The sequence below is a fragment of the Snodgrassella sp. CFCC 13594 genome (genome assembly GCF_001590725.1).
In the GTDB taxonomy this organism is placed as follows: Bacteria; Pseudomonadota; Gammaproteobacteria; order Burkholderiales; family Neisseriaceae; genus Snodgrassella.
Map to the genome: position 1 here is coordinate 1 of NZ_LQXR01000004.1, position 57,671 is coordinate 57,671.

Annotated in this window: 51 protein-coding genes, 1 tRNA gene and 2 pseudogenes (1 of these 54 running past the window's edge); 37 read left to right on the forward strand and 17 right to left on the reverse strand. The window is 44.3% G+C overall.

The window, feature by feature from the left end:
- The first annotated feature begins 1,162 nt into the window (after positions 1-1,162).
- The 10 genes from A2F46_RS03700 to narI all read left to right on the forward strand — a co-directional run bounded on the left by A2F46_RS03700 (position 1,163) and on the right by narI (position 15,260).
- On the forward strand, positions 1,163-1,753 hold the full coding sequence (locus A2F46_RS03700) for a hemerythrin domain-containing protein (RefSeq protein ID WP_066566865.1): 591 nt from the start codon (positions 1,163-1,165) through the stop codon (positions 1,751-1,753).
- A 46-nt stretch (positions 1,754-1,799) separates the two neighbouring features.
- A complete protein-coding gene (moaA, locus tag A2F46_RS03705) occupies positions 1,800-2,777 on the forward strand; it encodes a GTP 3',8-cyclase MoaA (RefSeq protein WP_066566867.1) in 978 nt (325 codons plus the stop codon).
- A gap of 206 nt (positions 2,778-2,983) precedes the next feature.
- Positions 2,984-4,864, forward strand: coding sequence for a histidine kinase (locus tag A2F46_RS03710; protein WP_066566870.1), 1,881 nt, complete (start codon positions 2,984-2,986; stop codon positions 4,862-4,864).
- Positions 4,865-4,914: 50 nt separating this feature from the next.
- Complete coding sequence (locus tag A2F46_RS03715; RefSeq protein ID WP_066566872.1) at positions 4,915-5,571, forward strand: response regulator transcription factor; 657 nt, start codon at positions 4,915-4,917, stop codon at positions 5,569-5,571.
- Positions 5,572-5,899: 328 nt separating this feature from the next.
- The gene (locus A2F46_RS03720; RefSeq protein WP_066566874.1) at positions 5,900-7,120 is read left to right on the forward strand and encodes a nitrate/nitrite transporter; all 1,221 of its coding nucleotides are present in this window, start codon (positions 5,900-5,902) and stop codon (positions 7,118-7,120) included.
- 17 nt (positions 7,121-7,137) lie between these two features.
- On the forward strand, positions 7,138-8,508 hold the full coding sequence (locus tag A2F46_RS03725) for a NarK family nitrate/nitrite MFS transporter (protein ID WP_066566876.1): 1,371 nt from the start codon (positions 7,138-7,140) through the stop codon (positions 8,506-8,508).
- 144 nt (positions 8,509-8,652) lie between these two features.
- Positions 8,653-12,351, forward strand: a complete 3,699-nt coding sequence (locus tag A2F46_RS03730; RefSeq protein WP_066566879.1) for a nitrate reductase subunit alpha — start codon at positions 8,653-8,655, stop codon at positions 12,349-12,351.
- Positions 12,352-12,365: 14 nt separating this feature from the next.
- On the forward strand, positions 12,366-13,916 hold the full coding sequence (gene narH, locus A2F46_RS03735; protein ID WP_066566882.1) for a nitrate reductase subunit beta: 1,551 nt from the start codon (positions 12,366-12,368) through the stop codon (positions 13,914-13,916).
- Positions 13,917-13,924: 8 nt separating this feature from the next.
- Positions 13,925-14,557 (forward strand): nitrate reductase molybdenum cofactor assembly chaperone, encoded by a 633-nt coding sequence (narJ, locus tag A2F46_RS03740; RefSeq protein ID WP_066566885.1) that lies wholly within the window; start codon positions 13,925-13,927, stop codon positions 14,555-14,557.
- Positions 14,558-14,570: 13 nt separating this feature from the next.
- Entirely contained in the window at positions 14,571-15,260 is a 690-nt protein-coding gene (narI, locus tag A2F46_RS03745; protein ID WP_066566887.1) for a respiratory nitrate reductase subunit gamma, read from the forward strand.
- A 499-nt stretch (positions 15,261-15,759) separates the two neighbouring features.
- Here narI and A2F46_RS03750 read toward each other — a convergent pair whose 3' ends face one another.
- Positions 15,760-16,782: a YeiH family protein gene (locus A2F46_RS03750; RefSeq protein ID WP_197457552.1), complete on the reverse strand. Its 1,023-nt coding sequence runs from the start codon at positions 16,780-16,782 to the stop codon at positions 15,760-15,762.
- Positions 16,783-16,892: 110 nt separating this feature from the next.
- Here A2F46_RS03750 and A2F46_RS03755 point away from each other — a divergent pair, with 110 nt between their 5' ends.
- Entirely contained in the window at positions 16,893-17,786 is an 894-nt protein-coding gene (locus A2F46_RS03755) for a LysR family transcriptional regulator (protein WP_066566893.1), read from the forward strand.
- A gap of 69 nt (positions 17,787-17,855) precedes the next feature.
- Here A2F46_RS03755 and A2F46_RS03760 read toward each other — a convergent pair whose 3' ends face one another.
- A complete protein-coding gene (locus A2F46_RS03760) occupies positions 17,856-18,281 on the reverse strand; it encodes a hypothetical protein (protein WP_066566895.1) in 426 nt (141 codons plus the stop codon).
- A 31-nt stretch (positions 18,282-18,312) separates the two neighbouring features.
- A complete protein-coding gene (locus A2F46_RS03765; protein ID WP_066566897.1) occupies positions 18,313-18,732 on the reverse strand; it encodes a GFA family protein in 420 nt (139 codons plus the stop codon).
- A 187-nt stretch (positions 18,733-18,919) separates the two neighbouring features.
- On the opposite strand from A2F46_RS03765, the gene blaOXA reads away from it, so the two are divergent.
- On the forward strand, positions 18,920-19,738 hold the full coding sequence (gene blaOXA, locus A2F46_RS03770; protein ID WP_066566899.1) for a class D beta-lactamase: 819 nt from the start codon (positions 18,920-18,922) through the stop codon (positions 19,736-19,738).
- Between the two features lie 141 nt (positions 19,739-19,879).
- Here the strand turns inward: blaOXA and A2F46_RS03775 are convergent, their stop codons facing one another.
- The 4 genes from A2F46_RS03775 to purL all read right to left on the reverse strand — a co-directional run bounded on the left by A2F46_RS03775 (position 19,880) and on the right by purL (position 26,023).
- Positions 19,880-20,515 (reverse strand): TetR/AcrR family transcriptional regulator, encoded by a 636-nt coding sequence (locus tag A2F46_RS03775; RefSeq protein WP_066566905.1) that lies wholly within the window; start codon positions 20,513-20,515, stop codon positions 19,880-19,882.
- A 672-nt stretch (positions 20,516-21,187) separates the two neighbouring features.
- Positions 21,188-21,278 (reverse strand) — tRNA-Ser (locus A2F46_RS03780).
- A 284-nt stretch (positions 21,279-21,562) separates the two neighbouring features.
- The gene (luxS, locus tag A2F46_RS03785) at positions 21,563-22,069 is read right to left on the reverse strand and encodes an S-ribosylhomocysteine lyase (protein ID WP_066566908.1); all 507 of its coding nucleotides are present in this window, start codon (positions 22,067-22,069) and stop codon (positions 21,563-21,565) included.
- A 24-nt stretch (positions 22,070-22,093) separates the two neighbouring features.
- Positions 22,094-26,023 (reverse strand): phosphoribosylformylglycinamidine synthase, encoded by a 3,930-nt coding sequence (gene purL, locus A2F46_RS03790; RefSeq protein WP_066566910.1) that lies wholly within the window; start codon positions 26,021-26,023, stop codon positions 22,094-22,096.
- 213 nt (positions 26,024-26,236) lie between these two features.
- Between purL and A2F46_RS03795 the strand changes: the two genes are divergently transcribed.
- From A2F46_RS03795 to A2F46_RS03835, 9 genes are all read left to right on the forward strand, one after another.
- Positions 26,237-26,575, forward strand: a complete 339-nt coding sequence (locus A2F46_RS03795; protein ID WP_066566913.1) for a P-II family nitrogen regulator — start codon at positions 26,237-26,239, stop codon at positions 26,573-26,575.
- Positions 26,576-26,955: 380 nt separating this feature from the next.
- Complete coding sequence (gene rpsF, locus A2F46_RS03800) at positions 26,956-27,333, forward strand: 30S ribosomal protein S6 (RefSeq protein ID WP_066566919.1); 378 nt, start codon at positions 26,956-26,958, stop codon at positions 27,331-27,333.
- A gap of 11 nt (positions 27,334-27,344) precedes the next feature.
- Entirely contained in the window at positions 27,345-27,641 is a 297-nt protein-coding gene (gene priB, locus A2F46_RS03805; protein WP_066566921.1) for a primosomal replication protein N, read from the forward strand.
- A 5-nt stretch (positions 27,642-27,646) separates the two neighbouring features.
- On the forward strand, positions 27,647-27,877 hold the full coding sequence (gene rpsR / locus A2F46_RS03810) for a 30S ribosomal protein S18 (RefSeq protein ID WP_066566924.1): 231 nt from the start codon (positions 27,647-27,649) through the stop codon (positions 27,875-27,877).
- Positions 27,878-27,894: 17 nt separating this feature from the next.
- Complete coding sequence (gene rplI, locus A2F46_RS03815) at positions 27,895-28,347, forward strand: 50S ribosomal protein L9 (RefSeq protein WP_066566926.1); 453 nt, start codon at positions 27,895-27,897, stop codon at positions 28,345-28,347.
- A 109-nt stretch (positions 28,348-28,456) separates the two neighbouring features.
- The gene (gene mltB, locus A2F46_RS03820) at positions 28,457-29,518 is read left to right on the forward strand and encodes a lytic murein transglycosylase B (protein WP_066566929.1); all 1,062 of its coding nucleotides are present in this window, start codon (positions 28,457-28,459) and stop codon (positions 29,516-29,518) included.
- A gap of 70 nt (positions 29,519-29,588) precedes the next feature.
- Positions 29,589-30,422, forward strand: a complete 834-nt coding sequence (gene thiD, locus A2F46_RS03825) for a bifunctional hydroxymethylpyrimidine kinase/phosphomethylpyrimidine kinase (protein ID WP_066566932.1) — start codon at positions 29,589-29,591, stop codon at positions 30,420-30,422.
- Between the two features lie 130 nt (positions 30,423-30,552).
- The gene (locus A2F46_RS03830; RefSeq protein ID WP_066566934.1) at positions 30,553-31,359 is read left to right on the forward strand and encodes an RsiV family protein; all 807 of its coding nucleotides are present in this window, start codon (positions 30,553-30,555) and stop codon (positions 31,357-31,359) included.
- Between the two features lie 99 nt (positions 31,360-31,458).
- Positions 31,459-31,986 carry a DUF2726 domain-containing protein gene (locus tag A2F46_RS03835; protein ID WP_082783561.1) on the forward strand — a complete coding sequence of 176 codons (528 nt, stop codon included), beginning with the start codon at positions 31,459-31,461 and terminating at the stop codon, positions 31,984-31,986.
- Positions 31,987-32,117: 131 nt separating this feature from the next.
- Here A2F46_RS03835 and A2F46_RS03840 read toward each other — a convergent pair whose 3' ends face one another.
- A complete protein-coding gene (locus A2F46_RS03840) occupies positions 32,118-32,648 on the reverse strand; it encodes an inorganic diphosphatase (RefSeq protein ID WP_066566936.1) in 531 nt (176 codons plus the stop codon).
- Between the two features lie 305 nt (positions 32,649-32,953).
- On the opposite strand from A2F46_RS03840, the gene A2F46_RS03845 reads away from it, so the two are divergent.
- The 4 genes from A2F46_RS03845 (at position 32,954) to A2F46_RS03860 (ending at position 38,340) form a co-directional block, all read left to right on the forward strand.
- Positions 32,954-33,709, forward strand: a complete 756-nt coding sequence (locus A2F46_RS03845) for a gamma-glutamyl-gamma-aminobutyrate hydrolase family protein (protein ID WP_066566938.1) — start codon at positions 32,954-32,956, stop codon at positions 33,707-33,709.
- Positions 33,710-33,737: 28 nt separating this feature from the next.
- Positions 33,738-35,072 (forward strand): glutamine synthetase family protein, encoded by a 1,335-nt coding sequence (locus tag A2F46_RS03850; RefSeq protein ID WP_066566940.1) that lies wholly within the window; start codon positions 33,738-33,740, stop codon positions 35,070-35,072.
- Positions 35,073-35,157: 85 nt separating this feature from the next.
- Entirely contained in the window at positions 35,158-36,549 is a 1,392-nt protein-coding gene (locus tag A2F46_RS03855; protein ID WP_066566942.1) for an aspartate aminotransferase family protein, read from the forward strand.
- A gap of 288 nt (positions 36,550-36,837) precedes the next feature.
- On the forward strand, positions 36,838-38,340 hold the full coding sequence (locus A2F46_RS03860; protein ID WP_066566951.1) for a sodium:proton antiporter: 1,503 nt from the start codon (positions 36,838-36,840) through the stop codon (positions 38,338-38,340).
- 172 nt (positions 38,341-38,512) lie between these two features.
- Here A2F46_RS03860 and A2F46_RS03865 read toward each other — a convergent pair whose 3' ends face one another.
- Positions 38,513-39,220 (reverse strand): GntR family transcriptional regulator, encoded by a 708-nt coding sequence (locus tag A2F46_RS03865; protein ID WP_066566953.1) that lies wholly within the window; start codon positions 39,218-39,220, stop codon positions 38,513-38,515.
- A gap of 32 nt (positions 39,221-39,252) precedes the next feature.
- Here A2F46_RS03865 and lhgO point away from each other — a divergent pair, with 32 nt between their 5' ends.
- From lhgO to A2F46_RS03885, 4 genes are all read left to right on the forward strand, one after another.
- The gene (gene lhgO / locus A2F46_RS03870) at positions 39,253-40,458 is read left to right on the forward strand and encodes an L-2-hydroxyglutarate oxidase (protein ID WP_066566955.1); all 1,206 of its coding nucleotides are present in this window, start codon (positions 39,253-39,255) and stop codon (positions 40,456-40,458) included.
- A gap of 66 nt (positions 40,459-40,524) precedes the next feature.
- Complete coding sequence (locus A2F46_RS03875) at positions 40,525-41,844, forward strand: MFS transporter (protein ID WP_066566958.1); 1,320 nt, start codon at positions 40,525-40,527, stop codon at positions 41,842-41,844.
- 178 nt (positions 41,845-42,022) lie between these two features.
- A complete protein-coding gene (locus A2F46_RS03880; protein WP_066566961.1) occupies positions 42,023-42,751 on the forward strand; it encodes a class II aldolase and adducin N-terminal domain-containing protein in 729 nt (242 codons plus the stop codon).
- A gap of 72 nt (positions 42,752-42,823) precedes the next feature.
- The gene (locus A2F46_RS03885) at positions 42,824-43,777 is read left to right on the forward strand and encodes a D-2-hydroxyacid dehydrogenase (protein WP_066566964.1); all 954 of its coding nucleotides are present in this window, start codon (positions 42,824-42,826) and stop codon (positions 43,775-43,777) included.
- 224 nt (positions 43,778-44,001) lie between these two features.
- On the opposite strand, the gene A2F46_RS03890 is transcribed toward A2F46_RS03885, so the two are convergent.
- From A2F46_RS03890 to pmbA, 4 genes and pseudogenes are all read right to left on the reverse strand, one after another.
- Positions 44,002-44,574, reverse strand: coding sequence for a hypothetical protein (locus A2F46_RS03890; RefSeq protein WP_066566967.1), 573 nt, complete (start codon positions 44,572-44,574; stop codon positions 44,002-44,004).
- A 270-nt stretch (positions 44,575-44,844) separates the two neighbouring features.
- Positions 44,845-46,083 carry a DUF1615 domain-containing protein gene (locus A2F46_RS03895; RefSeq protein WP_197457554.1) on the reverse strand — a complete coding sequence of 413 codons (1,239 nt, stop codon included), beginning with the start codon at positions 46,081-46,083 and terminating at the stop codon, positions 44,845-44,847.
- Positions 46,084-46,107: 24 nt separating this feature from the next.
- Positions 46,108-46,640: pseudogene (locus A2F46_RS03900) on the reverse strand (disulfide bond formation protein B).
- The gene (gene pmbA / locus A2F46_RS03905) at positions 46,640-47,974 is read right to left on the reverse strand and encodes a metalloprotease PmbA (RefSeq protein ID WP_066566973.1); all 1,335 of its coding nucleotides are present in this window, start codon (positions 47,972-47,974) and stop codon (positions 46,640-46,642) included. The pseudogene A2F46_RS03900 and the gene pmbA overlap by 1 nt, the downstream one beginning before the upstream one ends.
- Before the next feature lie 136 nt (positions 47,975-48,110).
- Here pmbA and yjgA point away from each other — a divergent pair, with 136 nt between their 5' ends.
- The 7 genes and pseudogenes from yjgA to A2F46_RS03940 all read left to right on the forward strand — a co-directional run bounded on the left by yjgA (position 48,111) and on the right by A2F46_RS03940 (position 53,440).
- A complete protein-coding gene (yjgA, locus tag A2F46_RS03910; protein ID WP_066567185.1) occupies positions 48,111-48,632 on the forward strand; it encodes a ribosome biogenesis factor YjgA in 522 nt (173 codons plus the stop codon).
- On the forward strand, positions 48,622-49,617 hold the full coding sequence (locus A2F46_RS03915; protein WP_066566981.1) for a YheT family hydrolase: 996 nt from the start codon (positions 48,622-48,624) through the stop codon (positions 49,615-49,617). Before yjgA ends, A2F46_RS03915 begins: the two co-directional genes overlap by 11 nt.
- Before the next feature lie 5 nt (positions 49,618-49,622).
- A pseudogene (gene trpC / locus A2F46_RS03920) lies at positions 49,623-50,410 on the forward strand (indole-3-glycerol phosphate synthase TrpC).
- A 104-nt stretch (positions 50,411-50,514) separates the two neighbouring features.
- Positions 50,515-51,291 (forward strand): type I methionyl aminopeptidase, encoded by a 777-nt coding sequence (gene map / locus A2F46_RS03925; protein ID WP_066566984.1) that lies wholly within the window; start codon positions 50,515-50,517, stop codon positions 51,289-51,291.
- Positions 51,292-51,631: 340 nt separating this feature from the next.
- Positions 51,632-51,919, forward strand: coding sequence for a DNA-binding transcriptional regulator (locus tag A2F46_RS03930; RefSeq protein ID WP_066566986.1), 288 nt, complete (start codon positions 51,632-51,634; stop codon positions 51,917-51,919).
- 145 nt (positions 51,920-52,064) lie between these two features.
- A complete protein-coding gene (locus A2F46_RS03935; protein WP_066566989.1) occupies positions 52,065-52,946 on the forward strand; it encodes a folate-binding protein YgfZ in 882 nt (293 codons plus the stop codon).
- Positions 52,943-53,440 (forward strand): DUF4442 domain-containing protein, encoded by a 498-nt coding sequence (locus A2F46_RS03940; protein ID WP_066566992.1) that lies wholly within the window; start codon positions 52,943-52,945, stop codon positions 53,438-53,440. The genes A2F46_RS03935 and A2F46_RS03940 overlap by 4 nt, the downstream gene beginning before the upstream one ends.
- 153 nt (positions 53,441-53,593) lie before the next feature.
- Here the strand turns inward: A2F46_RS03940 and A2F46_RS03945 are convergent, their stop codons facing one another.
- Entirely contained in the window at positions 53,594-53,986 is a 393-nt protein-coding gene (locus A2F46_RS03945) for a tautomerase family protein (RefSeq protein WP_197457555.1), read from the reverse strand.
- Between the two features lie 274 nt (positions 53,987-54,260).
- On the opposite strand from A2F46_RS03945, the gene A2F46_RS03950 reads away from it, so the two are divergent.
- Positions 54,261-55,097 carry an aldo/keto reductase gene (locus A2F46_RS03950; protein ID WP_066566998.1) on the forward strand — a complete coding sequence of 279 codons (837 nt, stop codon included), beginning with the start codon at positions 54,261-54,263 and terminating at the stop codon, positions 55,095-55,097.
- On the opposite strand, the gene A2F46_RS03955 is transcribed toward A2F46_RS03950, so the two are convergent.
- The 3 genes from A2F46_RS03955 to A2F46_RS03965 form a co-directional block, all read right to left on the reverse strand.
- Positions 55,094-55,879: an RNA methyltransferase gene (locus tag A2F46_RS03955; RefSeq protein ID WP_066567000.1), complete on the reverse strand. Its 786-nt coding sequence runs from the start codon at positions 55,877-55,879 to the stop codon at positions 55,094-55,096. The genes A2F46_RS03950 and A2F46_RS03955 overlap by 4 nt on opposite strands.
- Positions 55,876-56,871, reverse strand: coding sequence for a tRNA-dihydrouridine synthase (locus A2F46_RS03960; RefSeq protein WP_066567002.1), 996 nt, complete (start codon positions 56,869-56,871; stop codon positions 55,876-55,878). The genes A2F46_RS03955 and A2F46_RS03960 overlap by 4 nt, the downstream gene beginning before the upstream one ends.
- A 101-nt stretch (positions 56,872-56,972) precedes the next feature.
- A protein-coding gene (locus A2F46_RS03965; protein WP_197457556.1) for a PhnD/SsuA/transferrin family substrate-binding protein crosses the window boundary here: on the reverse strand, positions 56,973-57,671 show its 3' portion. It continues 48 nt past the right edge of the window; only the last 699 of its 747 coding nucleotides appear in the window; the start codon falls outside the window, past its right edge; the stop codon is at positions 56,973-56,975.

Genomic DNA, 57,671 nt, shown 5'->3' on the forward strand with positions numbered 1-57,671 from the left:
GATAAAGCACAATCGTTTACCTGAGTGGACACAAGCTAGCATCATCGGTTACACCCTCTAAAGGATGCCACCTATGGTAAAGATGATGCTCTCTCTTTTATTAATTGATTAAAAAACAGGCAGTGTGATTTTATTGAATACCAACAAATCATTACTGCCTTTATCCACAGTTTATGGTCAGGTTTATGCCATCAATAGGTGCTATAGCTCAGTCACTTTTATCGATCAGGCCTTGGTTTATTTAGCTAAAACGATGTCTAGCTATTACCAGCGGTTAAAACACCATCATCTAGCGTCGCAATCTCTGTTGTTTTTAGAGATTCAAATCGTCATATTTTTAAATCATCATATTTATTAGACTAGGCCAAACATCAAATAATATTAGATAAGTAATTGATTAATTCATATCAAATGGCAATAGTTGTGACTAAATGATTCACAATGTGTACTTAGCAGCATTCTTTCAATATGATTTTCTTCATCGATCCTTCTCTATCCAATACGTCTGTAATTTGACAACTGCTTAATAAGCATATCAGATCATATTGAACGGTTTTTTGCCCACTTTGGTTTGAATTTGGCCATTGGCTAAAGCAGTAAATTGACATTTACTGAGATAATTGGGGTCTTGTGGTTGCCACATGACGTCATAGTCTATCCCGCAAATTTCACCTTGAACTCGTTCTTGTATTTTAAAAGCTCTTTTAAGACTAGAGTCGGCGTAATGCCTCAACGTGGCTAGTCTTTGCTGAGTGTGTATATCCTACTGATACATGGTTTTGATTGTGGCCGGCTTCTGTGCAGATTAATCATCTGCAACCGCATGAATGGAAACCCCAGCTAATAAGGTATTCAATACAATATATTTTTTAAACATGTTCTCCTTTTTCAAATAATCAAATAAAAAAATCATTCAGTCTTGGTTTTAGTGGCTGCATTTAAAACAAATAGCTAATCAAGATTCAAGGCCATAACGCTTTGAATACTATTGATGATATTGAACATTGCCAAGCTTGAGCCAAATGATTCGTTACATAAAAGCCATCGTTTACTAAGTCATATGGCGTAGTAATCATGCTACTTTCAGGCAGCTTTCAGCATTGTGATAGTGATCTATGCTTTAGCCTAGTCTGCGTGATGGTGCTTGAGGGAGGAGCTGAGAATGGAAGACAGGACATTTTGGGATCCAGAAACGTTGACGGATATGCCGCTAGATAAGTTGGTTGTTTATGTGCTGAAATTGCATCACGATTACATCAAAAAAACGGCCCCATTACTACAGCAGCAATTGCATACTTTGGCGAATTCACATGACCAAAAGCAGCCGAAACTACGGCAAATAGCCAATTTATTTGATCAAATTTATGGGGATTTGGCACTACACCTTCATAAAGAGGAAAACGTTTTATTCCCCTATATCATTCAATTGCAAGCTGCTTTTGTAGGGAATGTCGGCATTTCGCCGCCACAATTTGGTTCGGTACGATTTCCTGTTCGCATGATGATGCAGGAACATCATGTCGCTGATGAGCAATTTGCTTTATTGATAGATTGGTGCGAGCCCATGATCGCTTTACCGAATACGGAAGTGCTTATCAGGGAGACTTTCTCATTATTGCTTGAATTCTTTCATGATTTTTGTCTGCATAGCCATATTGAAGATACCATTTTATTCCCTAGGGCACTGGAGGTCGAAAATTTATTATTAGAACCAAAAGTTGACGATCAAACTGAATCATGCAGGATCAAGTAATGACCAAAAGAATAGGCGCCAGTACGGCTAGGAGCAAGATTAGGTGATGAAATTAATTGATCGGTTTGGTCGAAGTATTGACTATGTACGCATTTCCATTACTGATCGCTGTGATTTGCGCTGCGCTTATTGCATCCCCAAAGGGTATAAAGGCTTTGAGAAATCGGCCAACTGGTTGGGGTTTGATGAATATTTGCGGATTGCCCGAGCATTTGTGCAGCTGGGTGTGCGTAAATTCAGAATTACTGGAGGAGAGCCTTTATTGCGTCGGGGCGTGGTTGATTTTATCCGCCAGTTGTCGTCGCTACCAGGTGTGACAGATGTTTCAATGACCACCAATGGCACCAGGTTAGCTATTTTGGCTCAACCACTGGCATCAGCGGGGTTAAACCGACTCAATGTTAGTCTGGATTCGCTTCGGCGCGACTGCGTGCAAGAAATTACAGGTTCGGACAGCTTACCCTTGGTGATAAATGGGTTGATCCACGCACAACAAGCTGGGTTTAAGCAAATTAAGATCAATATGGTGCCTTTACTTGGTATGAATGAATCAGACATCCGCCCGATGCTGGATTTTTGTCAAGCGCATGGTTTTATTTTAAGTCTAATTGAAGTGATGCCGATAGGCGACAGTGCACGCAGTCAAACAGGCATGAATCTAACCAAATTAGTAGGTAGTTTGGTTGAAGATTATGGGCTTCAGGCAACCACTCATATCTATGGCAATGGCCCAGCCCGCTATTGGCAAGATGCCAGTGGCCGCTTTAAGTTGGGGTTAATTACCCCTTTATCGCAACATTTTTGCGCCAGCTGTAACCGGGTGCGTTTATCGGCTGAAGGCACAATTTACACATGTTTGGGTGAGGAATTTAATTATCCACTCAAATCTTTATTGCGTGATGGTTGTTCTGAGCGCGAATTACGTTCTGCTATTTTAGCAGCTATAGCGCAAAAACCACGTCAACATGATTTTATAAGGGCACCGGAAAAAATCATTCGCATTATGGCGAAAACCGGAGGTTAAATATTGTTCATTTTTCGAAATTAACTCATGCCAATGATGACGAGGAATATTGTCTATACCCCTTTCGAAGGATGGGGTTTGGTTGGCGCTTAGACTACAATAAGTATCAACCTTAGGCGCAAGTGGAGCAGGGTGGTAACCTTTGTTTCAGTATAGACATCAAGGTCACATTTTGCCTGCAGGCCTATTGAGTTAATGGATGAATTATGAAAAGAATATGGCAACAGATTGACCGGTCTTTCTTGCGCGGGCAGCGACTTTCTCGAGTACTGATGGTATTTATCGCCATTTGGTTGTTGCTGGCAACTGGGCTGATTGGTTTGTCCTTAAACACTTCTTGGCGGTTGGAAGAGCGCGGCATGGCCATTAATGAAGCAGGAAGCTTGCGCAAACGGGTTTTTCATATGATGTTGCTGGCAGAACAACCGCATGACCAAAGCCAATTGCTCAATGAATACCATGAATTCGAAAAAATTCTTAGGCATTTAAAGATGTTGCGTGAAGGTGGATTTGGTGGCAGTGCACGCCATCAGGCATTACAAAAACAAGTAACCACAATCGACCAGCATTTTCAGGCATTTTGGCACCAAACCCTAGCCTATAGTCAAAATAAAATAGGCAGTCAAGTGTTCTTGGCGGAAGCGGAATCGTTTACAGAAGCCATCAGTGATTTGGTGCTGATTATTGAGCAGGATAATACCCGCAATATTGAGCTGTTACGCTGGTTTCAACTGTCTTTGCTGATTATGGCATTTATATCGGCATTGGCGTCATTTCGTTTGCTCCACTACTTGGTCATTGCGCCACTGTATCGTTTAAATGAAGGAATCGTACGGATTCGACAAGGACATTTTCATGCTCGTGTGGACATGTCTCAAGCCAATGAATTTGGTCAAGTTGCGCATGGATTTAACTTAATGGCGGAAAAATTAAGTGTTGTGTATGACAATTTAGAAAACTTAGTGAGTGAAAAAACACAGGCTTTGCGCAAGAAAAACCATGAATTAGCAGTATTGTATGACATGACTTCAGTGTTTCAAGAACATCAAGAATTGTCGATTCTAGTGCAGACATTTATCCATAAAATGATGGTGTTCAGTGGAGCTGAAGGTTGCGCAGTGCAATTAAAAAAACGACATTCTTCAGTATTTGAGGTGGTAGGTACCAGTGGCTTGCCTGAATTGGTGGTTAATGATATCCGCCAATATAAGTGCGCGCAAGGGCATTGTCAGCAAGTGATTTGTGCTGAATATGCTGACATCGCGTCACCTGTGGCGATATTACCTCAAAATTATTGTGGGATTCAGCAAGCCTTTCCCCATTGCTTGGCTTTCAGCATTCGCTCGGCTGATGATGAAATTGGCATTTTGAATTTGTATGCCCATCACCCCTTGCACGTCAGTGCCGAAGATCAGCAGTTGGTTTCAACTGTATGTAGCCAATTTGGTATTGCCATTGAAAGTCTGCGTTTAAATGAGCTCGACAAGCAAATGGCCATTTTGGAAGAGCGCAATTTGATGGCGCAAGGGTTGCATGACAGCATTGCCCAATCTTTGTCTTTTTTGAATATGCAGGTACAGGTTTTAGAAAAAGCATTGGTTGAGCAGCAAACTGAGCGCATAACACAAACGCTCCATTTTATTGATGAAGGTATTCAGGAATGTTATGACGATGTGCGTGAGTTGCTGTCGAATTTTAGAGTGAGGTTGGCGCGCGAGGGTTTTTTGAGCTCATTGCAATCGGTGATGAGTCGTTTTGAAAAGCAAACTGGCATTACTTTAGCATGGACTGTTACGGGCGAAGCATATGAATTGGATGCAGATGAACAGTTGCAAATGGTCTTTATTGTTCAGGAAGCCTTATCGAATATTCGCAAACATGCTCATGCAAATCATGTGCAACTTCATCTGGTGTATGCGCCAGATGGCGTTGAGTTGACTATTCAAGATAATGGTGTTGGTTTTGATACTCAGGAATTAAGACAAAAAGAGGTGCAGGGCCATGTTGGTACCAGTATCATGAAAGAACGCGCTGGAAAAATAGATGGGCAGCTAAAAATTGTATCGAAAACTGATCAAGCACGGTGATTGAATTGACTGTCCCACGCAAAAACAGGCGCACAAAGGAATAAACACACATGGAAAATACCGCAGCCAAATACCGCCTATTGATTGTTGACGACCACACTTTATTTCGCAAAGGACTGCGCTCTTTGGTCGACAGCAGCACACAGTTTGAGGTGGTTGGAGAAGCCACTGATGGCTTGGAAGGCGTGAAAATGCAGCAGCAATTAAGGCCAGATGCGGTATTGTTGGATCTAGATATGCCCGTGATGGGGGGGATTGAAGCGTTACCTATCATGATTAGCGACCACCCTGACTTGGCCGTTTTGATGTTGACGGTTTCAGAGGATAGCCATGATTTGATGGAATGTATGCGCTTGGGCGCCCGAGGCTATTTATTGAAAAACATCGATACTCAATTCTTGCTCGACAGCATTGGCAAAGCGATTGAAGGTGATAGCGTACTCTCCCCAGAAATGACGAGTAAATTAATTACTCATTTACGACACAAAGACACGCAGCCACAGAATCAAACTGAACCACTGACACCGCGCGAAAAAGAAATTTTGCAATGGTTGGCACGTGGCGTTAGCAATAAAGTCATCGCTCGGAATCTTAATGTGACGGAAAGCACCGTTAAAGTTCATGTACAAAATATTTTGCGCAAATTGAACGTGATTAGCCGTGTGCAGGCTGCGGTGTATGCTGTGGAGCACGGCCTGGACAAATAAGCGCGCGAGGGCCGTATCATAGAGGTGATAGAAATAATTGCTGAAGATTCGTTTTCTACCACCAAGGCTTTTTAACAGCAATGTGTTAATGGTTTCTGTCGTTTGGTTGTGACATTGAGCTTCAAACATTGATTTTTTCAAATAAAGGCTGCCTGAAATCATTCAGGCAGCCTTTTTGCGATTTAAATTTAGTATGGTGGAAGAAGCAACTGGTCGAAAGAACTAGTGAAGGTTCGTCTTTTGCCGTGCAAATTTGACCTGTTTTGCTAATGGGTTGAGGGGGTGATATTGCGTATGCTGACACCGTCTCACTACCAGGAGTAAACAAATGGATACCGCAAAGAGAAAATCCATTACTGTATTAACGTCCAGCACAGTGTCTTTTGCCATCTGTTTCATGATATGGATGGTTTTTGCCGTTTTGGGTCTGCCGATTAAGCAGCAATTTAATTTAAATGAAACTGAATTCGGGCTATTAACAGCGATGCCTGTTTTGTCAGGTTCATTGATTCGTGTGCCTTTGGGCATTTGGGCTGATCGATTTGGTGGACGCATCGTTTTTTTCTTATTGATGCTGTTTTGCGTACCGCCTGTATTTCTGCTGCAATATGCGCACAGCTATAGCCAGTTTTTATTGATTGCACTCTGGCTGGGTTTGGTGGGTGGTTCATTCTCAGTAGGTACACCCTATGTAGCCAAATGGTTTAAAAAAGAAAACCAAGGTTTGGCTATGGGTATTTTTGGCGCAGGTAATGCCGGCGCGGCCTTAAATAAATTTTTGGCGCCCGCCATCATTGCGGCCTTCGGATGGCAAATGGTGCCACGCGTTTATGCGGTTATTTTATTGGTGGTTGCTATTTTATTTTGGTGTTTTAGCTATGCTGAACCAGCTTCTCATACCACCAAAAAAACTTGTTTAAGCGATCAATTAAAACTCATTAAAAACCCACGCGTGTTGAAATACAGCCAATATTATTCTGTTGTATTTGGCGGTTATGTGGGTATCTCGCTATGGATGGTGAGCTATTACGTTGAAGAATACCATTTTCCTTTAGTACAAGCGGCTTTACTCGCTGCTTGCTTCTCGCTGCCTGGTGGTGTGCTGCGTGCTTTTGGCGGCTGGTTGTCAGACAAATATGGCGCACATAAGGTGACTTGGGCTGTCATGTGGGTGTGTTGGGTTGCCTTCTTTATCTTGTCTTATCCGCAAACACAACTGTCTATCCAAACGGTTTCAGGCAACCTGAATCTGCATATGGGCCTTAATGTCGTTTTATTTACCATTATCTTATTTGTTGTAGGCGTGGCTTTGGCCATTGGTAAAGCATCTGTATTCAAGTTTATTGCCAATGAATTCCCTGATGATATGGGTACTGTATCTGGCGTTGTGGGATTGGCGGGTGGTCTAGGCGGTTTTTTCTTGCCAATTTTGTTTGGCTTATTGGTGGATTTAACTGGTATTCGTTCCAGCTCATTCATGTTGATGTATGGCACTGTGTGCGTCAGCCTGATTTGGATGCATTTCTCGTTTAAAAAAGAACATATTTGATATTTTAAGGAATAGTCATGAGCAAAATTTTAAGCAATTGGCAGCCGGAAGATTCCCAGTTTTGGCAAACCAAAGGCCATCGCATTGCTAATAAAAATTTGTGGATATCCGTGCCTGCGTTGTTATTGGCCTTTGCTATTTGGCAGGTATGGAGTGTTACTGTGGTTAAGCTGCCGCATGTGGGTTTCCAATATTCCAATAATCAATTATTTTGGTTAGCTGCTTTGCCTGCTTTATCTGGTGCTACGTTACGTATTTTTTACTCATTTGTGATTCCGATTTTTGGTGGCCGAAAATGGACGACATTGTCTACAGCCAGTCTGTTGATTCCAGCAATTGGCTTGGGTTTTGCCGTGCAAAACCCAAATACGGCTTATTCAACCATGTTTGTTTTGGCATTATTGTGCGGGTTCGGCGGTGCTAATTTCAGCTCATCTATGTCCAATATTAGCTTCTTTTTTCCTAAGGCAGCCAAAGGCAATGCCATGGGGATTAATGCGGGGCTAGGTAATCTGGGTGTATCTGTGGTGCAGCTGGCCGTGCCTTTGGTGATTACAGCGGGTATTTTTGGTGCCTTGGGTGGCGAATCTCAAACCATCACAACACCGCAGGGAACCAGTCAAGTGTGGTTACAAAATGCTGGCTTTATTTGGGTACCATTTATTATTTTGAGTTCTTTAGCCGCGTGGTTTGGTATGGATGATATTGGTAATATCAAATCATCCTTTAAAGAACAATCCATTATTTTTAAACGTTTGCATAACTGGATTATGTGCTGGTTGTATGTGGGTACATTTGGCTCTTTCATTGGTTTTTCTGCCGCATTCCCACTGTTGATTACTCAATCTTTTCCTCACGTCGATGCCATTAAATTTGCATTTTTAGGCCCATTGGTTGGCGCTATTATGCGCGTCGTTGGTGGTTGGTTATCAGACAAGATGTCAGCAGCGAAAGTAACAGAAGTCAGCTTTGTTATTATGATTATCGGTGTTTTGGGGGTTATTTTGTCTCTGCCTGGCGTCGAAGGTTCTGGCAACTTCAGCGGATTTTTCTTAAGTTTTATTTTACTGTTCGCATTCAGTGGTATTGGCAATGGTTCAACTTTTGCACAAACACCTCGTATTTTCTCAATGTTTCATCGCCATATACAAAAAGGAGACTCCCAAGCTGCTGAAATGCACGCGACTAAAGAGTCCGCCACTTCTTTAGGATTTATGGGCGCTATTGGTGCCTATGGTGGTTTTTTGATCCCCAAAAGCTTCGGTACATCTATTGCGTTAACGGGTAGTGCGCAGTGGGCATTAATTTTGTTTATTGCGTTTTATGTGAGCTGTTTGATTGTGAATTATTGGTTTTATGTACGGAAACAATCGCTTACATGTTGTTAGAAAAAGAGGGATTAGGTACGAATAAGTCGAAAGAACTAATGTTGAGACTTCTATTTGCCTCTTCCTACCAATATTAAAAAAAGCGTCATTATTGAACAATACACAAAACCACTTTCGGGCCGCTAGCCTGAGGAGCACAAAACCATGAGCCAATTTTTGGACAGACTCAATTTTCTACATAAAACCAAAGAAACCTTTTCTAAAGACCATGGCGCGGTGGTCGCAGAAAGCCGTGATTGGGAAAATGGTTACCGTCAACGTTGGCAACACGATAAAGTTGTCCGCTCTACACATGGTGTGAATTGCACGGGATCTTGCAGTTGGCGTGTATTTGTTAAAAATGGCCTGATTACTTGGGAAATGCAACAAACTGATTATCCGCGTACTCGGGCAGATTTACCTAATCATGAACCACGGGGCTGCCCTCGCGGCGCATCCTATAGCTGGTATGTTTACTCGGCACAGCGTGTTAAATACCCCATGATTCGATCTTCATTGCTGCGTTTGTGGCGAGAAAAACGAAAAACCATGAATGCTATTGCTGCATGGCAAAGCATTACCCAAAGCCCTGAATCAGCCAAAGAGTATAAATCCCAACGTGGTTTGGGCGGTTTTGTGCGCTTGGATTGGCATGAAGCCTATGAAATCATTGCCGCAGCGAATGCCTTTACCATTAAAGAATATGGGCCAGACCGCATTATCGGTTTCTCACCTATTCCTGCCATGTCTATGGTTAGCTATGCTGCTGGAGCACGCTATTTAAGCTTATTAGGTGGTGTACCATTATCATTCTATGATTGGTATTGTGATTTGCCTCCATCAAGCCCTCAAACATGGGGGGAACAAACCGACGTGGCTGAATCGGCCGATTGGTATAACGCTAATTATTTGATGGTGTGGGGATCCAACGTGCCAATGACGCGCACACCCGATGCTCATTTCTATACAGAAGTGCGCTATAAGGGCACCAAAACAGTTGCTGTATCACCTGATTATGGTGAAATGGTTAAATTCAGTGATATCTGGTTGGCGCCCAAACAAGGCACAGATGCTGCATTGGCGATGGCGATGGGGCATGTGATTCTGAAAGAATTCCACCTGAATAATCCTTCTGAATATTTTGTTGATTATTGCCGTCGTTTAACCGATATGCCGAATTTGGTGGTGTTGGATCAGCAAGCTAGCCGTTTGCTCCCGGGTTATTTTTTACGCGCCAGCCAAATTGATGGGGCTTTAAATGAAACCAATAACCCTGAGTGGAAAACATTGGTTATCGACGAAGAAAGTGGCGATATTACCGCACCTAAAGGCTCAATTGGTTTCCGTTGGGGCGAGCATGGCAAATGGAATCTGCGTTCAGAAAAAGCCGATGGCCAGGCCATCAAACCATTGATGACACTGGCTGAAACACACGATGATATCGTGGGTGTAGCCTTTGATTACTTTGGCGGTAAAGACGCAGGGGCCGTTTTAATCAGAAATATTCCAGTTAAAAAAATCACCAACGATAAGGGCGATACCTTACTGGTTGCCACCGTATTCGATTTGATGTGCGCCAATTATGGTATCGATCGTGGTTTTGGTGGTGAAGGCGTGACTGACGATTATATGGCTGATGTGCCTTATACGCCGTTTTGGCAGCAAAAACACACGGGTGTTAAACCAGAGTTGGTGATTCAGGTAGCACGTGAATTTGCTCAAAATGCCGATGAAACACACGGCAGAAGTATGGTGATTGTGGGTGCAGGTTTAAATCACTGGTATCACATGGATATGGCCTATCGGGGCATTATCAATATGCTGATGATGTGCGGTTGTATTGGACAAAGCGGCGGTGGCTGGGCGCACTATGTTGGTCAGGAAAAACTGCGACCGCAAACTGGTTGGGCACCTTTGGCCTTTGGTTTGGACTGGCATCGTCCTAGCCGTCAAATGAACGGCACCTCTTTCTTTTATGCCCACACCAGCCAATGGCGCCATGAAAAATTAGGCATGGATGAAGTCACCGCGCCAACTCATGAAGGAGAAATGGCTGGATTAAGCCAGATTGATTTCAATGTCAAAGCCGAACGCATGGGGTGGTTGCCATCAGCACCTCAATTAACACGTAATCCGTTGGATGTGGTTCGTGATGCTGAAGCGCATGGTCAAAACCCAGTTGATTTTACCGTTGGCCAATTAAAATCCGGTAATTTGGATATGGCTTGTAATGACCCTGACAATCCTAAAAACTTTCCGCGTAATTTGTTTGTATGGCGCTCTAATATTTTAGGTTCATCGGGTAAAGGTCATGAATATTTCTTGAAATATTTATTGGGTACACAAAACGCTTTACTGAGTGATGAGGCTGACTGTATCAAACCCACGGACATCAATATTAGACCAGCAGCCGAAGGTAAGCTTGATTTGCTGACTGTTTTGGATTTCCGTATGTCCACAACCTGTTTGTACGCCGATATTATTTTGCCAACCGCTACTTGGTATGAGAAAGACGATCTGAATACATCTGATATGCATCCCTTTATTCACCCCTTGAGTGAGGCCGTGCAGCCGTTGTGGGAAAGTAAATCAGATTGGGATATTTATCGCGGCTTGGCCAAAGCTTTCTCAGAAACAGCCAAGGACTATTTAGGTGTACAAAAAGATTTGGTTTTGACACCACTCATGCACGACACACCGCAAGAACTGGGTCAGCCGTTTGATCCCAAAGACTGGAAGTTGGGTGAATGTGAACCTATCCCAGGTAAAACCATGCCGCAAATGACCGTAGTTGAACGTGATTACGGCGCTATCTACGATAAATACACTTCTATTGGTCCATTGCTGGAAAAAGTGGGTAATGGTGGTAAAGGTATTTCTTGGCAGACACAAGCGGAAGTATCGCTGTTACGCAAACTCAATCACACTCAAAAAGAAGGTGTGGCTGAAGGCCAGCCTAAATTGTATACAGCCATTGATGCGGCAGAGATGATTTTGACACTGGCGCCAGAAACCAATGGTCATGTGGCAGTAAAAGCTTGGGCCGCCTTATCGAAAAACACGGGTATTGATCACACTCATCTGGCAATTTCTCGTGAGCATGATTCAATTCGATTCCGCGATATTCAGGCACAACCACGCAAGATTATTTCTTCGCCGACTTGGTCTGGTTTAGAAAGCGAGGAAGTGAGCTATAACGCTGGGTACACCAATGTGCATGAGCTGATTCCGTGGCGTACATTGACGGGCCGCCAGCAATTTTATCAAGACCACCAATGGATTCGTGTGTTTGGCGAAGGCTTCGTGTCTTATCGACCGGCAGTTGATTTGAAAACCACAGAAGCTGTTTTGGGTAAACATGGCAATGGCAATACAGAGATTGTTCTTAATTTTGTTACACCACATCAAAAATGGGGTATTCACAGCACTTATTCAGACAACCTACGCATGCTGACTTTGTCACGAGGCGGCCCACACATTTGGATGTCTGAAATGGACGCGCAAAAAGCAGGTTTGGTGGATAACGATTGGGTAGAAGTGTTTAACGTTAATGGCACATTGACGGCGCGTGTTGTGGTCAGTCAACGCGTACCAGAAGGTATGACCATGATGTATCACGCTCAGGAAAAAATCGTTAATGTACCGGGTGCTGAAGTGTCTGGAAAACGAGGCGGTATTCATAATTCGGTTACCAAAGTCGTGATGAAGCCAACACACATGATTGGTGGTTACGCACAGTTGTCATGGGGCTTTAACTACTATGGCACTGTAGGAACTAACCGCGATGAATTTGTGGTTGTGCGCAAAATGAAGAAGGTCGATTGGTTAGATGAACCGGCCGAAGCACAATCGGTAACAGAATAAGTGAGGACACAATAATGAAAATTCGTGCACAAATCGGCATGGTATTGAACCTAGATAAATGTATCGGTTGCCATACTTGTTCCGTGACCTGTAAAAACGTATGGACCAGTCGCGATGGTGTGGAATATGCCTGGTTTAATAATGTGGAAACCAAACCTGGTATTGGTTACCCGAAAAACTGGGAAGACCAAGAGCAATATAACGGTGGTTGGGTGCGTCAATCCAACGGCAAACTTACTTTGAAACAAGGTGGCCGCCTGAAAGTATTGGCTAATATTTTCGCTAACCCCAATTTGCCCAGTATTGATCAGTATTACGAGCCGTTTACATTTGACTACGAGCACCTGCAAAATGCACCCAAAATGAAAACACCACCCACAGCTCGTCCAGTTTCGGTGTTGACGGGTAAAAAAATGGACAAAATCCATTGGGGGCCAAACTGGGAAGATGACTTGGGTGGTGAGTTTGCCAAACGCGCTAAAGATAAGTTATTTGACGGTATTCAAAAAGACATTTATGCCGCTTTTGAAAATACATTCATGATGTATTTGCCGCGTTTGTGTGAGCATTGCTTGAATCCCGCTTGTGTGGCCAGCTGCCCCTCAGGCTCAATTTACAAACGTGAGGAAGACGGCATTGTTTTGATTGACCAAGACAAATGCCGCGGTTGGCGCATGTGTGTATCTGGTTGCCCTTACAAAAAGATTTATTACAACTGGACCAGTGGTAAAGCAGAAAAATGCATCTTCTGTTATCCACGTATTGAAGGTGGTCAGCCGACCATTTGCTCAGAAACTTGTGTAGGTCGCATTCGCTATTTGGGTGTGCTTTTATATGATGCAGACCGCATCAGCGATGCCGCGTCTGTTGAGGACCCTCAAGACTTGTATCAACAACAGTTGGATGTTTTCTTGGATCCCAATGATCCAGAAGTGGCCAAAGAAGCTTTGGCACAAGGTATTCCTGCCGAATGGGTGGATGCAGCTAAGAATTCGCCAGTGTATAAAATGGCAGTGGAATGGAAAGTGGCATTCCCATTACATCCTGAATACCGCACATTACCAATGGTTTGGTATATCCCGCCGTTGTCGCCCATTCAATCTGCCATTGAAACAGGTGTGATTGGTGAGAATGGTTTGATTCCCGATGTAGAAGAGTTGCGTATTCCCGTCGAGTATCTGGCTAATTTATTGACCGCAGGTAAGACCGAACCCATTGTAACTGCTTTGCAAACCATGATTGATATGCGTAAGTATATGCGCGCCAAAACTATTTACTCTCAAGACGAAGCAGTGGCTCAATTGTCTGCTCATTCTTTGAGCGCTACGCAAATTGAAGAAATGTATCAAATCATGGCTATTGCCAATTACGAAGATCGATTTGTGATTCCAAGTGCACACAAAGAGATGGTAAGCGATACTTTTGAAGAAAAAGCCGCTTGTGGATTTAGTTTTGGTAATGGCTGCTCGGATGGACACAGTGGAGGCAGTTTATTCGGTAAACGCAAAGCTTCACCTATCGTATTCCATGGCTTGCGCAAAAAAAATAATCAGAAAACACTGTAGCGGAGGATATGATGTTTAAGATTTTATCAATATTACTGAGTTACCCGCGCAGTCAGTGGTTGGGGCAGCTTGCGGAAATAGAAAATTACATTCGCCAACAACACACTGATTTTTCAGGCAGCCTCGCTCCGTTTCTGACTTATTTGCGTGAACACGATGAGATTGAGCTGCAGGAGCAATATGTCAGCACATTTGATCGAGGGCGCAGCCATTCTTTGCATTTGTTTGAGCATTTGCATGGGGAAGATCGTGCGCGCGGTCAGGCGATGGTCGATTTGTTGTCTGAATATCAATCTCGTGGTTTTGAGCCAAAAGACAGTGAATTACCCGATTATTTACCCCTGTTTTTGGAGTTCTTATCAAATGTGGATGTAGCTGAAGCAAATTCACTATTGGCAGATGCTGTCCATGTGATTGCTTATCTGGCCGAAAACTTGCGCAAAGATGATTCTGTTTATGCGCCAGTGATGGAGGCGGTTGTCACTTTGTCTCCCGTTGCGCCAGAACCATTGCAGGCTGCGCCTGTACGCAATATGGATGAAGCATTGGAAATGTTTGGACCCACACCAGAAGGTATAGAGCCGCTATTGAGCCCAACCGTTCAACCAGTGCAATTTTTCCCACAAAAAAATTCCCTATAGGCCAGGAGTGATTATGAATTACCTCAATCAATTTTTCTTTGGCATATATCCGTATATTGCCTTAAGTATTTTCTTCCTAGGCAGTCTGATTCGCTTTGATCGCGAGCAGTATTCCTGGAAGTCTGAATCCAGCCAGTTATTACAACCAAAATATCTGCGCTTGGGTAATATTTTGTTTCATGTGGGGGTTTTGGGTTTGTTTGGCGGACATTTGGTCGGCTTGCTTACACCTGTTGTTGTTTGGGATACCTTGGGTGTACCTCATGAAGTGAAACAATTGACAGCAATGATTGCCGGCGGTGTTATGGGCTGCATGGCTTTGGTTGGCATTCTGATTTTGATGTATCGCCGTTTTACGTCAGCCCGTTTATTGGCCAATAGTACTTGGCGGGATAAATTGGTGTTGATTTGGTTGCTGATTACCCTTTTATTGGGTCTCAGCACCATTGTCGCCTCATCTCATCATTTGGATGGTGAAGAAATGGTCAAACTGATGACTTGGGCTCAATATATTGTGACATTCAGAGGTGGGGCTGCAGATTTGTTGTCCGAGGTTAGCCTAGTATTTAAGTTACATTTGTTTATGGGCATGACATTGTTTGTTATTTTTCCATTCACTCGGCTGGTACACATATGGAGTGGGTTTGGTACGTTGGTTTATCTGAAACGCCATGCCCAACTGGTTCGAAGTAGGCGCTATTGAATTAAGGCTGATGTATTTTTTACACTGAATAGAGCCAATGAAAGTTAAAACTATCAGTAGAGTCAAACTAGCCAACTTCAGAATGACATCTACCGCGACCCAAAGCATCTGAATTTCTGTGGCAATTCAGATGCTTTATGATTGCGTTTGATTGCACGAGCCATGCTCGATGAGTAGGGATTGGCTTTTAACCTAGTGAAATAGATTTTTATAGACTCCTTAAATCTGATGCAAATTGGGTGAATCTTGAATTAATCTAGGAAGCGTCAGTGACTACCAAGTCCAATTTGCCGTCCTCCATTTGAGGAAATTCAGATAAGCCCATATCAAAATCAAAGTGTCTAAGCTGTTTTTGTAGTATAAGGGTAGTGCAATCACTATTGTATCTAGTTTAAATTCCATATAAAAATTAATATTGGATATTGCAACTAAACTAGTTGATGGGTTTAAGTCTAGCTAGTGGCAAATAAATTGAGAGGATTCATTTGCCACTATTCATTTATATAGCAAAAACATTCGCCAACAAGACTTGCAACAATCCTCCTGCAACAATTAACCATATCAAAATTATTGAACCCAATATCAGTGGCTTAATCCCTGCGCTGCGAATCATTTTAAAACTTGTCGTTAATCCAAGAGCCGTCATGGCCATAGCCAGTAAAAATGTATCTAAATTTATTATTTTTTGAAGAATATATACAGGTATAAATTGAAAAGAATTAATAATCACGACGCCTATAAAAACAAAAGCAAACCACGGAATAGCAATTTTAGAATTCGATGCATTATTGCCTTTTGCATGTTTTCTATTCTGCCAAAAGGCCAATATCAATAACACAGGTGCCAACATCATGACCCTAATCATTTTGGTCGCCACTGCCAAGTTTGCTACTTCATCGTTAATACTTTTACCAGCAGCCACAACTTGTGCCACTTCATGAACAGTCGATCCAATATAAACACCATATTGTGTATCCGTTATTGGCCACCAATTCCATGCATGCATTTGAGGGTACAGAAACATGCCAATCGTGCCAAAAATTACCACCGTTGCAATGGCGACGCTGACTTTAGCAGGTGTGGACTTTAATATTGGTTCTGCTGCCATGATGGCCGCTGCACCACAAATACTGCTGCCAGCACCAATCAAAATTGCAGTGTCGGAGTCTAATTTCAACCAGCGTCTTGCCAGTTCATAGGTCAAAACAAAAGTAGAGCCCAACATAATGATATCCGCCAAAATGCTCAGCCATCCGGCAGTGCCTACTTGCTGTAAAGTTAAGCGGAATCCATACAAGATAATGCCAATACGTAAAATTTTATTTTTACTAAAATTAATCCCATCATGACAGTAGGGTGCTATTTTTGGATAAACAGTATTGCCAATAATCATGCCTATAACAATGGACAAAGTCAGGGTACTGAATCCCATGCGAGACAACCAGGGTAGATTGTTCAATACCGAAGCAATGATGGTCAGGAATGTGACTACGCATAGCCCAATGGGCCATTGACGTTTCATGGAATTATTCATATTAAAGCATGAGTTTTTAAAGTTGTGATCAGCATATCCACTTATGCTAATCATTAAAAACGAATAAAATTAATTAAGCCTATCTAATTTATCGATATATGCATATTACCTTACGTCAATTGGCCATTTTTAGAGCCATTTTGGAGCATCAATCTACAACTCAAGCCGCTGTAGTTTTGTGCTTATCTCAATCGGCAGTGAGTAGTGCGTTATCCGATTTGGAAAAACAATTAGGTGTTCAAATCTTTGAGCGAATAGGGCGCCGTTTGGTGTGCAATGAATATGGCCGAGTGCTCTATCCTAAATGCATTTCAGTTTTAGAGCAGGCTGAAGAAATAGAAGGTTTGTTTAAGGGCCAACATGCTAACTTGCATATTGGTACCAGCACGACGATTGGAAATTATTTAATGCCATCGTTGATGGCAAAGATGATCCACGACTACCCAAATGTTCATTTCAAGCTGACTGTGGCTAATAGTAAAGAGATTGCAGAGGGTATTTCAAACATGAATTATGATTTGGGCTTAATTGAAGGCCAATTTAGCCATCCCGATATTTTAATGAAACCTTGGCAGTCTGATGAATTAGTGTTGTTTTCCGCCCATCATAGTCAATGGGTATCTCATGATGAAGAACGTGTCAACTTGGCCGCATTGGCCAGTTGCCCATTGATTGTAAGAGAGACCGGCTCCGGCACTCGAATAGCGGTTGAACAACAATTATTACCACAAATGCCTAAGGTAAATATTGGGTTAGAGCTTGGCAATTCTGAAGCCATAAAACAAGCCGTATTATGTGATTTAGGTATTGGCTGCTTATCCAAACATGTGATTGAAGCAGAGTTAGCTGATGGTAGGCTTCGAATACTCCGAGTAGCAATCGCCCCCATATATCGCACACTATGGTTATTACAAAACCGACATAAACACCATAGTGAAACGCTACAAATATTTATGAATATTTTATTTAATAATTCAGGTGTACACTATTAATTATTAATCAGATTCCGTATTTCTATTGTGATCTTTTATGCATCAAAAATAATAATTAAAATACAATCGCTAATTCCAACAAGCGATATACCACTTAGGTGTCATATGTTCAAAATCTCTTCTAATACTGTTGGGAAGATTAACTGCTGAGTCTAGTACGAATTCCTCATTCCCAACTCTTTTAAAAACAACCCAATGCCAAAAATTTTTCCCATCTTCTTTGTGATATCGTATAGACAATAATGCTAAATCAGGTAGGTCGGACCACGAAGTAAAAGATTTTTCCTTGTCTGCCGTAAAAACGCCAAATTTTTTGAGTAAACGGCGTACATATTGCGTGTCTGACCACAAAGCTTTGTCTACAGCGAATATGCCCATGCTATTAGCTACTGCTTTTATCTCGCTATAGCTTTTACCAACAATATTGGCTACAGATGCGATGCCACATCCTGTGGTTTCTTCTTGTTTAATAGCCTTGATTTTTATTTTCGTCATAAATGGTATGGTTTAGAGAGTAATAAATTCTTTAGTTTTTTGCACTGTATAAAGCAATCACATCTGCTTCAGTCAAATTGGTTGTTTCATTTCTAAATTCGTAAAATGATGGTTTATTATCAATATAAATTTGAGTTTTCAGAATTAAGTCATCATTGTTATGAACAATACAAAAAACATTTATATTGCAAAATTTTTGATCTTGCGTGCGCCAAAATAAAGATGTCCCGCAGTGGTTACAAAAGCCTCGCTCTCCCCGTTCTGAGGACTGATAAATGGATACATAATTCTCAGTAATCCACCTCAAACTACCTTCTTTGATATGAATATTCATATTTATACCACCAGATTGACGTCTACAAAGCGAACAATGGCAGGCAGTTACATTCTGATTCATAGTCTCAATCTCAAATTGGGTATAGCCACATAGGCAACGGCAGTATTGGTGCATAGCAGGCCTTCAAAAATTTTCTGATTAAAAATCACATTATATTAAGTTTTGAGTATATCAAATTAAGATTCCATTAGGAATCTTAATTTGATATACTCAATTGGCTAGCCTAATTGAATTTTTTCTTCTTTAGCTAGTTAATAAATAATCATTTAAAAATAAATTGATATTAAAGGTATTGCATTCTATGAAAAAAACACTCTCTATCGGCGTCATTATGCTGTCTTTGTTGGCAGGGTGCCATGTTGTATCACAGCCTAAAGATGCTCCGATGCAGCAACAAGCCCAATCCATCCAGAGTGATTTCAGTCAAAAAAACATTAATGGTGTAATCACAATTTTTGATGGTAAAAATTACGCCAGTTATGGTAGCAATGTAGCACGAGCCAATCAGCAATTTATTCCAGCATCTACTTTTAAAATGCTTAATGCGCTTATCGCATTGGAAAATCGTATAACCACGACTACTGAAGTTTTCAAATGGGATGGTCAAAAGCGTGGTTTTTCTACATGGGAAAAAGACATGACATTGGGTCAGGCGATGGAAGCTTCTGCTATTCCTGTGTATCAGGACATTGCCCGCCGTACTGGGTTAACCCTGATGCAAAATGAGGTTCGTCGGGTGGGTTTTGGTAATAGTAACATAGGCACTCAAGTGGATAATTTCTGGTTAGTGGGTCCGTTAATGATTACTCCGAAGCAAGAAGCCCAATTCGCCTATCGTTTGGCAAAAGAAGAGTTACCCTTTTCCCAAAAGGTGCAGCAAGACGTGAAAAAAATGCTGTTAATTGAACAGCAACAAGGCTACAAAGTATTTGCCAAAAGCGGCTGGGGTATGGATGTTGAGCCCGTTGTAGGCTGGTATACAGGTTGGGTTGAATCGCCCGATGGCCAGATTAAATCCTTTGCGCTTAATATTCAGATGGACAAGCAAACTCCACCCAGTATTCGCAAAGAACTAGCCATTCGGTCGCTTTCTGAGCTTGGCTTGTTCCCGAGCCATTAAATGTTGGCGGTTCAACGATTGTTATTTTGATAAGTCAGGATGCCCCATGGGTCGCCTAGATTAGGTAAGTCATCTACGCGGCTAATCACACAACATGACCTACAAACCAGATCAGCTTGAGGTGCTTTCTCGAACGGCCAATTAGGCATCTCGAGTTGGTTTATATCCGCGTAGAAGATTTATGAATAACGCAATGGCATTATCGTCTGTGACTTTGCCGTATAGTGCTTTATCCACGGCGCTGCTGCGCACAAGTGTTATTAAGCTATTAGCCAGTTTTAAAGGTGATTCAGGTAGCCTTATGTGGGCCAAGTTAAATAAATAAGACAACAAATCGGCGTAGGTATGACGATGCCTATCCATCATTACTGTATATTCTTTTTCAAAAGCAGCATTACGTGCAGCAAAGAGATATAGCTCGGTAGACAGTAGTGCTAGGTGTCTATCCATAGCATAGTCTTGTATCCAACTGGATACAGCAGCTAATGCTGAGTCAAAATCTGTACTGGCTTTTTTGACAACAGACAAAAGACTTTGTGCAATCTGATCGTTATGCTGATCTAATAAATTCAATATCAGATCTTCTTTGCTTTCAAAATTAGAGTGAAACGCACCTTTGGTGTATCCAGCCCCTTTTGCAATATCATTAATTGACGTGCCTTCAACACCTTTTTCGGCTACCAGAAGATAGGCTGATTCAATGAGTCGTTGCCGAGTTCGCTGCTGAGTTTCTTCACGAGAAAAACGCGTTATTTCTGCTTTGTTTATTTTTTTCATTTTATCTCCCGTATCCCTGTAATAGAGGGAATATTTCAACCGTCATAATTAGATGCAATTAAACATTGCAGTTTGTATGGATTGTTTAGCGATTGACATCTATTAGTTGTCATCATATTACTCATTAAAAATTCCATACGGAATTTTTAATGAGTTTCGAAAAAACTAAATTTTGAGTGGTTAGCTGAAACTTTAATAATCTAGTTGCATTTTAGCAAATGTGATTCGAAGCATTGAGGATTAACTTAATGGATCTATTCAAATAATAATAGCTGGGTTGGCAATGAGATGGACGGTTAGCCAAGCCCGTATGCCTGCCATGATGCCGATATTCATCACCGCTGGTCATCAACCCACAGACAAAGGCAAACTAGTAGCTCCAGCTACAATGATCCACTACAACGCAAAGATAGTATCTACTTATTGCGCGCTACCACGGGCTTCTGCCAAATATAATGGTTTTTTCCCCAAGCACTCACCTTAAGCTTTCGTGATTATTAAAATTACTCAGTCATTAGTATGGAAAGTTTCGGCTAATTCTCATACCAACTTAGAAACCCAGCTTGCTGTATCTAGGTATTCATTTCAATGAATAGTTTTAATTAGATATTTAAATGGGTATTGTCGGAATGATGAAAAACTACGAATAACCAGAGTTTTATTGAAAAATAATGGCGGAGAGGAAGGGATTCGAACCCTCGATACGCTATTCACGTATACACGCTTTCCAGGCGTGCGACTTCAACCACTCATCCACCTCTCCGAGAAGGGATCAATGTAAAGCGAAGCGGGGATTATAGCGGGCAGGGCACGTTTTCGCAACCATGCATATCATAGGGATCAACCATATAAGTATTAAGTAGTTATTCAATAAATGTAGAAGCGGTACAGGTAAAATCTTTTTTGGTAATAGGACAAAAAAATTAATACCCAACGCCAGTGCAATCCCTTTAAATAATTTGCAATTTCCACATCTGAAGCACCATGAACACAATCCCAATGTCAAAAAGCCAGTGTTAGCTGGCTTTTTGACATTAGGATTCAACATCAGTGATTAATCAACTTTAAATCTAAAGCTAAATCTTGATTTCTATTAACGTCAATGTGTTTTTTCAATATGCTATTGGCTATTTCTTTGGCTTCTGCCAAAGAATGCATAGTGTAAGTACCGCATTGGTATTCATTTAGTTCTGGAATTTGATTTTGGTTTTGAACACCCAATACATCTTCCATAGATGCCTGCCAAGCTTGGGCAACGGCTTTTTCATCGGGCGTGCCAATAACACTCATATAAAACCCTGTCCGGCAACCCATGGGGGAAATATCGATAATTTCGACACCTTGTCCATTTAAATGATTTCTCATGAACCCAGCAAATAAGTGCTCTAAGGTGTGTATGCCTTTTTCAGGCAATATCTGGTGATTTGGCACACAAAAGCGCAAATCAAAAACAGTGATGTCATCACCACTGGGGGTGCGCATATTTTTAGCAATACGCACAGCAGGTGCATGCATGCGGGTGTGGTCGACAGTGAAGCTATCCAGTAATGGCATGTGTAATTCCTCCAATATTCAAAATTAGCCCAATGCTTTGCGCGCAGCGGCAAACAAACGATACCAACCTGACAGTTCTGGCCAATCTGTTGGTGCCCAGCTCATTTGCTTGGTTTGATACACGCGCTCAGGGTGCGGCATCATAATCGTAATACGTCCATCGTTATTGGTAACACCGGCGATACCCGAAGGGGAACCATTTGGGTTTAAGGGATAGGTTTCTGTAACTTGATTTTGACCATCCACATACTGTAATGCGATGGCTAAATCGGCATTGTCTAGATCATCCTCGTGATGACTAAAATCAGCACGACCTTCACCATGGCTTACTACAACAGGGAGACTACTGCCAACCATCTCGGCCAAGATCAGAGATGGCGATTGAGGAATGGTGACCATGCTCAGGCGTGCTTCAAATTGCTCCGAGAGATTCCGTTTAAACCGAGGCCAATGAGCAGTTCCGGGCATAATTGCGGCCAAGTTACTGAGCATTTGACAACCATTACATACGCCCAAACTCAGCGTATTGGGATTGGCAAAGAAAGCAGTGAATTGGTCACGCAATGTAGGATGAAACAAGATACTTTTGGCCCAGCCTTCTCCTGCGCCCAATACATCACCATAACTGAAACCGCCACAAGCAGCCAGCATCTTAAAATCGGCCAGCTGAACGCGGCCACTCATCAAGTCACTCATGTGCACATCGTAAGCATCAAATCCAGCTTGGGTAAAGGCAGCCGCCATCTCTACTTGCCCGTTAACCCCTTGTTCACGCAAGATGGCAATTTTTGGCGCCACGCCACGATTGATATACGGAGCAGCTATATCTTCATGAATATCAAACGACAATTGTGCAAACAGTCCGCTACGTTTGTCATCGCTTAAGAGAGACAGTTCGCTATCTGCACAGGACGGATTGTCCCGCAATCGCTGAATATGATGACTGGTTTCGCTCCATGCTCTTTGTAAATCAATACGCGCTTCATTGAGCAATACGGTATTGCCATTGTGAATCATCAGTCGATCAGTATTATTGATATAACCTAAAACAAATACGGCGTCAGACAGACCAGCATCAGCAAAGGCTGCCTGAACGGCATCCAAATGATCGTTTTCAATTTGAATGACGGCGCCTAATTCTTCATTAAACAGCGTACGCACTGCGGCATCATGAAGCTTGACATTGGTGGAGCGGGTTACGGTTTGCTCAATCAAAGCAGCAATGTCCACATTAACACCCACATGGCTGGCAAACATCATTTCCGCAAGGGTCGTCAATAATCCACCATCACTGCGGTCATGATAAGCAAGCAAGCGATGCTCATCTAGCAGGCTTTGAATAACTTGAAAGAAACCAGTCAATAGCGAAGGCTGATCTAAATCAGGTGCAGTTCCATTAATGTTTTTCCACACCTGGCCAGCCACACTACCACCCATACGGCCTAAACCTAAACCCAAATCAATGGCCAGCAAAGTGCTGTTTGGATTGTGCTGCAAAACGGGTGTTGCCGTTTTACGCACGTCAGTTACGGGGGCAAAAGCGGTGATGATGGCGGAAAGCGGAGAAGTTACTGATTTCGCGGTATTTTGATCTGCCCACACCGTTTTCATTGACAAAGAATCTTTTCCCACAGGAATACTCAAATTTAGCTGCTGGCAAATTTCCGATACCGCTTGCACTGTATGATAAAGGCTTGCATCTTCACCCTGATTGCCGCATGCAGCCATCCAGTTGGCGGACAACTTAATTAACCCCATGTCGCCAATATGAGTGGCAGCGATGTTGGTAATGGCCTCACCAATGGCCATACGCCCAGATGCCGGGCCTGACAGCAAAGCCAATGGTGATTTTTCACCCATTGACATAGCCTCGCCCAGATGGGTATTAAAGCCCATCATCGTGACAGCCACATCGGCCACTGGCGTTTGGAAGCGCCCCACCATTTGATCTCGGTGGGTTAAGCCGCCCACGCTACGGTCACCAATGGTAATTAAGAATTGTTTGCTGGCCACAGTAGGGAGACGCAAAACCCGATAAGCAGTTTCTCGTATGTCTATTTTACTGCCATCAAAAGGGAGTTCCGGGGCTGGTAAGGTTTGGTCTATGCGCGTGGTTTTTGGGGGTTTTCCCAACAATACATTGAGTGGCATATCGACTGGCGTGTTGTGAAATAGATCATCACGCACTTGCAGATGACCATCATCAGTAGCCGTACCCACCACTGCAAACGGACAACGTTCACGAGCACAAATAGCACGAAACGTTTCTAAATTTTCAGGCAGCACGGATAAAACATAGCGCTCTTGAGATTCATTACACCAAATTTGCAAAGGTGTCAGCCCGTGTTCTTCCAATGGCACCTGGCGCAATTCAAACACCGCGCCGCGTCCAGCATCATTTACCAATTCAGGGAATGCATTAGATAGGCCGCCCGCACCTACGTCGTGAATAGAGACAATTGGATTGTCCTCACCCAATTGCCAGCATCGATCAATAACTTCTTGTGCCCGACGCTCAATCTCAGGATTGCCGCGTTGTACCGAATCAAAATCCAAATCAGCACTGTTCGCCCCAGTAGCCATGCTGGAAGCAGCACCGCCACCCAAGCCAATCAACAAACCAGGGCCACCCAATTGAATCAGCAAAGCACCTTCTGGAATGATGTCCTTGTGGGTTTGACTTGCTTGAATATTGCCCAAGCCACCTGCAATCATAATGGGTTTGTGAAAACCGCGCATTTGACCATCAAACATCTCTTCAAAAGTTCGGAAATAACCCAAGAGGTTGGGGCGGCCAAATTCATTATTGAACGCGGCGCCACCAATGGGCCCATCTACCATAATGTCTAAAGCGCTGCTGATGCGCTCTGGTTTGCCATATTGTGCTTGCGTTGCCGAATACTGTTCCCAAGGTTGTGTCGCATCAGGCAGATTCAAGTTGGATACACTGAATCCAGTGAGACCCGCTTTCGGACGGGCGCCTTTGCCTGTAGCGCCTTCATCACGAATTTCACCACCAGCGCCAGTTGCAGCACCCGCAAAAGGTGCAATAGCGGTGGGGTGGTTGTGGGTCTCAACTTTCATTAAGATATGGGTTGTTTCTTCATTGAAGCGGTATCCCTGCTGTTGCGAAGCCTGCGGATAAAACCGTGCGATCTGAGTGCCTTCAATAATAGAAGCGTTGTCTTTGTAGGCAACAACAGTACCTTCAGGATGAGCCAAATGGGTATCCCGAATCATTCCAAACAGTGATTTTGGCTGTGCCACACCATCAATGATGAAGTCCGCATTGAAAATTTTGTGACGACAATGCTCAGAATTGGCTTGTGCAAACATCATCAGTTCGACATCAGTGGGATTGCGCCCCATGGCTTGATAATGGGTTACCAAATAATCAATTTCATCTTCAGACAAAGCCAAGCCCATTTCGCCATTGGCCTTTACCAGTGCAGTGCTGCCAGCACCTAGAATATCCACGCCGCTAAAAGTTTGTGCTTCTGCGCGCTCAAAAAGGGCGGAAGCAGAAGCCAACTCATCCAATACACTTTCTGTCATGCGATCATGCAGCAAATCCGACCAAGTTGCCCGTTCGTGCTCATCTAGCTCATCTGCAAACACATAACCAATCCCTCTTTCAATGCGAAATACATCAGTTAAGCCGCAGTTATGGGCGATATCAGTGGCTTTGGATGCCCAAGGAGAAATTGTACCCAATCGAGGTACCACCAAAAAAGTAGTGGCTTCTTGTCCAGAGGCGTCCTCTGCGGTCAACAGCTCTTTCAGCTTTTGGGTATCACTTTCTGATAAAGGGTGTTTTACCGAAATAAAATACCAATAGTGACTGGATAGCGCGACATCCTGTTTGAGTCCCAGTTTTGCAGCACGTTGGCGTAATTTTTCAATACGGAAAGGAGATAGGGCGATTTCGCCACATAAAGACAGCACAGCGGTCATGATGAGTGAGGCTTTTTGTGTGTGGTTTGACGATGGGCGCATTTTACGCGAAATTACTGCAGCATGCTTGGCAATTTGGTATGTACTTCAAATGCACCAAGGTAAGCTCATAGTTGTTGATCAATATTGGCATTTGAGTTTGTAAGCATAATATGATAATTTTAAATCAATGAATTACCATAATATAACCATGGCACTTTTGGGGAGACCAACATGAAAAAAATCGAAGCAATCATCAAACCCTTCAAATTGGATGATGTGCGTGAGGCTTTGGCTGAAGCCAGTATCACAGGCATGACCGTAACCGAAGTGAAGGGCTTTGGCCGTCAAAAAGGGCACACTGAAATCTATCGTGGGGCAGAATATGCTGTGGATTTTTTACCAAAGGTAAAATTAGAAATGATTGTGGGTAATGATCAAGTTGATCGAGCTGTTGAGGTTATTGTGAAAGCAGCACATTCAGGTAAAATTGGCGATGGCAAAATTTTTGTTTTACCAGTTGAAGAAGCCATCCGCATTCGCACAGGCGAACGCAACGAAGAAGCTATCTAAATATTATGTAGATTGAGCAGCAGCGGTGAGGATATGCTGCAATTGTTGATTATACTGCATTGAGCGCCTGCCAATAATGCTCAGCTTGCCGCAGATAATGCATCGATTTAAGGCTGCCTGAATTGTTATTTCAGGCAGCCTTAATGCAATGAATTTTCTTTGAGTGATGACGATTTGGGCATTGAATATACATGACACACAATAAGTCATAAATCGTTCAATAGATTTCCAAATATTAGATCAACTTACTGGCGATGCAAATACTTAGAAAACAGAACAAGTTTGCGCATATTATTTTTTCCACGTACAATTATCGGTTTTCCAACCTTGCCTTTTACTTTTCGCATGGTAAAAGGATTGATTAGCCACAAGGAGTAAGCATGCGTCATTACGAAATCGTGTTTATCGTACACCCGGACCAAAGCGAACAGGTTGGTGCCATGGTGGAACGTTACAAAGCCATGGTAACCGATGCCAATGGCACTATTCACCGTTTGGAAGATTGGGGTCGTCGTCAACTGGCCTATCCCATCAATAAAATTCACAAAGCACATTATGTGTTGATGAATGTGGAAACCACGCCTGAAGTGATTGAAGAAATCGAAACTGCGTTCCGCTTCAACGACGCCGTATTGCGCCATTTGACTGTAAAAATGCATGCTGCAGTGACTGAACCTTCTCCTATGATGAAAGAAGAAAAGTCAAAGAATCTGCTGGCTGGCAACACAGCTCCGGCTGCAGAAACGGCTGAAGCCTAATAGGCAACAGTTTGAATAACCAAGTTTGCTTAAGTGCTGAAATAAAAAGTCTGGATGACTTGCGTTATACCCCAGCAGGGTTGCCCATTTTGCAGATGTGGCTTAGTCACGAATCATGGCAAACGGAGTTGGGCGAACGCTATTTAGCCAAGATGGAAATTCAGGCAAAGGCACTCGGTGACATGGCTTTAAACTGGCCGTATCGGCAAGGGACAATGATTGAGATCATTGGCTTTATCGCCCAAAAAGGCGTACGAAATCCGCGACCGATACTGCACATACAACAAATTAATGAATATAAAGGTTAAACGACATGGCTCGTCAATCATTTAAACGCAGAAAATTCTGCCGCTTTACCGTGGAAGGCATCAAACAAGTTGATTATAAAGCAGTAGACTTGTTGAAAGACTTTATTGCTGAAAATGGTAAAATTATCCCGGCTCGAATTACCGGCACCAAAACCCATTACCAACGCCAGCTGTCTACTGCTGTGAAACGCGCACGTTTCTTGGCTTTGCTGCCGTACACCGATCAACATAAATAATTTAAGGAATAGACGACATGCAGATTATTTTGTTAGAAAAAGTCGGTGGTTTGGGTAACTTGGGCGACGTCGTTAACGTAAAAAACGGTTATGCCCGTAATTACTTGATCCCATCTGGCCACGCACAACGCGCTACTGCGGCTAATTTGGCCCAGTTTGAAGAAAAACGTGCCGAATACGAAGCACACCAAGCTGCTGTTTTGGCTGATGCTGAAGCACGCAAAGAAAAATTGGATGGCCAAACCATTACCGTGGCACAAAAAGCTGGGGTGGATGGTCGTTTGTTTGGTTCAGTTACCACCAACGACATTGCTGAAGCCATTCAGGCTGCTGGCGTAGAAGTAGCCAAAGCCAATGTTCGTTTGCCAAATGGCCCGTTGAAAGCCGTTGGTGAATACGAAATCGAAGTGGCTTTGCACAGCGACGCAGTGGCCAGCATCACTGTAGCTGTGGTACCTGCTGCTGAATAATTCAGTATTACTTTGAATTTCAGGCTGCCTTTTCAGGCAGCCTTTTCTTTTATGGTTAGTCTGAATTTGATACACTGATTGCCTTTGTGATCAAAATGAAAAATACAAAATGAAATACATGATCAGTATGGTTGCGGTACTGGGTTTGGCTGCCTGTCAAAGCACAAATCGCTTACCTGAAATGCCGCTTAAACCAACGGCCACTCATTCGCAAACATCATCTCCTGCAATTACTGATCGCGGCACCGACTTATTGAGCCGCGGTGATGTACAACGTTTCATTCAAAATGAAGCCCGAAAAGGCCACTACTCACGAGCACAATTAGAAAGTTTTTTCAGTAATGTAGCCTATAAACCGGGAATTTTGGACGTCATGGACAAACCCGGAACGTCTCAGCCTTGGTACACATTTTGGGCCAACAATGCCAGCAGCAATCGGGTCAGCAGAGGCAATGCTTTTATGCAGCAAAACGCCGCTATACTACAGGCAGTATCGGACCGCTATGGCGTGCCTGTTGAATTGATTACTGCCATTGTAGGCATCGAAACCAATTATGGTACCAGTATGGGATCTTATCGGGTGGCTGATGCACTCACCACGTTAGGGTTCCATTACCCGCGCCGCGCTGACTATTTCCAGCAAGAATTGGGCCAATTCTTACAACTGGCTTATGAAGAAAAACAAGACCCTATGAGCTTTAAAGGCAGTTTTGCCGGCGCCATGGGCATGCCCCAATTCATGCCTTCTAGTTGGCGTCAATGGGCGGTAGACTGGGATGGTGACGGCCACCGGGATATCTGGCGGAATGTGGGAGACACGGCCGCATCTGTGGCTAATTATATGAAACAACACGGCTGGCGCAGTGGCCAACCGGTTGCGGTACCGGTGGCATTGAACATAACACCGCAGTTGCAAGCTGCGATTGATGAAAAAACAGCATTGAAATACAGCGCGGGTCAGCTGCGCTCCTTGGGCGTGGTGATTCCCGAACGCGTTAGCAATGGCGAGAAAGGCGTGTTATATCGTTTAGAAAGTTCGCCCGGAATCTATGAATATTGGTTCGGCTTAAACAATTTTTATGCTATCTGGCAATATAACCATAGCCGTTTGTATGTGGCGGCCGTGCGCCAAATTGCGAATGGTGTGAATAATGGGGCCGCCAATCTATAGTCAGTGTGCCGATGCAGTGATCATAAGCCCAGCTGACTTCAGGCAACCTAAATCATTTAAAGGTTAAGCGATGCATCCTTCTTTAAGCGCTAGGCCGTTTCCCCGAGTGTTGACCATTGCCGGTTCAGATTCGGGGGGCGGAGCGGGGATTCAAGCTGATTTGAAAACCATTTCTGCTTTGGGTGCTTATGGTGCAAGCGTCATTACCGCCATTACGGCTCAAAATACCGTAGGTGTTCAAGCAGTAGAAGCCATGTCGCCATCCTTAATTCGAGCACAATGCGAATCTGTTTTCAGTGATATACACATTAATGCTGTGAAAATCGGCATGCTTCCGGATGTTGCCAGCATTAGCGTGGTAGCCGAAGTATTGCAACAGCACCAGCCTTCATTTGTGGTGCTGGATCCTGTTTTGATTGCCACTTCTGGGGATCTATTGGCTTTGGAAGACACCATTACAGCGATGATTGCACTGCTTTTGCCCTTGGCTGATGTCATCACCCCAAATTTATCTGAATTAGCGACCCTGACTCAACAATCAGTCGCAGGTACCGAGTTAATAATGCGAAAGCAGGGTGAAGTGCTCATGAATGCCGGAGCCAAGGCAGTATTGCTTAAAGGAGGGCACTGGGACAATCAAGACGAGGCCATTGATTGGTTATTGACACGAGATTTAGACCCACAATGCTTTTGCAGTCCACGGGTGCACACCCATCATACCCATGGCACAGGCTGCACTTTGTCTTCTGCCATTGCGGCCTTGCGCCCACAGCACCATGATTTATCATCTGCAGTAGGTGCAGCCAAAAGCTATGTGCACAACGCAATTGACGCAAGCCAGTATTGGCATTTGGGTCACGGAAGTGGCCCGTTGGCACATTTTTGGCGCTTTTTTTCAGATTAGTTGCCTGAAGTTGTCTCTACAGTTTGCGAGCATGTCTGCAAAACCTGCTTTTATGGAAAAATATCTTGCAATTATTTGTTTTGTAACAATAAAATAATCAACAAGACGAAAATTAAAAAGGAGTAGGTGCATGACTCATCCATGGATGTGGGCAATATTGTTGCTCAGCAGTGGTATTTGGGCAAAGCCGATTGTTACCGTAGAAGGAGAGCAGACAGAACAACAAAGCCATTGTTTCAAGGGTATCAAACAATCCGATAATTGCTCCCAATTCCGTGTTCAGTTGCCCCAATACAATTCAGCCTGGCTTAACCAAAAAATACAACATGATACCCGCCAATCGTTAGGCGATAAAACACGCCATCATACCCAATCATTGCGACAACTATTGCAAGCCGCAGCACGCCATCATACAGGCATCAGTAACGGCTACGTTTATACCCAACAAGTCAATATCACCATAAAACCACAAGGAGCCAATGAACGTTGGGCAGCCTATACGCTGATTCATGATGAATACAATAAAGGTGCTGCCCATGGGAGCACGGTATTGCTCGAAAGAGTGTGGGACGTGCAAGCCAAGAAGCCTGTTGTACTAACCGACATTTTGATTAACAGCCAGGCACAAAAACGATTATTTCAATTGGCTTACGATGCTGCCATGGCAGATTTTGTGCACGATGGAGACTTGAGTGAAGATGAAGCCAAGGCGCAATTGGATGGTGAAATGTTTCATTTTCAGCTCACTCATAATTGGCGCCCTGTAAAAGGTGGATTGGTGCTGGTATATCAGCAATACGAAATTGCACCTTACGCCTATGGCACACCTACCTTATTTATTTCTGCTGAAGATTTAAGCGACATTGTGAAACCCGCATTCCTAGCATATCTGCAACATTGGCCGGTAACACGAAGTGAAATAGGAGTGAAAGATTAAATTTCAGTTGATGCTAAGTTAAACCGATGTGCATTGGAACTTCAATTGGAAAATTTTCCGAATACGCACAAGAAATGTTAATACACAGAGAAACAAAAAATGACAGAACTTGCAATAGTATTTGCCATATTGCTAGCAATAATACTTGCCATATTAATGGCTGTATTTGTATTTGCGAGCAGCAATAATAGTGAAAATGAAGATACAAAAAGAAGTGAACCAGAAATATGGCCGTTTTACAAAACTAGGCTAATGACAGTACCAGAACAAAAATTATACTGGAAATTAAAAAGAGCCTTGCCGCACCTAATAGTATTGGCACAAGTACAGGCAAGCAGAACAATAAGGGTAAAAAATGGACATAGTTTTAAATATTGGTTCAATCGAATAAACAGAACAAGTTATGACTTTGTTATATGCAACAAAAACAGTTTCCCTTTGGCCGTAATAGAACTAGACGACAGCAGCCACGACAACGAAAAAAGACAAGCTGATGACAATCGGAAAAACAAAGCACTGGAAGGCGCAAAGTTAAAACTATTTCGCTGGAGAATGAACGAAATACCAGATGAAAATGCAATAAGGGAAATATTCAAAACCTTAGAAATAAATAGTTCACCAATGTGAAGTATTTTCAGGCAGCCGCTTTTATCGGCGCTGATTGTCTATTTCGCATAATGTATATTATGTTAAATTATCTATCTATTTTTCAGGCAGCCCTAGACTACCTGAAACTGTGCTAGTTTATATATTCAAAATTATTGGTTGTGCCAACGTTGCTCTGATTCTTTAATCACAGCTTTTGCTTCCTCAATGTCTCCCCAATTAACCACTTGTGTGCTACCTGCTTTTTTCAAGTCTTTATAATGATTAAAATGAAACTCAATTTGTTTAATCAATTGTGGGGGCAAATCAGCTAAAGTTTGAATGGCATTCCCGTTGTTTCGGTCATCTGCAGGTACCACAACCACTTTGTCGTCCACTTCACCATCATCAACAAATTTCATCACGCCGATTACGCGGGCTTGTAAATAAATTCCAGTACTTAAAGGCTGATCCGTAATAATCAACGCGTCCAATTCATCGCCATCTTCATCCAATGTTTGTGGGATAAAGCCATAGTTCGTAGGCTTAGCAAAAATAATAGGCTCAACACGATCCAATTTCATCGCACCTAATTTACGGTCCCATTCAATTTTGTGGTTGGATCCCTCTGGAATCTCAACGACCACATTAATCAGGCCATTCGCTACATCACCTGCGTCCAAAATTTGATTGAAATCTGCCATGGTTTTGTCCTTCGTGTATTGAAAACACTCTTATTGTAAACAAAGCGTTCGAAATTGCCCAATGCTTTGTGTTGCGTAGTGCCATATCATGGCGTCAAAATAAACTTAAATTCATGAGCTTGTTGTAATCCATCTGTTGCCCTCTTGCCAACTTTAAAATGGCATGGGATAGTGTGTCACGGTCATTCATTTCATTCGATTCAAAAACAAGCAATAGCCTTACTTAAAAATAAAGTGGCCTTGATGGCAGTGCTGTACAACACAAACTAGCCCAAACCAAAATCAGTATGTAAAAGGAACATGGAATGCAAAAGCGTCCTTTAATTGGGATGCCATGCGATATTAAACGCATCGGCAAGTGGGATTTTCATGCGGTAGGTGATAAATACATACAAGCGGTGCAACATGCTGTTGGTGATGTTATTTTATTGCCAGCGTTGGCCGACCAAACTACGCTGGCGCGTCTTCTGCCGCTGCTAGATGGTTTGTTTCTCACTGGTGCATACTCAAATATTGAACCTCATCACTATGGGGAAGGTGCATCTCGAGATGGAACCCTGCATGATCCGGCACGCGATGGCACGACCCTACCATTGATACACACAGTTTTGGAGATGGGCATGCCTTTGATGGGGGTTTGTCGCGGTTTTCAAGAGATCAATGTGGCATTGGGCGGTACTTTGCATCAGCATATACAAGAATTGCCCGGTCACTTGGACCACAGGGAGCCCGATGCACCCATTGAAGTGCAATATGGAGATGCCCATCCGATTCGTATTTTGGATAACACCTTACTTAAGAATTGGTTGCATACCGATACAGTTATGGTGAATTCCTTGCATCAGCAAGGTGTTAAGGATTTGGCTTCAGGACTTACGATTGAAGCCGTGGCACCCGATGGCATTATTGAAGCATTTCGTATTGATCATGCCCGGCTCTTTGGTTATGCCGTGCAATGGCATCCGGAATGGCAATATGATCAAAAAGCCCCTTCCATCGCTATTTTTAATGCCTATCGCGAGGCTTGTGAAAGCTATCACAAACTCAAGCAAGTAGAATAAACAACACCCTCAAACCCAAAGGTGATTTATGTATGATGATATTTTTGAATGGCTTAAAGAACATGGTATTACTGAAGTAGAATGTATTCTGCCCGATATTACAGGCGTTGCGCGCGGCAAAATTATTCCCAAAGATAAATTTATTTCCGAACCTGACATGAGGCTGCCTGAAGCCGTATTGCTGCAAACGGTCACAGGCGAATATCCGGAAACAGACATGTTGGACGAAACCGACTCTGACATGGAACTGAAACCAGATGCCGCTACATTGCGTTATGTTCCTTGGGCACAGGATCCCACTGCCTCACTGATTTTTGATTGTTTCACGCCAGATGGTTTACCAGTAGAAACTGCACCGCGTAATGTGCTCAAACGCATCCTAAAATTATACGAAAACATGGGATTGGCGCCAATAGTGGCCCCAGAAATGGAATTCTACCTAATTTCCCCCAATCCCGATCCCGATATTCCCCTCAAACCACCTGTTGGACGCACCGGACGCAGCGAATTTGGACGGCGCTCATACGCCATCGACGCAGTGAATGAATTTGATCCTTTGTTTGAGGAAATTTACGATTATTGCCATGCCCAAAATTTGGAAGTAGACACATTGATTCATGAAATTGGTGCAGCGCAAATGGAGATTAATTTTCTGCATGGCAATGCGTTAGAGCTCGCTGACCAAGTGTTTTTGTTTAAGCGAACGGTTCGCGAAGCGGCTTTTCACCACAAAATGTATGCCACTTTCATGGCCAAACCCATGGAAGGCGAGCCAGGCAGCGCGATGCATATCCATCAAAGCCTTACCGATGTGAATACCGGAAACAATGCCTTCAGCAATGAAGATGGTTCTCCTTCAGAACTATTTTTCTACTTTATCGGCGGGCTACAAAAATACTTGCCATTAACCATGCCCTTTTTTGCGCCATATGTGAATTCATTCCGTCGTTTGACCCGTTACACGGCGGCGCCCACCAACGTGGAATGGGGTTACGACAATCGCACTGTTGGTTTACGTGTGCCCCGCTCTTCCCCAAAAGGCCGGCGCATTGAAAACCGATTGGCAGGCGTCGATGTGAATCCGTATTTGGCCATCGCTTGTTCTTTGGCCTGTGGCTATTTGGGGATTAAAGAAAAATTACAACCCAATGCCCCGATGACCACCAATGGCTATGCCTTACCTTACCAATTCCCTACCACATTAGAGGAATCTATCGAAAGATTGCGCGGTTGTGAGCCTTTCCATGACATCATGGGTAAGCGCTTTGTGGAAATGTATATTGCGGTTAAAGAACAGGAAGTATCTGAATATTTCCGGGTTATTAGCCCGTGGGAACGCAAATTCTTACTGTTGCATGTGTAGTCTAAGATGGTTATGGCTGCCTTTAATCGGTTGCCTGAAAAGCCCAGATCATCCAGAACACCACTTTAATTGAGGAGCGAATTCAATGAGTAAAAAAAATTACGGCAAACAAGACACCCAACATCATTTGCACCCTTTCTCCGATAATGCTGCATTGAAAAATGAAGGCGTGCGCGTCATGACACATGCCAAAGGAATCTATGTTTATGATGATGAAGGGAATAAAATCACAGATGGCATGGCTGGTTTGTGGTGTGTAAATATCGGCTATGGCCGCAAAGAATTGGCTAATGTAGCCAAAAAGCAAATGGAAACCCTTCCGTTTTACAATACTTTTTTTAAAACTACCCACCCCGCTGTGATTGAACTGACATCCAAACTCATGGAAATCACGCCCGAAGGCTTTAACCATGTGTTTTACACTGGTTCTGGCTCAGAATCAGTCGACACCATGATGCGGATGGTTCGCCATTATTGGTCTTCGATTGGCAAGCCAGAAAAAAAAGTCATCATCGGTCGCTGGAATGGCTACCACGGCTCCACGATTGGAGGCACAAGTTTGGGCGGGATGAAAAGTATGCATGAGCAAGGTGGTCTGCCCATTGCCAATGTAGTACACATCGAGCAGCCTTGGTATTACGGTCTGGCTCAAAATGATGAAAGTGTCGAAGCATTTGGTATTCGTGCCGCCAACTGGCTGGAAGACAAAATCAAAGAAATTGGTGCAGACAAAATTGCAGCATTTGTGGGTGAACCAATACAAGGAGCTGGAGGTGTCATTATTCCACCCAAAACCTATTGGCCACGTATTCAGGAACTTTGCCGCCAATATGATATTTTATTGGTTGCCGATGAAGTAATTTGTGGTTATGGCCGTACAGGTCATTGGTTTGGCCATGAAGCCTTCGGATTCCAACCCGATATTTTTACCACTGCAAAAGGGCTTTCCTCTGGCTACTTACCCATTGGCGCAGTGCTGGTCAATGACAAAGTGACTGATGGTTTGCTGGCCGGCGGCGAATTCAATCATGGCTTTACTTACAGTGGGCACCCTGTTTCTGCGGCAGTTGCCAAAGCCAATTTAGACATTCTGGATGAAGAAGGGGTTGTTAAAAAAGTCCATGATAAAACGGGCCCTTATATGAAACAGCGTTGGAAAGAAACTTTTAGCGGCTTTAAATACGTGGATGATGTACGCAGCGAAGGCTTGATGTGTGGCTTTACTCTGGTTAAAGACAAAAACACGCGCGAGTTATTTCCAAATCCTGGCGAAATGGGACTGATGTGTCGGGACATTTTCTTCAAAAATAATTTGATTATGCGCGCTTGTGGTGATCATATTGTGGCAGCACCTCCTTTGATCATCACCAAGAAAGAAATAGACAAAATGCTCGCTACGGCAGCAGAATGTTTACGCGAATTTGAAATAAAAGTTGATGCTCTCTTGGCTAAAAATGCAGTTGTAGAAGCCGAGTAAGCAATGTTTTAGGCCGCCATAGATTGATACCAAAGTATCGGTGTCATTGGCGGCTTTTCCTTTTGTGTCAAGCTTCCACACATGGGCTTCAGATTATTTGAATTTGAAGTCGTTGGATATTTGCTATTAGCGCGACTTTTGCAAATAGCTATTAATCTATACTCTCTTATCCATTTTCAAAACCGTTGGATTATAATTTCCCAATAGTCTGCTAATGATTTGACATTAGACAAAGATGATAACTGTGGTTGAATTTTGAAATTTTATTTATTTTCAGAGGTTTATTGAATGGGTAGTGTTGTTTTTCTTCAAATTGTTACCGTTATTTTTGCCCTATCCATCATCACCACTTTGATGAACAAGCGCATTTTTTCTATGCCACAGGCAATTGGCGTACCCATCGTTTCGGCCATATTGGTGTTCATTCTACAATGGGGTGTCAATCTCTTTGGGCACAATAGCTTCGTGCATGTTGATATAGAAGCTCTGCGCAAGGCGGTGCGACATGTGAATTTTTATGATTTTCTGGTCAATGGGGTAATCTGCTTTATTCTGACCTCATCAGCTTTGAAATTCAAAATCTCGGATTTACACCGATATTGGCGTCAAATTGTTATTTTGGCATCCTTAGCGCTCTTGCTGTGTGCGCTATTTTTTGGCGGCCTTTTGTATGGCTACCAGTATTTATTTGGGGAGCATGTCCCACTACTGATCTTGCTGTTATTGGGTTCTGCACTTGGGGCCACAGACCCCATTGGCATAAAAGGTGTACTCAACTCAGTCAAGGCCCCTCGACATTTAATGGTGAAGCTCGAGGGCGAATCTTTATTTAATGATGCCATGTGTATCGTGGTGTTTATGACTATTTTAAAATTTCTGAATGGCAGTCATATTTCTGTTGCGGGTATTTTGGAAAATTTCTTTTATGAAATCATCGTGGCTGTACTGATTGGCTTTGTGTTTGGTCTAATGGCTTTACGCTTGCTTAAAGGCAAACATGAGATGGAATCATTGATACTCACCACTGCTCTTTTGGCTTCTAGTTCTTATTTGGTCTCCTATTTTGCCCATGCATCTGGGCCTATTGCTTGTGTTGTGGGCGGGCTGATTGTGGGCAACAAATGGCAGGAAATTCTGCAAAAACAAGAAATTGATGAAATTAATAATTTTTGGCATGCAGTTGAGGGAATCATTAACTCTTTTTTATTCACTTTAATTGGGCTAGAGTTATTTTTAGTCGATATCAGCAAAACGCTGTTTTTAGGTGGTATAGCCGCATTTGTGTTGTTACACCTCAGCCGTTTTGCCGGCAATTTCCTTGCATTCAGTTTTTTCCCGAGAGTACGGCGCAAAAGTTATCACGGTAGCCTCACCATTTTGTCTTGGGGTGGTGTTCGTGGTGGCATTTCGTTGGCTTTGATTTTGGCCGTTGCCAATTTACCTGCTCTGCAAGCGTATAGCGATATCCTAATTGGGTATACTTTTATCTGCGTATTGCTATCAGGTGTAGTCTGTGGTTTAGGGTTGCCTGAAGTCATGAATGCCTATTATCACAATCCCGATGAGCCGAAAACCGGTTTTCGTGGCTGGTATCAACGGCAATGCCACAAATTTAATCGCAGCGGCGTGATGTATACCATTGAAGAACGGCAAGATGGCACGGAATTTATTTCTGTGTACAATCCAGTCGCCGTGGCTACCGCAGCGGCGGATGCTGAGCACGAAGTAACCTTAAGCCCTTCAGAAGTTCAAGCCAAAGTAGACAAATTGGAGAATCCAGATAATTTCTGAATTATGTCTGAGATGGTGATCCTCTGGAAAATGCAATATGTAGGCTGTTTATTACAACAGCCTACATATTAAATTTATTAAAAATCAAATACTAATTATTTCTCCCCAAGCATTTTCCTTTTTGGCTATTTACATGTTGCATGCAACATGTAAATATGCGGCCAAACCAAAACTAATACGCTTCCAAGCGACTTAAGATGTCTACACTGCCCCATTGCTTACGTTTGTGTGCTTCCTGCGTCACCAATAATTGCGCTGTATTGATAATGTGACAACGCATGGCCCAACCCGCACGCTCCACATCTGCCTGCTGAATGGCCTCATGCAGCGCCACGTGATCCTGATAGGTAGACAAACAATCTCTGGATTCGGGAATGGTGCTGCGTCCACTGAGCAAAACGGTGTTGCGGCAATCGTTGATGATTTGATTGGCTTTGCCATTGCCCACAATGGCCAAAATGGCCAAATGATAATCCCGGTCGGCCTCCAAGGTTCCTTGTACATCATTGGATTGTGCGCAAGCATAAAACTGAGCAAAGCATTGGTTTAATAGCAGTAATTGTGATTCAGTGCGCAGCATCGCTGCCTGTTTAGTGAGGGGCACTTCGAGCATCAGCCGTATTTGGAATGTTTCGATCAGTTGGTCCAGTGAAGACGACAAAATTCGGATACCCCGATTTTTCTCGATACGCACAAAACCGGCTTTTTCCAGCCATTGTGCGGCTTCGCGCACTGGCGTGCGAGAAATACCACCGAGTTTGAGTCCCAATTCGGTGGCGGAATAAAGCTGATTAGGCATCAGCTCATTGTCCAAAATGGCTTGGCGTAGATGGGCAAAAGCCTCTTCCGCTAGAGTTTTATTAGGTTGGATGGTTTTCATTCTGTTTATGAGTATTGTTTTAGGAGCAAAGGGTGAATCAGATTCATTATGCCATTATTGGCGGCGGCATCAACGGCTTGGCTGTGGCTCGCCAGATTTTACTGGATAAGCCACACGCTAGGGTAACCGTATTTGAAAAAGAAGCGGCAGTGGCCATGCACCAGTCAAGCCACAATTCTGGCGTGGTGCATGCGGGGCTGTATTATGAGCCGGGTAGCCTGAAAGCGCGTCTATGCCGACGTGGGGTTGAATTGGTTCGTGATTACTGCCTAACCAACCAGCTTCCCTATGATCAGTGTGGCAAGGTAGTGGTGGCGCTGGCGCACGAAGAAGAAGGCCGCTTGGAAAACATTTACCAACGCTCTATCGCCAATGAGGTGCCGGGTGTACGTATGTTGGAAGCTCAAGAGATCCAATCGGTTGAACCTAATTGTATTGGCGTTTCCGCCCTACACTCCCCTGAAACTGCCATTGTGTCCTATCAGATCATTGCCCAAACCATGGCCAACGAAATCATCAGCCGCGGCGGCGATGTTTTACTACAACAGTCAGTATATGCGCTCACACAAACACCCAATGGCATTGAGGTCAAACTGGAGAACAACCAAATACACCCAACTCGTTTTGACTATGCAGTTAGCTGCTGCGGCTTACAATCTGATCGGTTGGCTCAGCAATCCGGCGATGAAAAAACACCTCGAATTATTCCTTTTTTTGGACAATATTATGTCATTGATGCGACCGCCAGAAATGAAGTGAAAGGCTTGATTTACCCAGTACCCGACCCTCAATTTCCCTTTTTGGGCGTCCATTTCACCAAGCGTATTGATGGAGAAATGACCATTGGCCCCAACGCTTTTATTGCCTTTGGCCGTGAAGATTATGCAGGTGGCCATGTTAATCTCAAGGACATGTGGGATTACCTGTCTTATCCTGGCTTTTGGAAATTTGCTTTAAAAAATGGCGCCGCCACAATACGCGAAAGCAAAACTGTATTGAGTCCCGATTACTTTCTCAAAGAGGCTGCCAAATACGTACCGAAATTGCGGCACGTGGCTATTAAACCAGCTACCCGTGGTATCCGTGCACAAGCCATGAATGCCAATGGCCATCTCGAAGATGATTTTGTAATTCGTCAACAAGGCAATATCACACACATTCGCAATGCTCCATCGCCCGGCGCAACTTCATCAATGGCCATTGGGGAATACATCGTTCGCGAAATCATGAATCACTAACCCGAATCAATTTAAAAGCAATAAGTGCCTTCGGCACACCTACAAAAGACCAAGAAAGGAAACACCATGCAGCATTCAGTACCACCAATACATCAAGAGACCAAACAAGAAGCCGCACAACGCAATAAAAAAGTGGCAGCGGCTACCATCTTTGGATCCATGCTGGAATGGTATGATTTTTACTTATACGCCACCATGGCCTCCATCGTGTTTAGTCATGTTTTTTTCGACAATACCGACCCTACCGTTGCTGCTCTTTTGTCGTTTTCCACGTTCGCCATCGGTTTTGTGGCTAGGCCCATTGGTGGTATGTTTTTCGGATATTTTGGGGATCGGTTTGGCCGCAAAAAAATGCTGTTCATCACTTTTTGTCTGATGGGTATTTGTACTGCGTTGATTGGCCTGATTCCATCATACGATAGCATAGGCATAGTGGCCCCCATCCTATTGGTGATTATCCGCATTATTCAAGGTTTGGGCGCGGGTGCTGAGCTGGCTGGCGCAGCCGTAACCTCTTATGAGCATGCCGCACCAAATCGCAAAGGCCGCCAAGGTGCATGGCCAGCATTAGGCTTAAATTTGGGTCTATTGCTGTCATCATTGACCGTATGGTTGTTAACTTTAGGCGGTGATGAATTCCTTATCAATGGCGGTTGGCGCATCCCTTTTCTGCTGAGTATTATTCTGGTTGGTGTGGGCATGTGGGTACGGAAAAGCTTGCCTGAAACACCTGAATTCCAACACGAAGTGGTTGAAAAGCACCAAACCGTGCGTTTTCGCGATATTTTCAAAAACAATTTGAATGGTTTGGCTGTGGTGTTTTTCCTAGCCATTGGCTACAACGCCCTAAGCTATATTTTCAAAACATTCTCATTGGCGTATTTGACCCAATTCAAAGGGGTAACCGCACATGTGACTTCATTGTCGGTGACCATCGCCAGTTTGATTGCTATTTTTGCCGTACCATTATTTGGTTGGTTGTGTGATAAGTGGAGCAGCAAAACGGTGCTGATTATTGGCGGTGTATTATCAGTTTTATTTGCATACCCATTTATGGCTTTATTGGAAACTGGTGAAGCCAATATGGTGTATTTGACCATTGCCATCGGCACGGGTATCCTGGCACCCATGATGTTTGCCCCGCAAGGCTCGTTCTTGAGTCGCCAATTTCCCGTTAAAGTCCGCTCATCTGGCGTGGGCACCGGTCGTGAAATTGGCACCGCAGTGGCCGGTGGCTTGGCGCCTTTAGGCGGGCTGGCTATGGTGGCCAACTCACCCACCCACTCCACTACAGGCGTGGTGATTATTTTGGCGGTTGCTGCGGTGATTTTGGTCATTTCAGCCTTATTTGACCAAGGCCGAAAATACTCCCAACACAAAAATTAATCATTGGATATGACCTCAACCAACAGGCCACTTTGTGGCCTGTTGGTTGTTGGGGCGTACACGAGATTGATGTACAACATTCAGAAAAAACGAGCCAAGGCCACAGAAAAACGAAATGGGCAAGAATCCCCTCGCTTCTTATAATAAGCCATCCATTTTGTTGAGGAAGACAGCTACCATGACGGAACATGAACAACAATTGCGCATTGATTTGGCGGCATGCTTTCGCCTATTCGCCAAACTGGGCATGCATGAAGCCGTGGCCAACCATTTCAGCGCGGCGGTTTCTGAAGATGGCAAACAGTTTTTGCTCAACCCCAAGTGGGTACATTTCTCACGTATTAAAGCCAGTGATTTAGTACTGTTGGATTTTGATAAGTTGCCTGAAAATTTGGCCGACAAAATTGACCCTACCGCATGGTCTATTCATGGGCAAATTCATTTACAGCGCCCTGATATCAAGGTTGTATTGCACTTACACCCTGTTTACGCCACCACCATTTCCACTTTGGCCGACCCAACCATCTTACCGATTGAACAAAATACCGCACGCTATTTTAATCGGGTGGCTGTGGATACGCTTTATGGTGGTATGGCCGATACGTTGGCCGAAGGCAAACGCTTGGCTGGTCTGTTGGGCAATAAATCGCGACTGATGATGGGGAATCATGGCATATTGGTGGCAGGGAAAAAAATCGGTGAAGCATTCGATGACATGTATACCATAGAGCGCGCGTGTCAAATTTTGGTTCAGGCCTATGCCACGGGCCGACCAATACGTGTATTGGCCGATGAAGTAGCCGAAAAAACAGCACGCGATTGGGAAGGCATCAGTGATTTCTCACAAGCCCACTTCGAAGAAATGAAAACGGTGTTATACCAAGAGGACCCTTCTTTTGCAGATTAATGGCACCCTTTTAGGCTGTCTCAAGCCAGTCAGCCTAAATTTGCATAAAGCCTATTCCATACGGGGGATGTAATGGCTTCAACCCTGCACGTGGTGATACTCGATCAGGCTGCATTGCCACCACATGAGTTTCACTTTGAATTTCCACACACCATGGAAATTCATGCACATACTACACCGCGAATGCTTGCTGAACGTGTGGCGCGAGCCGATGTGATCATCAATGGTGGCATAGCCATGGATGCTGATTTGCTACGCCAAAACCCACAAATTAGGCTGATCGCGCTCGCATCAACTGGGTATGAACACATTGACGTTGCCGCCGCAAAAATGCAAGGCATCACAGTTTGTAATGTTAAAGGCTACGGCAGCGATAGCGTTGCCGAGCATGCCATGATGCTGATGTTGGCCGCCATGCGGCAATTGCCAGCATACCAAGCCGATGTGGCCGCAGGCCAATGGCAGCAAAGTCCTTTTTTCTGTTTTTTCGGGGCGCCGATGCATGACCTAAATCACAAAAACCTAGTGATTTTAGGGCGTGGCGGTATTGGTGAGTCGGTGGCAGCGCGGGCACGTGCATTTGGCATGAATATTATTTGGGCAGAACACAAAAACGCTGCTACATGTCGAACTGGTTATACTCCTTTTCATATAGCCTTAGCACAAGCTGATGTTTTGTCTCTTCATTGCCCCCTTACTGCAGACACTCATCATGTATTGGATAAATCTGCATTGGCCTTACTGCCCAACAGCGCGGTGATTGTCAATGTCGGCCGTGGGGCATTAATCGATGAGGCAGCCTTGCTTCATGCATTACAAAATAAGCTTCTGCGCGCCGCCGCCGTCGATGTGTTAGAAGAAGAGCCGCCCCATTCTGACAACCTGCTATTACAGGCAGCCCTGCCAAATCTCATCATAACCCCCCATGTGGCTTGGGCCAGTGCAGAGGCCATGCGCCGCTTATTTGACATGGTACAAGAAAATATCAATGCGTTTGTTCGGGGCGAGCCTCAAAATAGTGTGTGAGTATTTCTTTCATTCAAATTATCTAATAAATTAAAAATCCAGCTTGATTGATTCAAGCTGGATTTTTAAGCGTGGCTGCAAGCACGATTAGACCACCGCGGCAACGATGCCAGAAAGTCGCAGCATTGCCTGCGCCGACGCAACGGCAAAACAAGCAGGCAACCGAAGCAAAGAATCAACCAGCGAAGCGCAAGCGCCTAACACCTCTGAATTAAGCCGCGCCGCTAAGTGGCGTCGGCTTGAATGGTTTGTTGGGCACCGGACGGGAAAACCCGCACTTTGCGTACCTCATATACAAACTTTGGCGCATTAGCATATTGCAGCGCCCTTTCCCATAATGGATTAGTACGATCTTGGAGATTGTTAGCAAGGGCTTTAATCTCCGGTGGCGCATCATCTTTAAAGAAATTTTTATTTCCAGCATTCCTGTCATAGATAACACCTTGCAACTCAAATTTAAGTGGGATAATTCGTTTCGCCTTCTGCTGCTCAATGTCAGTGTATGCTGCTTCCCATGTTATGGCACGGGTCATCAGATAGTAACCACGCTCATCAAATTTTCCGTTTAATGTATAGTCAGAGCGAGGTGGATATTTGGGCTGAATTTTTCTCTTGTACAAGCCGCCTGCGATGAACCGAAAATGCATGGGGTCGGTGGACCTCTCATAGCGCCTAGAGTTAGTGACATCAACCCAGTGCCCTTTGGACTGCGCGAGATGTTTTTTTACAAGCAGAATGGCAAAAGCCTCTTCTGTGCTTGCGTATTCTCGATATATTTTGAGTAGTTTTTCGTCCATGTATCAACTCCCTGAAATCAATTAATTCTCCGGTGCTTAACGCCTGAATTAGCCCCCCAGCTCAAGCACAGTCAGGCGGCTATCCAATCCGACCTATCTTCCCTCTGCCGAGGCTTGCCTTTGGTGATTTAGGCCGCCTAAAATTCTGCCGATGGATAGGTCACAAAATGTTTCGTTGGCGTCATTATCGTAAGCGGGGGCAAGGCCCGTCAAGCTGCTTGATCAGGTGCGAACGGCTATCCGGGTGCATCACTCCGAGCAGGCATATGATTATCCTTTTTTGTGGTGCACACCTGCTCTGCGCATGCAGTTTTCATAGCGACGATTCACGTTGCTGGCATACCAATTGGTATTGAAGTCGCGACTCAGTTTCGGCCCTGAAATCACCACTTGCGGCATAATGGCGTAGACAGGTTTTTTGCCAAATTGGGCTTCATACAAAGCGGCAATTTTTTGATAAGTTGCAGTTTGTTCAAATTCAGGTTGTTTTTCTACAACCAAATCTTTGTGAATTTGATCTGCTTTCAAACCCAAATTATGATCGGCAGACACTTGGTTGATGACCGTTTCAGTTTGGCTCGGCAAGGTTTGGATGCTGCCATCTTTGTTGTACAACAGCATATCGCCATCCAGTGGTAATTGGCTGCCTGAAAGCTTGTTCAAGTCTTGTTGAAAAGCCGCATTGCGGCTGGAATACATGCCCGAATTGTAATCTGCAAAGCGGTAAATCGATTTATCATACGCTGCCGGATACTTCATCAGTCGATGAATGCCGTAATACAAGCCGCCTTCTTGGGTATACAGGTAATCCCGAAGTTCATTGACTTCCATTTTATTGCGTTGATGCTCAAGCGCGTATTGAACCTGTACTTGCATGGAACCAATGGTGGTAATCGGATTCATGCGTTCGCCAATGTCTTCACCCATAAATTTGGCCGCATTGGCCAGTTGCACCGCATAGAATTGCTTGGTCACATATTCATAGATTTGGCGATAAATGACGTCCAATTGCTGCTCGGTTTTTACCGAAGCCATTTGTTTGATAAAACTGTTATCCGGTGATGGCTCGTTACGCAACACAAAGGTAAAATAGCGCGCCACAGCGGGGCCTAATGTTGGGCCAAATTGTTCATTGAATTTTTGCGGCATCTCATTATTAAATGCCTCAATCGCTTTTGCGCCCAATCCAGGTACTTCTGGGTTAGCAACAAAGTTGGATTCTTGGTCAACCACAGCAATGACGCTGCAAACATTTTCACGGGTTTTGGCAATGTTTTCCGCATCCATGATGTTGCTGATGTCATTGGCCCAAGATGATTTGTCAATCGCATGATTCCGCTGTGGGATTAACTTGGCAATTTGCTTTACACTTATCACCCCGCTGTCATCATCGGGCGCATCGCCACCGCTTGACCAAATGGCCTGTTCCCCACAGCCTGCTAAGGCCAAGCTTAATCCGAAAACACCCAGCAAACGGCGCCAGAGGACAGTGCATTTTAATGGTTTCATCAGGCTTCTCATTCAATCTATTCTTCAAGCACGGCGGTTGCGCCACCACATGGTCCAAACCCATAGCAGCACAACAGCAAAAAACAACAAACTCCACATAGGCAAAGATACCCCAAGCACCCGCTGCACTTCACCACAATTGCCTGTTCCTCGAATCAACGGCTCATACCATTGAAACAAAGGCGCATCTTGCAAACGAAAAGTCCAAGGTGCACCGCAAGACGGCTGCTTCATCGGCGGCAAACTTTGAATATAAATCTGATACACTGCGACACCCAGCCCTGCTAGAGATGGAATACTAACCAACAATGATTGTAACAAACGCGCCCATGCTCTCTTATCTGGCATAAGGCACACAACAAAGCCACCACCGCTGTACTCATCACCGCCATGCGCTGCAAGATACACAATACACACGGGTTCAATCCCATCACATATTGGGCAAACAAGGAAGCCGCACTGCACGCCAGAGCCAATAGAAATACACACCACATCGCTTGTCTGAATTTCATCATCATTCCTGTTGAATGTTGTCCATCATTTTCATGGTCGGCCATTAATTTGACTGCCCGGCCACCGTCATCTGTGCCACCCACAACGATCCTACCTTATGAGCACTACGCTTCAATGCGTCGTCGGCTGCGCCAACCAAGTCCAGAAACATGTCCTGCAATTGCGCGGCAATGGTGATTTCTTCAACCGGGTACGCAATGACCCCATTTTCTACCCAAAACCCAGCCGCACCACGCGAGTAATCGCCAGTAATGGTATTTACGCCTTGACCCATAAGCTCAGTGACCAATAGGCCGGTACCCATATCTTTGAGTAAGTCAGCTTGTGTGTCATGGGTGTGGTTGAGATACAAATTATGGGGGCCACCCGCATTGCCAGTGGTGTTCATACCCAGTTTACGCGCACTGTAGCTACTGAGAAAATACCCAGCCACACGGCCTTGCTCAATAATATTTCTATCATGAGTGGCCACGCCTTCGGCATCAAAATAGGTGCTGGCCAACGCCTTTTTTAAATGAGGCCTTTCCTGTAAATCAACCCACGGAGCCAATACGGACTGCCCCAAACTATCAGCCAAAAAACTGGTTTGACGGTACAGTGCACCACCACTAATCGCACCTACCAAATGACCGATCAGGCTGCCTGAAACGGTGGCATCGAATATCACAGGATAGCGCCCTGTGGGCACACTACGCGCGCCCAGACGTCGCACCGTACGTGCCGCGGCAATATGCCCAATGTCTTCTGCACTGCTTAAATCTCGTGCATCGCGAGCGACATCATACCAATAATCCCGTTGCATACCTTGCTCATCAGTAGCCAGCACGCTGCACGAGAGGCTGTGCCGCGTGCCACGTTGGTACGCCAGAAAGCCATGGCTATTGCCATAGACATATTGATAATGGTCAGTTTGAGTGCCGGCCCCTTCACTATTGCTGATGCGCCCATCTGTGGATAATGCTGCCGCTTCGGTGCGTTTGGCGAGCTCTATGGCCTCATCGACACTCAACATCCACGGGTAAAACGAATCAGTGTCGCCCAATTCCGTTGCCATTAAATCAGCATCTGCCAAGCCCGCACAAGGATCCTGAGCGGTGAATTGCGCAATATTTAAAGCAGCTTGAATGGTTTGCGTGATGGCTTGGGGTGCAAAATCCGCGGTACTGGCCCGCCCACGTGCCTGTCCCACATAGACCGTAATATCCAGTGACTTGTCTTGTTGATATTCGATGTGTTCCACATCGCCTTGACGAACCTGAACCGATTGCCCAAGTGATTCGCTGATGTCGGCTTCGGCTGCTGAGGCACCTTGGCTTTGTGCTTCCGCCAAAACACCTGCACATAAAGAGGTTAACTCTTCCGAACGGTGATGAAACATGTTGTACTCTAAACGGGAGAAGCGCGCATTTTAACACGCACAATCGCCATAAGTGTGGCTTTACTGGCGGATAAATGCTGAAAAAATGGACCGATTTTGATAAAATGCACACAATACCAATGCCTACAGAATGCCCATGAGCCTCACACCTTTTGAAAATGACGATGCCGACCAATGGATCAGCAAAACCCAAAAGAAAAAACAAATGGATGCCTTGCAAGATTTGGGTGTGGCATTGACCAAATTGGCGCCCGATACCTTAAAAAAAATCGGGTTGCCTGAACCCTTGCTGCAAGCCTTATTGGAACACAAAAAAATCAACTCCAACAGTGCGTTAAAACGCCAAGTGCAATATATTGGCCGATTGATGCGTGAGGTCGATCCAGAACCCATTGCCTTGTATCTGGCCAAATTGCGTGGCGACAACCAAGCCCATAATGCGTACATGCAACGCCTGGAAATGCTGCGCGAACGCTTGATTGCCAATGACGAAGCTTTAACGATCTTAATTGATCAACACCCACAAATAGATGCTTCGACTCTACGGACGCTGATCCGCAATGCCCGTAAAGAGCAGGCTGAAAATAAACCGCCCAAAGCTTACCGTGCTTTATTCCAGCAATTGCGAAGCCAAATTGATGAACACGATGTCATCTGATGCACGCCGCCAGCAAACGCTGAAGGCACTCCCCCCATTGCGAACACCCACTTGGCTGCGCGGCGGCCATCTGCAAACCATTTGGGCCAAAGCATTGCGTGAGGCACAACCCAATTACCGACGTGAACTACACCATGATCGTACTGGCCAAACACAAGTGGCCTATGACTGGGTAGACAGCAGCAAGCCGTCGGCACCAGTGGTGGTTTTGTTTCATGGCCTTGAAGGCAGCAGCCACAGTCATTATGCGCGTGCATTGATGAGCCAGATTGAAAAACGCAATTGGCAAGGTTGTGTGGCACATTTCCGCGGCTGTGGTGGCGTGCCCAATACTGCACCAGTGGCGTATCACTGCGGAGACAGTGCTGAAATCGCACATATGCTGAAGGTGGTGCATCAGGCACACCCTCAGCGCCCATTGTTTGCTGTTGGCGTATCCCTGGGGGGTAATGCCTTGGCCAAATATGTGGCCGAGCAAGGTAATTCTGCACTTTGTCAGGCGGCCGCAGTCATCAGTGCACCAGTAGATTTGCCTGTTGCCAGCACCGCATTGGACCAAGGATTGAGTTACTATTTATACAATCCTTATTTTTTGAAAACCCTATTGCCTAAGGTCAAAGCCGAAGCACCAGCATATTCAGGTATTGATTTGAATAGCGTGATGCACAGTCGCTCCCTAGGTGATTTCGACAACCGCTTTACTGCACCGGTGCATGGCTTCCATGACCGCTATGATTATTATCGCCAAAGCGCAGCCAAGCCTTTGTTGCCTGAAATAACCATCCCTACTTTGCTATTGAATGCCCGTAACGACCCTTTTATGCCGGCTTGGGCGTTGCCCGATTATGCCGACGTATCTGCCCAAGTTTATTTATTACAACCAGCAGAGGGTGGCCATGCTGGATTTATCGATAGTCAACAAGGTGTAAACTTACAGTGGTTACCCAATACCGTATTGCGATTTTTTGAATTGAGTCAAGACTGAATAATATGAGTGATATTTTAACCAAAATATTGGCCACCAAAGCCTCAGAAGTGACCAAAGCTAAAGCCGAAATGCCATTGGCTGAGATACGGGCACAGGCTGAAGCGATTGAGCCTGCACGTGATTTTATTGGTGCTATTTTAAACAAGCACGCAGCAGGCGAAGCCGCCATTATTGCAGAAATCAAAAAAGCAAGCCCCTCCAAAGGTTTGATTCGCAAAGATTTCAACCCCAGTGTCATTGCTACAGCATATGCAGCTGGTGGGGCAGCTTGTATGTCGGTACTCACCGATGAAACTTATTTTCAAGCTGTGCCGACTATTTGCGTGCTGCCCGCGTAGCCGCTCCTTTACCGGCTTTGCGCAAAGACTTTATTGTGGATCCGTATCAGGTGTATCAAGCACGCGCTTGGGGCGCCGATGCCATTTTGCTGATTGCGGCAGCCTTAGAAAAAGAGCAAATGATTGAATTGGAAGAGATTGCCCATAAATTAGGAATGGCTGTTTTGTTGGAATTACATGACAAATCGGAGTTAACTAAATGTCAGGGCATGCAAACTCGCCTATGGGGTGTGAATAACCGCAATCTGCGCACTTTCGATGTAAGTCTAAATCACACCATTGAGCTGCTGCCTTATTTGGCCGACAAAATTGTGGTAACCGAGAGCGGTCTGTTTCATGATAGTGATATCCGCTACATGCAACAGCATGGGGTGAACACTTTTTTAATCGGCGAGAGCCTCATGCGTTCCGACAACATTCCCGAAGCATTGCAAAAATTAGTACATGCATAATTCATTCAGGCAGCCTTAAGGCTGCCTGAATTACTTAAATAATGGGTTTTGTTGTGTGCATAGATAATTTTTAATATATTCATTAATCATGAAGAGGAAATTCAATGGCTGTGATCATCAAAACGCCTGAAGAAATAGCAGGCATGCGTATAGCTGGGCGCTTAGCTGCAGAAAGTTTGGATTATATTGGCGCGTTCATCAAGCCTGGCGTAACCACCGGTGAATTGGATCAATTGATCCATGATTATCATATTAATGTTCAAGGTGGTATTCCTGCGACTTTGGGATATGGTAACCCACCATATCCTAAATCTTGCTGCACCTCTATTAACCATGTTATCTGCCATGGCATTCCTGATGACAAACCTTTAAAAAATGGCGATATTCTCAATATCGACGTTACCATCATCAAAGATGGCTTTCATGGTGATTCCAGCCGTATGTTTGCCGTTGGTGAGATCAGCGCTCAAGCACGGCGACTGATTAATGTCACCCATGAATGCATGATGGCGGGCATCGGCGTGGTCAAACCCGGAGCCACCTTGGGTGATGTGGGTTATGCTTGTCAGCAAATAGCTGAAAATGCGGGTTATTCTGTCGTTCAAGAATTTTGTGGGCATGGTGTGGGCCGAGGCTTTCATGAAGACCCGCAAGTATTGCATTACGGCCGTCGCCACACAGGTTTGGTATTAGAACCGGGCATGATATTTACCGTAGAACCCATGATCAACCAAGGTAAGCGCCACTTGCGTATTTTGGCTGATGGCTGGACGGTGGTGACCAAAGACCACAAACTATCAGCCCAATGGGAGCATGAAGTATTGGTTACGGAAACTGGGCATGAAATTTTGACAATCAGTCCAGCCACCAATCAACCATAACGCATATGATCAGCTAACCAATAGTCAGCCTCGTAACCATTTGATATCTCAGATTTATGAAATATTCTGCCATATTAAATTATAATTTCAATATTTAAAGGCGATTAAAAAAAATAATATTCTTGAAAATTCTGATATTTAATCAAGAGATAATGTAAAGAAGCTTGGCATAATTGATGTTTCATTAGACAATGAGTCCAGAGGAGCCTGTTTGGAGAGATGGCGCAGGTAGCTCATTATGGGGAATGTGTCTATACGGTGGTATAAACCAATAAAAACCGATAGTCCGTTGGTATTCTTTAAACAGAAACAAACACATATTTTATTTTAAGGCAAGGAAATGAAAGCTTTCAAACCAATCAACAACATCCGTGATATTCGGAAAAAATTGGGCCTGAACCAAATTGAATTTTGGAGTCAGGTCGGTGTCACTCAATCTGGTGGTTCCCGCTATGAGGCAGGCAGAAATATGCCCAAGCCTGTGCGTGAATTGGTGCGCTTAGTGCATGTTGAGCAGGTGGATTTGTGTAAATTAAATAAAATTGATTTACAAATTGCCGAAACATTAAAGGCAAAATATCCAGATATGTATGCTGAATTGAAGCAAGCAGTAGAAAACAAAAACTAAATCCTCATTACTTCGACAGCACGCTGCTCGATCAGAAATGGTTGCTTGTAATACGATCCTCTCGTCATTGCGGCAACCATTTTTCTTTGTGATTTAAAAACCGTACAATAACTGCATACTTAATTTTCTTCAGGCGGAATTTGCAATGGTGGAGTCCCAATGTAGTACCTTACCTTTTTTTGGCATTATTCGAGTGAGCGGCGATGATCGGGCCGCGTTTTTACACAACCAGCTTTCCAATGACGTTAATCATCTGCCGATCGGATCAGCCTGCTTAGCCACTTACAATAGCCCCAAAGGCCGTGTTCTGGCGAATGTGTTGGTCCTGAACCGAGGTCATGATATTTTACTGGTTACAGCTGCAGATTTATGTGACGCATTACTGAAACGTTTGCGCTTATTTGTATTGCGCAGTCAAGTAGTTTTGGAAAAAATGCCTGATTGGGCAGTTGCAGGATGCTGTTCTGTGGATGAGACCGATCCTCAAATTCCTGGCCAGGCCCAACATGTGTTGGCTACAGAGCAGCAACAAGATGTCTGGTGCATTACCTTGCCCAACGGTAACATCATGATGTTAGGGAACACTGCTTCTTTACCAGCCTACACCGAGAAAAACGCATTGATGTGGTATTGTCACCAAATCCAAAACGGTCAACCTTGGATCAATGCAGCCAGCAGCGAGACATGCGTTGCGCAAATGCTCAATCAGCACTTATTGGGTGCTATTCATTTTAAAAAAGGATGCTACCCAGGCCAGGAAATCATTGCACGTGCACAATACCGAGGTCAGGTCAAACGCGGTTTGGTGTTGGTTGATGCGGCGGGTATCTTGCAAGACGGCGAAGCCATTTTCAATGATCAACAAGAAGAGGTAGGAATAATCATCAATCAGGCTCCACAAGCCAACGGCAGCTTAGGACTAGCTGTAATGAAATATGGTGCCATCGGTCTACCGTTGCATACAGCCAGCCATGTTCTTCTGAGCTGTAAATTTTTCTTTTTTAATCAGCCTGAAGGTGCCGCATGAAAAAATGGCTTTTTGCAAAGTCCAGCCGTTTGCGTCATGTGCTGAACTGGTGGCCGCCGTTCTTATTTAGTGGTATTAAAATTGTTGAGCTAAGCTCAGATTACCGCTATTGCAAAGTCATTTTAAAGAATTGGCCTGGCACCAAAAATGCCAACGGTAGCCAGTTTGGTGGCAGCCTATTTGCCATGACCGATCCAATTTACTCACTTATGTTAATGGGCATCATGGGTGGTAAATATTATGTATGGGATAAATCAGCAAGCATTGATTTTATCAAACCAGGATTAGGGCAAGTCAGCGTCTGCTGCCACATCACTGATGAATGGCTTCATTCCGTTCAAACGCACACGGCCAGCGGTGAAAAATACTTGCCCCAAGTGGTGGATCAAATTCAAGATAGCCACAACAACACCATTGCAACGGTTACGCGCACCTTATATGTGCGCCTCAAACCTGCTTTTCGACCCCATTCGACTGATGGCGCTTCATTATAAGGGACCACCAAAATAAACAGATCAAACAGGCTACCTGAAAACTTCAGGCAGCCTGTTTGATGATTTGAATAATGATGGCAATAGGCGTTCCAACAAAAGCGTCAGCATTCTATGCACATTTATAAAAGGGATAAGCTAACATCCAATCGATGACTACAAAGTGCCTGTCGTGTATTGTGCTTCACCAAAGCCAAAGCTCCAATCGCCTTTTTGATTACTGATAAACGATATCATCAAATCCTCACCCCGAATGCCACAGTGTTTTTCTAATTCTTCCGCTAATCGTTTCATAAACAATTGTTTTTGTTCATCACTGCGCGGGCTGGTAAAAACCCTTAACAGAATAAATTGTGTTGAGCGCTCAAATCCCAGCCCCGTATCTAAAAACACCATATTGCTGGGTTTGTGCTCATTCACCAATTGGTATCGGTCGCGTTCAGGCACGCCAAAAGCCTCCAGCACAACATTGTGTGCCACATCCAGTATGGTTTTGATGACTTCTGGTTTGCGCCCTTCTATCACATCAAATTGCAACAATGGCATCATTTCCTCCTAGTAAGTTACATGAATGAATTGCTTGAATCATTATCCGAGAAGTCTTGCATCCGCAATAGTATTGGATTGTCGGAAATTCCGAACCTTAGCTTAGGTATTTCCATATCATAGGAAAGAAAAATTATCTTTTGGCATGAACATCATGCGAACAGCCGGCATAGGTATCAATACCAGAGCGATGAGAATCCATATTTTGACTCGACCTCTACCAAGTACTACCATGAATGTAAATCCATTTAATCAAAATATTGAATTGAGGTGATCAATGTCCGCTATCCCGATGCTTTCCTTACGAAAAGACTTTGCACTACCCGCCATTGGCTTTGGCACTTATCGTGTGAATGGGGTTGATGGTGTAGCTGAAATCAAAGCAGCCATTGATCATGGATTTCGTTTGATTGACTCTGCTTTCAACTACGAAAATGAAGGTACAGTAGGCATGGCTGTTCGTCATGCTTCTGTTATTCGTGATGAATTAACGGTGACATCTAAACTGCCCGGACGCCACCATCATTATAACGAAGCCCTGGACACCATTGCTGAATCCGTTTACCGAATGGGTTTAGACGAAATCGATGTCTATTTAATTCATTGGCCCAATCCCAAGCAAGGCTTGTTTGTAGAAGCATGGCAAGCATTAATCGAAGCACAAAAACGCGGCTGGGTAAAACACATTGGCGTGTCTAATTTTCTACCTGAACACATTGATACATTGGTTGCAGAAACTGGCGTGTGGCCGGTGCTAAACCAAATCGAGCTGCATCCTTATTTTCAGCAAACCAAGCAGCTGGCCTATCACCAACAGCACCATATTATCACTGAAGCCTGGAGTCCTTTGGGACGAGGCGCCGTACTTCAAGAACCGATGATTCAAGCTCTGGCGCAGAAATATAGCGTAAGCAGCGGGCAGATTATCCTACGATGGTGTGTGCAACGTGGCATTATTCCGATTCCAAAATCAACCAGTGCTCAGCGGCAACAACAAAACTTGAATTTATGGGGCTTTTCTTTGAGCCCAGATGACATGGCGAAAATTGCCACATTAGACAAGCCCGAAGGCCGCATCAACCAGCAAGACCCCGCAGTATATGAAGAGTTTTAACCAAGCAATAAACGCTGACGTTGCTGTTCAAACAAGCACACGGTTGCAGCCATGGCTACATTGAGTGACTCTGTTTGACCACTCATGGGAATCATCACGCTATCTGTGGCTGCCTGAAGCAAGTCATTGCTGATGCCCACGCCTTCATTGCCAAACAACCAAGCGCAAGGATGCCGTAAATCCAATCCATAAAGTCCCTTTGCACTGTGGTTAAGGGCAGTAGCATGAATCGCATGTTGATAGCGTGTACACCAAGGCGCTAAATCGGTTTCTGGAAACAGGTGTAAATGAGCATGCGCCCCCATGGCGGCACGCAACACTTTGGGGGCAAACACATCGGCACAATCGGGGCTCAAGACAACTTGATGAACGCCTGCAGCCAAAGCACTGCGCAAGATAGTGCCTACGTTACCTGGGTCTTGAACCCGCTCCAATAACACGCAGTCGCCAGTTATGGGGGTATTTTCTAACGCAGGAATCTCCACCACAGCCATCACATCATCGGCATCCGTAAGACTGGTGATTTTGCTCAGTGCCGTATCGCCAACCACTGTGATTAGTGCTTCAGGCAACCCCAAAAGTAACGTGGCTACTTCGCTATGGTGTAATCGGTGTTGCGGCACATAAACCTGAACGATGGGCCATTGGGCGGCCAAAAAAGTTTGTAATAGATGAACCCCTTCAATGACAGCCTGTTTTGCTTGCACCCGTGCACGCCGATGCTGCAACAATTTTGCCAGTTGCTTTAAAGTGGCATTGCTTGCAGAATGAATTGTTTTCATGACTGTATTTCACTGTGGTTTGCGCCATCACGCAAGACAATGGCAATGGCATCATGCTGCTGCAACGTGCGAATCCGCTCAAACAATATCAGGGCTGGCGGATAAACTGATTTCATCATGCCCAACCACTGCTTTAATCGTGCTACGGCGAATTTAGGGTTATCGCTTTTATAACGACACAACTGAAAAAAATGGGCAATCCAAGGCAATAAATCATCCCAAGACAGAGGCATTACTGATTTACCAGCGTTGTCATTGGCGATTTGACGCGCTAAATCAGGTATCATCACCGCACCACGCCCTAACATGACATCATCGCAGCCACTGATGTCGCGGATCAGTCGATAATCATGCAAACTGAATACATCGCCATTGGCCACCATCGGTAAATGGACATTCTGGCGTATTTTGGCCAACCATGACCAATGTGCAGGCGGGCGATAACCTTCAACTTTGGTTCGGGCATGAACGGTAAGCAGTTGTGCACCCCCAGCCTCTATCGCTTGGGCACACGCTAAGGCCAAATTCTTATTGTCGTAACCCAGCCGCATTTTGGCACTGAGCATCACTTTTTCAGGCAACCGCTGACGCAATGTCCGCACAATGGATTCGATTTTGTGTGGATTCCGAAGCAACACGGCCCCTCCTTCATGGCGATTAACCGTGGGCGCTGGGCAACCAAAATTTAAATCAATGCGATCCACACCGCAAGCTACGGCATTTAGCGCATTCACAGCCATGTTCTCTTCATCGCTGCCCAGCAACTGCATCGTTACTGGCGTACCAGCAGGCGTTAACCCATTGTTTGCCAGTTCTGGCATGTATTTTAGCCATGTTGCACGAGAATGCACCGTGTGCGTAATGCGTACAAATTCGGTCACACAAGCATCAAACCCACCCAATTGAGTAAGAATAGTACGCATTACGTCATCCACCAGCCCTTGCATGGGTGCGAGATAAAGTTGGGGGGAAGGAATAAGAAAATTGCTCATGTATGCGACGGCCATAAAAAACACCCGACACCAAAAGGTACGGGTGTAATCAAGTCAATATTATACAAAAAGGTAAGCAACTTGTAATCTGCCGCCAGCCCTCAATCGCGTAGCGTTTCAATTAAGTCGATCAAAAATTCTACATCTTCTTGTTTGAGCACATCAAAACCGTCATTAAAACCCAATTCGCTTAATAAATGTTGGCCTTCAGCCGAATTTTTTAAGTTCGCAAAGCCTTCCTGTAATTGGGTCTGTAACTCAGCTAAGCGAGGATGTACCAATAATACGTGCGATAAATCATTGATCCGGCTTTCAATCAAAACATGCAGCTGGTGCTTGGTCAATGCCGACAAATGATGATACGCCGAAGCCATAAAGAAGCCGACATCTACTTCGCCCTTCATGATTTTTCGGGCCACGGCTTGAAAGGTATCTGCAGCTTGCCACTTGATATCGCCTTCTTCTAAGTCAACAGCTTCCAATAAGCGCAAACCAATCAATTTGACATCAATATTATCGGTACAGACAATACTGGTGCCTGGTTTTAAATCTGTGAGCTGCTGTAATGTAGATCCGCTTTTGCTGGCAATGACCATTTCATCAGATACATTGACCGGTCGAGCCACTGGCAAGTAGTTGCGTTCACGCACCAAATAGGCTGCATCAAAAGGATTGGCATAAATGATGTCAACAGAATCGCTGGCCAAGGCAGCTTTTTCTTCCTCTGCATTGGCGGGTGTCAACAAATGGATGGGTTGTGATAGTACATGTTGTAGACGATTATTGAGAAAATGCCAACC

Excerpts from the sequence above, each read along its gene's own strand:
- narI (WP_066566887.1), top strand. The coding sequence starts at position 14,571 with ATGAATTACCTCAATCAATTTTTCTTTGGCATATATCCGTATATTGCC.
- pmbA (WP_066566973.1), bottom strand. The coding sequence starts at position 47,974 with ATGTTTCATCACCGTTCGGAAGAGTTAACCTCTTTATGTGCAGGTGTT.
- rpsR (WP_066566924.1), top strand. The coding sequence starts at position 27,647 with ATGGCTCGTCAATCATTTAAACGCAGAAAATTCTGCCGCTTTACCGTG.
- rplI (WP_066566926.1), top strand. The coding sequence starts at position 27,895 with ATGCAGATTATTTTGTTAGAAAAAGTCGGTGGTTTGGGTAACTTGGGC.
- A2F46_RS03960 (WP_066567002.1), bottom strand. The coding sequence starts at position 56,871 with ATGAGCAATTTTCTTATTCCTTCCCCCCAACTTTATCTCGCACCCATG.
- A2F46_RS03700 (WP_066566865.1), top strand. The coding sequence starts at position 1,163 with ATGGAAGACAGGACATTTTGGGATCCAGAAACGTTGACGGATATGCCG.
- narH (WP_066566882.1), top strand. The coding sequence starts at position 12,366 with ATGAAAATTCGTGCACAAATCGGCATGGTATTGAACCTAGATAAATGT.
- A2F46_RS03830 (WP_066566934.1), top strand. The coding sequence starts at position 30,553 with ATGACTCATCCATGGATGTGGGCAATATTGTTGCTCAGCAGTGGTATT.
- A2F46_RS03795 (WP_066566913.1), top strand. The coding sequence starts at position 26,237 with ATGAAAAAAATCGAAGCAATCATCAAACCCTTCAAATTGGATGATGTG.
- map (WP_066566984.1), top strand. The coding sequence starts at position 50,515 with ATGGCTGTGATCATCAAAACGCCTGAAGAAATAGCAGGCATGCGTATA.
- A2F46_RS03845 (WP_066566938.1), top strand. The coding sequence starts at position 32,954 with ATGCAAAAGCGTCCTTTAATTGGGATGCCATGCGATATTAAACGCATC.
- A2F46_RS03730 (WP_066566879.1), top strand. The coding sequence starts at position 8,653 with ATGAGCCAATTTTTGGACAGACTCAATTTTCTACATAAAACCAAAGAA.
- A2F46_RS03950 (WP_066566998.1), top strand. The coding sequence starts at position 54,261 with ATGTCCGCTATCCCGATGCTTTCCTTACGAAAAGACTTTGCACTACCC.
- A2F46_RS03930 (WP_066566986.1), top strand. The coding sequence starts at position 51,632 with ATGAAAGCTTTCAAACCAATCAACAACATCCGTGATATTCGGAAAAAA.
- A2F46_RS03955 (WP_066567000.1), bottom strand. The coding sequence starts at position 55,879 with ATGAAAACAATTCATTCTGCAAGCAATGCCACTTTAAAGCAACTGGCA.
- A2F46_RS03890 (WP_066566967.1), bottom strand. The coding sequence starts at position 44,574 with ATGGACGAAAAACTACTCAAAATATATCGAGAATACGCAAGCACAGAA.
- A2F46_RS03915 (WP_066566981.1), top strand. The coding sequence starts at position 48,622 with ATGTCATCTGATGCACGCCGCCAGCAAACGCTGAAGGCACTCCCCCCA.
- yjgA (WP_066567185.1), top strand. The coding sequence starts at position 48,111 with ATGAGCCTCACACCTTTTGAAAATGACGATGCCGACCAATGGATCAGC.
- A2F46_RS03875 (WP_066566958.1), top strand. The coding sequence starts at position 40,525 with ATGCAGCATTCAGTACCACCAATACATCAAGAGACCAAACAAGAAGCC.
- A2F46_RS03855 (WP_066566942.1), top strand. The coding sequence starts at position 35,158 with ATGAGTAAAAAAAATTACGGCAAACAAGACACCCAACATCATTTGCAC.
- A2F46_RS03715 (WP_066566872.1), top strand. The coding sequence starts at position 4,915 with ATGGAAAATACCGCAGCCAAATACCGCCTATTGATTGTTGACGACCAC.
- A2F46_RS03935 (WP_066566989.1), top strand. The coding sequence starts at position 52,065 with ATGGTGGAGTCCCAATGTAGTACCTTACCTTTTTTTGGCATTATTCGA.
- A2F46_RS03720 (WP_066566874.1), top strand. The coding sequence starts at position 5,900 with ATGGATACCGCAAAGAGAAAATCCATTACTGTATTAACGTCCAGCACA.
- mltB (WP_066566929.1), top strand. The coding sequence starts at position 28,457 with ATGAAATACATGATCAGTATGGTTGCGGTACTGGGTTTGGCTGCCTGT.
- narJ (WP_066566885.1), top strand. The coding sequence starts at position 13,925 with ATGATGTTTAAGATTTTATCAATATTACTGAGTTACCCGCGCAGTCAG.
- A2F46_RS03880 (WP_066566961.1), top strand. The coding sequence starts at position 42,023 with ATGACGGAACATGAACAACAATTGCGCATTGATTTGGCGGCATGCTTT.
- purL (WP_066566910.1), bottom strand. The coding sequence starts at position 26,023 with ATGACCGCTGTGCTGTCTTTATGTGGCGAAATCGCCCTATCTCCTTTC.
- A2F46_RS03940 (WP_066566992.1), top strand. The coding sequence starts at position 52,943 with ATGAAAAAATGGCTTTTTGCAAAGTCCAGCCGTTTGCGTCATGTGCTG.
- A2F46_RS03765 (WP_066566897.1), bottom strand. The coding sequence starts at position 18,732 with ATGCACCAATACTGCCGTTGCCTATGTGGCTATACCCAATTTGAGATT.
- A2F46_RS03895 (WP_197457554.1), bottom strand. The coding sequence starts at position 46,083 with ATGAAACCATTAAAATGCACTGTCCTCTGGCGCCGTTTGCTGGGTGTT.
- thiD (WP_066566932.1), top strand. The coding sequence starts at position 29,589 with ATGCATCCTTCTTTAAGCGCTAGGCCGTTTCCCCGAGTGTTGACCATT.
- A2F46_RS03775 (WP_066566905.1), bottom strand. The coding sequence starts at position 20,515 with ATGAAAAAAATAAACAAAGCAGAAATAACGCGTTTTTCTCGTGAAGAA.
- A2F46_RS03840 (WP_066566936.1), bottom strand. The coding sequence starts at position 32,648 with ATGGCAGATTTCAATCAAATTTTGGACGCAGGTGATGTAGCGAATGGC.
- A2F46_RS03850 (WP_066566940.1), top strand. The coding sequence starts at position 33,738 with ATGTATGATGATATTTTTGAATGGCTTAAAGAACATGGTATTACTGAA.
- A2F46_RS03945 (WP_197457555.1), bottom strand. The coding sequence starts at position 53,986 with ATGATGCCATTGTTGCAATTTGATGTGATAGAAGGGCGCAAACCAGAA.
- luxS (WP_066566908.1), bottom strand. The coding sequence starts at position 22,069 with ATGCCATTACTGGATAGCTTCACTGTCGACCACACCCGCATGCATGCA.
- A2F46_RS03885 (WP_066566964.1), top strand. The coding sequence starts at position 42,824 with ATGGCTTCAACCCTGCACGTGGTGATACTCGATCAGGCTGCATTGCCA.
- A2F46_RS03835 (WP_082783561.1), top strand. The coding sequence starts at position 31,459 with ATGACAGAACTTGCAATAGTATTTGCCATATTGCTAGCAATAATACTT.
- A2F46_RS03725 (WP_066566876.1), top strand. The coding sequence starts at position 7,138 with ATGAGCAAAATTTTAAGCAATTGGCAGCCGGAAGATTCCCAGTTTTGG.
- rpsF (WP_066566919.1), top strand. The coding sequence starts at position 26,956 with ATGCGTCATTACGAAATCGTGTTTATCGTACACCCGGACCAAAGCGAA.
- A2F46_RS03860 (WP_066566951.1), top strand. The coding sequence starts at position 36,838 with ATGGGTAGTGTTGTTTTTCTTCAAATTGTTACCGTTATTTTTGCCCTA.
- A2F46_RS03750 (WP_197457552.1), bottom strand. The coding sequence starts at position 16,782 with ATGAAACGTCAATGGCCCATTGGGCTATGCGTAGTCACATTCCTGACC.
- A2F46_RS03755 (WP_066566893.1), top strand. The coding sequence starts at position 16,893 with ATGCATATTACCTTACGTCAATTGGCCATTTTTAGAGCCATTTTGGAG.
- A2F46_RS03760 (WP_066566895.1), bottom strand. The coding sequence starts at position 18,281 with ATGACGAAAATAAAAATCAAGGCTATTAAACAAGAAGAAACCACAGGA.
- A2F46_RS03865 (WP_066566953.1), bottom strand. The coding sequence starts at position 39,220 with ATGAAAACCATCCAACCTAATAAAACTCTAGCGGAAGAGGCTTTTGCC.
- blaOXA (WP_066566899.1), top strand. The coding sequence starts at position 18,920 with ATGAAAAAAACACTCTCTATCGGCGTCATTATGCTGTCTTTGTTGGCA.
- A2F46_RS03710 (WP_066566870.1), top strand. The coding sequence starts at position 2,984 with ATGAAAAGAATATGGCAACAGATTGACCGGTCTTTCTTGCGCGGGCAG.
- moaA (WP_066566867.1), top strand. The coding sequence starts at position 1,800 with ATGAAATTAATTGATCGGTTTGGTCGAAGTATTGACTATGTACGCATT.